At 67.7% G+C, this 55,347-nt stretch carries 54 protein-coding genes and 2 tRNA genes (1 of these 56 only partly in view); 32 read left to right on the forward strand and 24 right to left on the reverse strand.

Annotated features, from left to right (window positions below):
- The 3 genes from ACSVDM_RS24085 to gatB all read left to right on the forward strand — a co-directional run.
- Positions 1–596, forward strand: a 596-nt coding sequence (locus tag ACSVDM_RS24085; protein ID WP_439268089.1) for a 6-phosphofructokinase, incomplete at its 5' end; no start/stop codon positions are given.
- A 57-nt stretch (positions 597–653) separates the two neighbouring features.
- Complete coding sequence (locus tag ACSVDM_RS24090) at positions 654–2,033, forward strand: alpha/beta hydrolase family protein (protein WP_439268091.1); 1,380 nt, start codon at positions 654–656, stop codon at positions 2,031–2,033.
- 44 nt (positions 2,034–2,077) lie between these two features.
- Positions 2,078–3,583, forward strand: a complete 1,506-nt coding sequence (gene gatB, locus ACSVDM_RS24095) for an Asp-tRNA(Asn)/Glu-tRNA(Gln) amidotransferase subunit GatB (RefSeq protein ID WP_439268093.1) — start codon at positions 2,078–2,080, stop codon at positions 3,581–3,583.
- Positions 3,584–3,710: 127 nt separating this feature from the next.
- Here the strand turns inward: gatB and ACSVDM_RS24100 are convergent, their stop codons facing one another.
- Positions 3,711–4,832 (reverse strand): PQQ-dependent sugar dehydrogenase, encoded by a 1,122-nt coding sequence (locus ACSVDM_RS24100; RefSeq protein WP_439268096.1) that lies wholly within the window; start codon positions 4,830–4,832, stop codon positions 3,711–3,713.
- 90 nt (positions 4,833–4,922) lie between these two features.
- On the opposite strand from ACSVDM_RS24100, the gene ACSVDM_RS24105 reads away from it, so the two are divergent.
- A complete protein-coding gene (locus tag ACSVDM_RS24105; RefSeq protein WP_439268098.1) occupies positions 4,923–5,768 on the forward strand; it encodes a DoxX family protein in 846 nt (281 codons plus the stop codon).
- 80 nt (positions 5,769–5,848) lie between these two features.
- Here the strand turns inward: ACSVDM_RS24105 and ACSVDM_RS24110 are convergent, their stop codons facing one another.
- Positions 5,849–6,373: a MarR family winged helix-turn-helix transcriptional regulator gene (locus ACSVDM_RS24110; protein WP_439268099.1), complete on the reverse strand. Its 525-nt coding sequence runs from the start codon at positions 6,371–6,373 to the stop codon at positions 5,849–5,851.
- Positions 6,374–6,460: 87 nt separating this feature from the next.
- Here ACSVDM_RS24110 and ACSVDM_RS24115 point away from each other — a divergent pair, with 87 nt between their 5' ends.
- Positions 6,461–8,080: an MFS transporter gene (locus ACSVDM_RS24115; RefSeq protein ID WP_439268102.1), complete on the forward strand. Its 1,620-nt coding sequence runs from the start codon at positions 6,461–6,463 to the stop codon at positions 8,078–8,080.
- Between the two features lie 57 nt (positions 8,081–8,137).
- Here ACSVDM_RS24115 and ilvD read toward each other — a convergent pair whose 3' ends face one another.
- Both ilvD and ACSVDM_RS24125 read right to left on the reverse strand, forming a co-directional pair.
- The gene (gene ilvD, locus ACSVDM_RS24120) at positions 8,138–9,979 is read right to left on the reverse strand and encodes a dihydroxy-acid dehydratase (protein WP_439268104.1); all 1,842 of its coding nucleotides are present in this window, start codon (positions 9,977–9,979) and stop codon (positions 8,138–8,140) included.
- A 369-nt stretch (positions 9,980–10,348) separates the two neighbouring features.
- Positions 10,349–11,137 carry a PH domain-containing protein gene (locus ACSVDM_RS24125; RefSeq protein ID WP_439268107.1) on the reverse strand — a complete coding sequence of 263 codons (789 nt, stop codon included), beginning with the start codon at positions 11,135–11,137 and terminating at the stop codon, positions 10,349–10,351.
- Positions 11,138–11,441: 304 nt separating this feature from the next.
- On the opposite strand from ACSVDM_RS24125, the gene ACSVDM_RS24130 reads away from it, so the two are divergent.
- The 4 genes from ACSVDM_RS24130 to ACSVDM_RS24145 all read left to right on the forward strand — a co-directional run bounded on the left by ACSVDM_RS24130 (position 11,442) and on the right by ACSVDM_RS24145 (position 16,436).
- Positions 11,442–13,370 (forward strand): acetolactate synthase large subunit, encoded by a 1,929-nt coding sequence (locus ACSVDM_RS24130; protein WP_439268109.1) that lies wholly within the window; start codon positions 11,442–11,444, stop codon positions 13,368–13,370.
- Positions 13,367–13,870, forward strand: a complete 504-nt coding sequence (gene ilvN / locus ACSVDM_RS24135; protein ID WP_067493262.1) for an acetolactate synthase small subunit — start codon at positions 13,367–13,369, stop codon at positions 13,868–13,870. The genes ACSVDM_RS24130 and ilvN overlap by 4 nt, the downstream gene beginning before the upstream one ends.
- A gap of 72 nt (positions 13,871–13,942) precedes the next feature.
- Positions 13,943–14,944, forward strand: a complete 1,002-nt coding sequence (gene ilvC / locus ACSVDM_RS24140; RefSeq protein ID WP_174552226.1) for a ketol-acid reductoisomerase — start codon at positions 13,943–13,945, stop codon at positions 14,942–14,944.
- Between the two features lie 133 nt (positions 14,945–15,077).
- Entirely contained in the window at positions 15,078–16,436 is a 1,359-nt protein-coding gene (locus ACSVDM_RS24145) for a DUF2252 domain-containing protein (protein ID WP_439268111.1), read from the forward strand.
- Here the strand turns inward: ACSVDM_RS24145 and ACSVDM_RS24150 are convergent.
- Positions 16,383–17,081, reverse strand: a complete 699-nt coding sequence (locus ACSVDM_RS24150) for a hypothetical protein (RefSeq protein ID WP_439268113.1) — start codon at positions 17,079–17,081, stop codon at positions 16,383–16,385. The two genes, ACSVDM_RS24145 and ACSVDM_RS24150, sit on opposite strands and share 54 nt — an antisense overlap.
- Before the next feature lie 108 nt (positions 17,082–17,189).
- On the opposite strand from ACSVDM_RS24150, the gene ACSVDM_RS24155 reads away from it, so the two are divergent.
- Genes ACSVDM_RS24155 through ACSVDM_RS24165 form a run of 3 tightly spaced genes read left to right on the forward strand, consistent with a single transcriptional unit; the run spans position 17,190 to position 20,177 of the window.
- Positions 17,190–17,891, forward strand: a complete 702-nt coding sequence (locus tag ACSVDM_RS24155) for a TetR/AcrR family transcriptional regulator C-terminal domain-containing protein (RefSeq protein ID WP_439268115.1) — start codon at positions 17,190–17,192, stop codon at positions 17,889–17,891.
- A gap of 52 nt (positions 17,892–17,943) precedes the next feature.
- Positions 17,944–18,822, forward strand: a complete 879-nt coding sequence (locus ACSVDM_RS24160; protein ID WP_357395490.1) for an AAA family ATPase — start codon at positions 17,944–17,946, stop codon at positions 18,820–18,822.
- Positions 18,819–20,177, forward strand: a complete 1,359-nt coding sequence (locus tag ACSVDM_RS24165; RefSeq protein WP_439268116.1) for a vWA domain-containing protein — start codon at positions 18,819–18,821, stop codon at positions 20,175–20,177. The genes ACSVDM_RS24160 and ACSVDM_RS24165 overlap by 4 nt, the downstream gene beginning before the upstream one ends.
- Here the strand turns inward: ACSVDM_RS24165 and ACSVDM_RS24170 are convergent, their stop codons facing one another.
- The 3 genes from ACSVDM_RS24170 to ACSVDM_RS24180 all read right to left on the reverse strand — a co-directional run bounded on the left by ACSVDM_RS24170 (position 20,178) and on the right by ACSVDM_RS24180 (position 21,852).
- Positions 20,178–20,807 (reverse strand): hypothetical protein, encoded by a 630-nt coding sequence (locus ACSVDM_RS24170; RefSeq protein ID WP_439268117.1) that lies wholly within the window; start codon positions 20,805–20,807, stop codon positions 20,178–20,180.
- 115 nt (positions 20,808–20,922) lie between these two features.
- Complete coding sequence (locus ACSVDM_RS24175) at positions 20,923–21,363, reverse strand: nitroreductase family deazaflavin-dependent oxidoreductase (RefSeq protein ID WP_439268119.1); 441 nt, start codon at positions 21,361–21,363, stop codon at positions 20,923–20,925.
- 33 nt (positions 21,364–21,396) lie between these two features.
- Positions 21,397–21,852, reverse strand: coding sequence for a carboxymuconolactone decarboxylase family protein (locus tag ACSVDM_RS24180; RefSeq protein WP_067493277.1), 456 nt, complete (start codon positions 21,850–21,852; stop codon positions 21,397–21,399).
- Between the two features lie 176 nt (positions 21,853–22,028).
- Between ACSVDM_RS24180 and ACSVDM_RS24185 the strand changes: the two genes are divergently transcribed.
- A complete protein-coding gene (locus ACSVDM_RS24185) occupies positions 22,029–24,500 on the forward strand; it encodes a tetratricopeptide repeat protein (RefSeq protein WP_439268122.1) in 2,472 nt (823 codons plus the stop codon).
- On the opposite strand, the gene ACSVDM_RS24190 is transcribed toward ACSVDM_RS24185, so the two are convergent.
- Entirely contained in the window at positions 24,484–25,008 is a 525-nt protein-coding gene (locus ACSVDM_RS24190) for a DinB family protein (protein ID WP_357150481.1), read from the reverse strand. The genes ACSVDM_RS24185 and ACSVDM_RS24190 overlap by 17 nt on opposite strands.
- Before the next feature lie 61 nt (positions 25,009–25,069).
- Between ACSVDM_RS24190 and ACSVDM_RS24195 the strand changes: the two genes are divergently transcribed.
- Positions 25,070–26,050 (forward strand): helix-turn-helix transcriptional regulator, encoded by a 981-nt coding sequence (locus ACSVDM_RS24195; RefSeq protein WP_439268124.1) that lies wholly within the window; start codon positions 25,070–25,072, stop codon positions 26,048–26,050.
- 55 nt (positions 26,051–26,105) lie between these two features.
- Here the strand turns inward: ACSVDM_RS24195 and ACSVDM_RS24200 are convergent, their stop codons facing one another.
- From ACSVDM_RS24200 to ACSVDM_RS24215, 4 genes are all read right to left on the reverse strand, one after another.
- Entirely contained in the window at positions 26,106–26,345 is a 240-nt protein-coding gene (locus ACSVDM_RS24200) for a hypothetical protein (protein ID WP_439268126.1), read from the reverse strand.
- A 97-nt stretch (positions 26,346–26,442) separates the two neighbouring features.
- The gene (locus ACSVDM_RS24205) at positions 26,443–27,123 is read right to left on the reverse strand and encodes a hypothetical protein (RefSeq protein WP_439268128.1); all 681 of its coding nucleotides are present in this window, start codon (positions 27,121–27,123) and stop codon (positions 26,443–26,445) included.
- 71 nt (positions 27,124–27,194) lie between these two features.
- On the reverse strand, positions 27,195–28,466 hold the full coding sequence (locus tag ACSVDM_RS24210; protein WP_439268130.1) for a hypothetical protein: 1,272 nt from the start codon (positions 28,464–28,466) through the stop codon (positions 27,195–27,197).
- Between the two features lie 425 nt (positions 28,467–28,891).
- Positions 28,892–29,917 carry an HNH endonuclease gene (locus ACSVDM_RS24215; RefSeq protein WP_439268132.1) on the reverse strand — a complete coding sequence of 342 codons (1,026 nt, stop codon included), beginning with the start codon at positions 29,915–29,917 and terminating at the stop codon, positions 28,892–28,894.
- 204 nt (positions 29,918–30,121) lie between these two features.
- Between ACSVDM_RS24215 and ACSVDM_RS24220 the strand changes: the two genes are divergently transcribed.
- From ACSVDM_RS24220 to ACSVDM_RS24235, 4 genes are read left to right on the forward strand one after another with little or no spacing between them, the layout of a single operon-like run.
- The gene (locus tag ACSVDM_RS24220; protein ID WP_439268134.1) at positions 30,122–30,703 is read left to right on the forward strand and encodes a hypothetical protein; all 582 of its coding nucleotides are present in this window, start codon (positions 30,122–30,124) and stop codon (positions 30,701–30,703) included.
- Positions 30,704–30,718: 15 nt separating this feature from the next.
- On the forward strand, positions 30,719–31,273 hold the full coding sequence (locus ACSVDM_RS24225; RefSeq protein ID WP_439268136.1) for a nucleotidyltransferase domain-containing protein: 555 nt from the start codon (positions 30,719–30,721) through the stop codon (positions 31,271–31,273).
- Positions 31,270–31,398 carry a hypothetical protein gene (locus ACSVDM_RS24230; RefSeq protein ID WP_439268138.1) on the forward strand — a complete coding sequence of 43 codons (129 nt, stop codon included), beginning with the start codon at positions 31,270–31,272 and terminating at the stop codon, positions 31,396–31,398. Before ACSVDM_RS24225 ends, ACSVDM_RS24230 begins: the two co-directional genes overlap by 4 nt.
- An 8-nt stretch (positions 31,399–31,406) precedes the next feature.
- Positions 31,407–31,544, forward strand: a complete 138-nt coding sequence (locus ACSVDM_RS24235) for a HepT-like ribonuclease domain-containing protein (RefSeq protein WP_439268140.1) — start codon at positions 31,407–31,409, stop codon at positions 31,542–31,544.
- A gap of 7 nt (positions 31,545–31,551) precedes the next feature.
- Here ACSVDM_RS24235 and ACSVDM_RS24240 read toward each other — a convergent pair whose 3' ends face one another.
- From ACSVDM_RS24240 to ACSVDM_RS24250, 3 genes are read right to left on the reverse strand one after another with little or no spacing between them, the layout of a single operon-like run.
- A complete protein-coding gene (locus ACSVDM_RS24240; RefSeq protein ID WP_439268142.1) occupies positions 31,552–32,199 on the reverse strand; it encodes a GNAT family N-acetyltransferase in 648 nt (215 codons plus the stop codon).
- Between the two features lie 42 nt (positions 32,200–32,241).
- Positions 32,242–32,880 (reverse strand): hypothetical protein, encoded by a 639-nt coding sequence (locus ACSVDM_RS24245; RefSeq protein ID WP_439268144.1) that lies wholly within the window; start codon positions 32,878–32,880, stop codon positions 32,242–32,244.
- A gap of 40 nt (positions 32,881–32,920) precedes the next feature.
- The gene (locus ACSVDM_RS24250; protein ID WP_439268146.1) at positions 32,921–34,219 is read right to left on the reverse strand and encodes a hypothetical protein; all 1,299 of its coding nucleotides are present in this window, start codon (positions 34,217–34,219) and stop codon (positions 32,921–32,923) included.
- Positions 34,220–34,408: 189 nt separating this feature from the next.
- Here ACSVDM_RS24250 and ACSVDM_RS24255 point away from each other — a divergent pair, with 189 nt between their 5' ends.
- Positions 34,409–34,615 (forward strand): cold-shock protein, encoded by a 207-nt coding sequence (locus ACSVDM_RS24255; RefSeq protein WP_067493316.1) that lies wholly within the window; start codon positions 34,409–34,411, stop codon positions 34,613–34,615.
- On the opposite strand, the gene ACSVDM_RS24260 is transcribed toward ACSVDM_RS24255, so the two are convergent.
- Positions 34,612–35,394, reverse strand: coding sequence for an MHYT domain-containing protein (locus tag ACSVDM_RS24260; RefSeq protein WP_067493318.1), 783 nt, complete (start codon positions 35,392–35,394; stop codon positions 34,612–34,614). The two genes, ACSVDM_RS24255 and ACSVDM_RS24260, sit on opposite strands and share 4 nt — an antisense overlap.
- Before the next feature lie 398 nt (positions 35,395–35,792).
- Here ACSVDM_RS24260 and ACSVDM_RS24265 point away from each other — a divergent pair, with 398 nt between their 5' ends.
- Positions 35,793–35,996: a cold-shock protein gene (locus tag ACSVDM_RS24265; RefSeq protein ID WP_014987157.1), complete on the forward strand. Its 204-nt coding sequence runs from the start codon at positions 35,793–35,795 to the stop codon at positions 35,994–35,996.
- Between the two features lie 58 nt (positions 35,997–36,054).
- On the opposite strand, the gene ACSVDM_RS24270 is transcribed toward ACSVDM_RS24265, so the two are convergent.
- The gene (locus ACSVDM_RS24270; RefSeq protein WP_439268149.1) at positions 36,055–36,858 is read right to left on the reverse strand and encodes a nucleotidyltransferase domain-containing protein; all 804 of its coding nucleotides are present in this window, start codon (positions 36,856–36,858) and stop codon (positions 36,055–36,057) included.
- 133 nt (positions 36,859–36,991) lie between these two features.
- Between ACSVDM_RS24270 and serA the strand changes: the two genes are divergently transcribed.
- On the forward strand, positions 36,992–38,590 hold the full coding sequence (gene serA, locus ACSVDM_RS24275; RefSeq protein WP_439268151.1) for a phosphoglycerate dehydrogenase: 1,599 nt from the start codon (positions 36,992–36,994) through the stop codon (positions 38,588–38,590).
- Positions 38,591–38,707: 117 nt separating this feature from the next.
- On the forward strand, positions 38,708–39,715 hold the full coding sequence (locus ACSVDM_RS24280) for a 3-isopropylmalate dehydrogenase (protein WP_439268153.1): 1,008 nt from the start codon (positions 38,708–38,710) through the stop codon (positions 39,713–39,715).
- A gap of 187 nt (positions 39,716–39,902) precedes the next feature.
- Here ACSVDM_RS24280 and ACSVDM_RS24285 read toward each other — a convergent pair whose 3' ends face one another.
- Positions 39,903–41,867, reverse strand: a complete 1,965-nt coding sequence (locus tag ACSVDM_RS24285) for a heavy metal translocating P-type ATPase (protein ID WP_439268155.1) — start codon at positions 41,865–41,867, stop codon at positions 39,903–39,905.
- A 92-nt stretch (positions 41,868–41,959) separates the two neighbouring features.
- On the opposite strand from ACSVDM_RS24285, the gene ACSVDM_RS24290 reads away from it, so the two are divergent.
- Entirely contained in the window at positions 41,960–42,319 is a 360-nt protein-coding gene (locus ACSVDM_RS24290; protein ID WP_067493327.1) for an ArsR/SmtB family transcription factor, read from the forward strand.
- Between the two features lie 83 nt (positions 42,320–42,402).
- Here the strand turns inward: ACSVDM_RS24290 and ACSVDM_RS24295 are convergent, their stop codons facing one another.
- The gene (locus tag ACSVDM_RS24295) at positions 42,403–43,536 is read right to left on the reverse strand and encodes an MFS transporter (RefSeq protein ID WP_439268233.1); all 1,134 of its coding nucleotides are present in this window, start codon (positions 43,534–43,536) and stop codon (positions 42,403–42,405) included.
- A gap of 346 nt (positions 43,537–43,882) precedes the next feature.
- Between ACSVDM_RS24295 and ACSVDM_RS24300 the strand changes: the two genes are divergently transcribed.
- The 4 genes from ACSVDM_RS24300 to ACSVDM_RS24315 all read left to right on the forward strand — a co-directional run bounded on the left by ACSVDM_RS24300 (position 43,883) and on the right by ACSVDM_RS24315 (position 46,512).
- A complete protein-coding gene (locus tag ACSVDM_RS24300; protein ID WP_439268157.1) occupies positions 43,883–44,656 on the forward strand; it encodes a fumarylacetoacetate hydrolase family protein in 774 nt (257 codons plus the stop codon).
- Positions 44,657–44,673: 17 nt separating this feature from the next.
- The gene (gene gltX, locus ACSVDM_RS24305; protein WP_439268159.1) at positions 44,674–46,149 is read left to right on the forward strand and encodes a glutamate--tRNA ligase; all 1,476 of its coding nucleotides are present in this window, start codon (positions 44,674–44,676) and stop codon (positions 46,147–46,149) included.
- 187 nt (positions 46,150–46,336) lie between these two features.
- Positions 46,337–46,408, forward strand: a tRNA-Gln gene (locus ACSVDM_RS24310).
- Between the two features lie 28 nt (positions 46,409–46,436).
- A tRNA-Glu gene (locus ACSVDM_RS24315) sits at positions 46,437–46,512 on the forward strand.
- A gap of 42 nt (positions 46,513–46,554) precedes the next feature.
- Here ACSVDM_RS24315 and ACSVDM_RS24320 read toward each other — a convergent pair.
- Positions 46,555–47,256, reverse strand: coding sequence for an IclR family transcriptional regulator (locus ACSVDM_RS24320; RefSeq protein ID WP_067493334.1), 702 nt, complete (start codon positions 47,254–47,256; stop codon positions 46,555–46,557).
- A 63-nt stretch (positions 47,257–47,319) separates the two neighbouring features.
- On the opposite strand from ACSVDM_RS24320, the gene leuC reads away from it, so the two are divergent.
- The 3 genes from leuC (at position 47,320) to ACSVDM_RS24335 (ending at position 50,202) form a co-directional block, all read left to right on the forward strand.
- On the forward strand, positions 47,320–48,744 hold the full coding sequence (gene leuC, locus ACSVDM_RS24325) for a 3-isopropylmalate dehydratase large subunit (RefSeq protein WP_439268161.1): 1,425 nt from the start codon (positions 47,320–47,322) through the stop codon (positions 48,742–48,744).
- Between the two features lie 36 nt (positions 48,745–48,780).
- Positions 48,781–49,389: a 3-isopropylmalate dehydratase small subunit gene (leuD, locus tag ACSVDM_RS24330; protein ID WP_067493338.1), complete on the forward strand. Its 609-nt coding sequence runs from the start codon at positions 48,781–48,783 to the stop codon at positions 49,387–49,389.
- A 156-nt stretch (positions 49,390–49,545) separates the two neighbouring features.
- Positions 49,546–50,202, forward strand: coding sequence for an HU family DNA-binding protein (locus tag ACSVDM_RS24335; protein ID WP_067493341.1), 657 nt, complete (start codon positions 49,546–49,548; stop codon positions 50,200–50,202).
- Between the two features lie 118 nt (positions 50,203–50,320).
- Here ACSVDM_RS24335 and ACSVDM_RS24340 read toward each other — a convergent pair whose 3' ends face one another.
- Genes ACSVDM_RS24340 through cofC form a run of 3 tightly spaced genes read right to left on the reverse strand, consistent with a single transcriptional unit; the run spans position 50,321 to position 54,171 of the window.
- The gene (locus ACSVDM_RS24340; protein ID WP_067493474.1) at positions 50,321–51,241 is read right to left on the reverse strand and encodes an NUDIX hydrolase; all 921 of its coding nucleotides are present in this window, start codon (positions 51,239–51,241) and stop codon (positions 50,321–50,323) included.
- 29 nt (positions 51,242–51,270) lie between these two features.
- Positions 51,271–53,439, reverse strand: a complete 2,169-nt coding sequence (locus ACSVDM_RS24345; protein WP_439268164.1) for an RNA degradosome polyphosphate kinase — start codon at positions 53,437–53,439, stop codon at positions 51,271–51,273.
- Positions 53,440–53,499: 60 nt separating this feature from the next.
- Positions 53,500–54,171: a 2-phospho-L-lactate guanylyltransferase gene (gene cofC / locus ACSVDM_RS24350; protein ID WP_439268166.1), complete on the reverse strand. Its 672-nt coding sequence runs from the start codon at positions 54,169–54,171 to the stop codon at positions 53,500–53,502.
- Positions 54,172–54,202: 31 nt separating this feature from the next.
- Between cofC and ACSVDM_RS24355 the strand changes: the two genes are divergently transcribed.
- On the forward strand, positions 54,203–55,198 hold the full coding sequence (locus ACSVDM_RS24355) for an NAD(P)H-dependent glycerol-3-phosphate dehydrogenase (protein ID WP_067636818.1): 996 nt from the start codon (positions 54,203–54,205) through the stop codon (positions 55,196–55,198).
- Between the two features lie 44 nt (positions 55,199–55,242).
- Positions 55,243–55,347: the 5' portion of a D-alanine--D-alanine ligase family protein gene (locus ACSVDM_RS24360; RefSeq protein ID WP_439268168.1), read on the forward strand. 990 nt of this gene lie beyond the right edge of the window; the window shows 105 of its 1,095 coding nt (coding positions 1–105); the start codon lies at positions 55,243–55,245; its stop codon lies off the right edge, out of view.

Consider the following 55,347-nt stretch of genomic DNA (forward strand, 5'->3'; position numbering starts at 1 on the left):
CCACCGAGGCGATCGACCGCCTGCACACCACCGCCGAATCGCATCAGCGGGTGATGCTCGTCGAGGTGATGGGACGGCACGCGGGCTGGATCGCGCTGAACTCCGGCATCGCCGCGGGCGCGCACCTGACGCTGGTGCCCGAGGAACCCTTCGATGTCGCGCAGGTGTGCGCGATGATCAAGTCCCGCTTCCAGCGCGGCGAGAAGAGCTTCATCTGTGTCGTCGCCGAAGGTGCCCACCCCGCACCGGATTCCGGGTTCACGCTGCGTGAAGGCGGAATCGACGAATTCGGGCACGAGCGGTTCACCGGTGTCGCCCAGCAGTTGGGATCCGAGATCGAGCGCCGGATCGGCAAAGAAGTCCGCACCACGGTGCTCGGCCACGTCCAGCGCGGCGGCAGCCCAACACCCTACGACCGGATCCTGGCCACCCGCTTCGGCGTGCACGCGGCAGAGGCCGTGCACGCCGGACATTTCGGGATGATGGTCGCCCTGCACGGCACGACCATCGGTCTGGTCCCGCTGTCGGAGGCGACCAAGCAGCTCAAACGGGTTCCGGCCGAACGGCTCAGCGAGGCGCAGGCCTTCTTCGGCTGAGGCCTGCCTGGCGAGACGTTGCGTGGACTTGTCGGTGGGCGTCGGTACCGTGGTTCCATGCGCACCGGTCGAGTGTTCGTTTCGGTTCTTGCAGTCCTCACCGCCCTGGTCGGCGGATGCTCCGGGTCCACACCGGATTCCGGGGAAACCACCGTGCACGGCAACTGGAACGGCGCGATCGAGGTGCCGGGGCAACCGATCCCGATCGGGGTGAGTTTCGCCGAAGACGGTTCGGCCACCCTCGACATCCCCATCCAGGGTCTGCGTGACGCGCCGCTGAAAGACGTTGTCGCCGAGCCGGACAAGGTCGAGTTCGCGCTCCCCGACGCGCCGGGGGACCCGCGGTTCCGCGGCAAGCTCGAGGGGGAGCAGATCACCGGTGACTGGTCGCAATCGGGCCAGTCGGCGCCACTCACGCTGCGGCGCGGCAAGATCGAGAACGTCGCCCGTCCGCAGGACCCGAAGCCGCCGTTCCCGTACCGCAGCGAGGACGTCACCTATCGCAGCGGCGACATCACCATCGCGGGCACGCTCACCGAACCCGAAGGGCCCGGCCCGTTCCCGGCGGTGCTGATGATCACCGGCAGCGGCCCGCAGGACCGCAACGAGGAACTGCTCGGGCACCGCCCGTTCCTGGTGCTCGCCGACACCCTCACCCGCGCGGGCTACGCCGTGCTGCGCACCGACGACCGCGGCGTCGGCGGAACCGGCGGCAAGCTCGACGACGCCACCTACGACACCCTCGCCGGTGACGCCGCGGCCGGTGTGGCGTTCCTGCGCGAGCGGCCCGAGATCGACGACGCGAAGGTCGGCCTGTTCGGCCACAGCGAGGGCGGCTACCTCGCACCGCTGGTCGCGGCAAGGCCGGGAAGCGATATCGCGTTCGCGATCCTGATGGCCGGCCCGTCGGTGCCGGGCGCCGACGTGCTGATCGAACAGAACAAGGTCATCATGGCCGCCTCGGGCGCGCCACCGGACAAGATCGATCAGCAGGTCGACTACCTCACGAAATGGACCGCGATGCTGCGCGCCGGCGACCTCGAGGGCGCCCGGGTGTACTCCCAGGAGCACAACGAGTCCTTACCCGAGAACGAGCGCGCACCGAAGGAAGCGGTCGATTCGTTCAACACCCCCTACATGACCTCCTTCATGACCTTCGACCCGCAACCGTCGCTGCGCGCGCTGCGCGTGCCGGTGCTCGCCTTCTTCGGCGGCAAGGACCTGCAGGTTCCCGCCGCCCAGAGCGAGGGGCCCATGCGCGAGGCGCTGGCGGGCGCGCCCGACCCGACGGTGCACACCTTCCCCGGCCTCAACCACCTGATGCAGCCCACCGAGACCGGCAACCCCAGCGAATACTCGAGCATCGAAACCACCATCGATCCGGCCGTTCTCACCTACGTCACCGACTGGCTCACCCGCCGTGTCCCGCCGCGCTAGGACCACCGGCCGCCGCCGTGAGCGGCTTACATAGACTGCTAGGCATGAGCGCACCCACGGTCGAGTTGATGGATTACGCCGATGTCATCTCCCGGTACGAGCCGGTGCTCGGCATGGAGGTCCACGTCGAGTTGTCCACGGCGACCAAGATGTTCTGCGGTTGCCCCACCGAGTTCGGCGCCGAACCCAATACCCAGGTGTGCCCGGTGTGCCTCGGGCTCCCCGGCTCGCTGCCGGTCGTGAACGAGAAGGCCGTCGAGTCGGCCATCCGCATCGGCCTGGCGCTGAACTGTTCGATCACCCCGTGGGGCCGGTTCGCGCGCAAGAACTACTTCTACCCGGACCAGCCCAAGAACTACCAGATCAGCCAGTACGACGAGCCCATCGCCACCGACGGCTTCCTCGACGTGGTGCTCGACGACGGCAGCACCTTCCGCGTCGACATCGAGCGCGCCCACATGGAAGAAGACACCGGCAAGTCGCTGCACGTGGGCGGTGCCACCGGCCGCATCCACGGCGCGAGCCACTCGCTGCTCGACTTCAACCGGGCGGGCGTGCCGCTGATCGAAATCGTCACCAAGCCGATCACCGGTGCCGGCGAACGCGCGCCCGAGGTGGCCCGCGCCTATGTCACCGCGCTGCGCGAAGTGCTGCGCTCGCTCAACGTCTCCGACGTGAAGATGGAACAGGGCTCGCTGCGCTGCGACGCCAACGTGTCGCTGATGGCGATCGGCGCGAAGGAATTCGGTACCCGCACCGAGACCAAGAACGTGAACTCGCTCAAGAGCGTCGAGGTCGCGGTGCGCTACGAGATGCGCCGTCAGGCCGCCGTGCTCACCGCGGGCGGGGAGATCGTGCAGGAGACCCGCCACTTCAACGAGGCCGACGGGTCCACGTCGGCGGGTCGCCGCAAAGAGACCGCCGAGGACTACCGCTACTTCCCCGAACCCGACCTCGAGCCCGTCGCCCCGGCCGCCGAGTGGATCGAGGAACTGCGCGCCACCATTCCCGAGTACCCGTGGCTGGTCCGCGCGCGCATCCAGGCCGATTGGGGCCTGTCCGACGAGGTGATGCGGGACCTGGTGAACGCGGGCGCCCTCGACCTCATCATCGCCACCGTCGAGGCGGGTGCCCCCGCCAACGAGGCCCGTTCCTGGTGGGTCGCCTACCTCACCGAGAAGGCCAAGGAACGCGAGGTCGCTCTGGTCGACCTGCCGATCACCCCCGCGCAGGTGGCGGCGGTCATCGCCCTGGTCGAGGCGAAGACGGTGAACAACAAGGTCGCCAAGCAGGTCGTCGACTTCGTGCTGGCCGGCGAGGGCGAACCCGCCCAGATCGTCGAGGCCAAGGGCCTCGGCATGGTCAGCGACGACACCGCCCTGCAGGCCGAGGTCGAAAAGGCCCTCGCCGCCAACCCCGATATCGCCGACAAGATCCGCTCGGGCAAGGTTCAGGCGGCGGGCAAGATCGTCGGCGATGTCATGAAGGCCACCCGTGGCCAGGCCGACGCCGCCAAGGTCCGCGAACTGGTCCTCGCCGCCTGCAGCTGAAAACCGCAGTAGCCCAACTACTCTCACCGTCCAGGTGAGGGGGTTGGGCGCCCTGCCGTCGACCGGACGCGTGGTGTCGCCAGGGCATGCGGCGTTCGGCGGCACGCCCCGTCGGCCGCGGAACGCTTTAGTCCGGGCCGCCCGCACCGCCCTGCGGCGGTGGGATGCGCACCACGCGGTCGTCGAATTCGCCCGGGGTGCCGTCGGTTTTGTTGACCGTGCTCACCCACACGCTGCCGTCGGCGCCGGCGGTGGCACCGAGCAGCTTGCCGTACTTGTCCTGGGCGATCAGGGTGGGTGCCGTGGTGACCGCGAAGGTGCTCGGGTCGGCGGTGACGGCGGCGAGTGCTTTGCCCTCGGTGAGGGCGACGGCCACGCCGTCGGTGGTCGCCGCGCACCCGCCGACGCCGGGGCGGTCGGGCCAGGTCCACGACACCGTGAGGGTGCCGTCGGTGCCGAGATGCTGCAGTCGGTCCTCGGCGGCGGTGCGGTCGGTGACCCACATGCCGTCCTTGCCGTCACGGCACAGGTCACCGGCGGTGCCGATGCCCGAGGCGACCACCTGCGAAGTGTTCGCGCCCGACGACGGTGAGTCCAGCCGCAACAGTTTGCCCCCGAGCGAGCCGGGATCGGCCGCGGCGCCGGGGTTGCCCGCGTCGCCGGTGAGGACCAGCAGCTGGTTCGGTGTCGCCCATTCCAGCGCGCCGCGATTCCCGGTGGCGCCCTTGGGGATTCCGGTGAGAATCTCCTTCGGCGCGCCGTCGCGGGACAGGCGGACCACCCGGTTGTCGCTGCCGGTGGTGATGTAGGCGTACATCAGCCCGTCCTCGGAGAAGGTCGGGGACAAGGTGATATCGGAGATGCCACCGTCGCCCGACCCGTCGACGGGCAGCACCGCGACCTCCTCCGGCGGTGGCTGCGGAGTGCTCGCGTCGACCGGGGTCACCGACAGGATGCGACCGGTGCGCCGCTCGGCGACCAGCGCGCCGTCTCCTACCGCGATCAGCCCGGCGGCCGAATCGAGGCAGGTGCCGATGACATTGGGATCGGGGTCGATACACGGCCCGGTCGGGCGCGGCGCCTGCGAGGGCGAGTCCTGCGGCGGCTTCGGTTCCGCGTTGGCACCGCCGATCGACGGCTCGGTGGTGAACGGGCTCGACGCCGACTCGTCGAATCGGGCACACCCGGCGACCAGAATCGTGCCGAGCGCCAATCCGACTGCCACGCGGCCCGCGAATACCGAACTCATGGTGCAGACGTTACCGGCAGTCGAGCGGGGCTGACACGCCTGATGCGGCGAAGGGCGGCGCACCGCGATCCCACGTCCTAAGGTGAGACCGTGACCGACAAGTCGAACGACACTTCCCCCGATGACGGGACGGCGCGGGCCGGAGAGGCTGCCTCCGCGGCGGGTCGGCCGGTGACCAGCCCCTTCGATTCGCCGACCACGCAGATGCGCAAGCCCGACCCCAAGGACGTGCCGCGCACCGACGAGGACCTCGGCCTGGATCCCGGCGACGAGGTCCCCACCGCGAGCAGCGCCGAGACCGGTGCCGCCCGCGACGACGACTACGGCTACGCGACGATCCCGCCCGCGACGGCCGCGTCGGCGGAATCGGTTCGCCTGCAGCGCCGTAACCGCGAGGCCCGGCGCGGCACCCTGGACCTCGGCTTGTTCGTCCTGCGCCTGGTGGTCGGCTACACCTTCATCTACCACGGCTTGCAGAAGCTGACCGGCTGGTTCCACGGCCCGGGCATCGACGGCACCAAGGACATGATGGCCAACGGCGGCTGGGATCACCCGTCGCTGGCCACCGCCCTGGTGATCGCCGGTGAACTCGGGGGCGGTGTGCTGCTGGTCCTCGGCCTGGCCACCCCGCTCGCCGCGGGTGCCATCCTCGCGACCATCCTGAACGCCTGGATGTGGAAGCAGGGCATGATCCCGGGCTTCCAGTACAACGCGGCGACCAAGTCCGGGGTCGAAATCGACACCATCCTCGCGGGCGCCGCCCTCGCGATCATCCTCACGGGCCCGGGCCGCTGGTCCCTCGACCGCACCCGAGGCTGGGCCACCCGCCCCGCGTACGGCTCCTTCGTGGTGGTCCTGCTGGCCATCGCGGCCGCGATCGGCACCTACTGGTTCCTCCACGGAGGCAACCCTTTGAAGGGCATAGGCCCCTTCTGAACCCGCCTTCCCGCGAATTCTGGCCGGACTCGGGTGGAATGTCTGGTTTCGACGCGGCTGGCGGGTAGGTGCCCTGGGAGTTAGCCGGTACCCGGTGAGTTACCCATGTCTTGCCGAATCAGGGGCTGCGGGGGTGCGGGTTCGGACAGGTGGTTGGTCATCGTGGCGTGGATGTCGGCCAGGAATGCCTCGAATCGGCGGAGTTCCTCGGGGGAATACTTACCCATGACCGATTCCTCGACCTTCGTGCCGAGTGGGCCGAAGAAGTCGTTGGCGAGGGCATGGATGCGTGGGGTGCTGCGCAGGGTGATGACGCGGCGGTCGTCGTGTTCGCGGCTGCGCACGATATGACCGGTCTGTTCCAGGCGGTTCAGTAGTGCGGTGGTCGCGCTGTTGGACAAGGCGATTCGTTCGCTGAGCCGCGCCGGTGACAGCGTGGTCCCGCGTTCCTCGGCGGTGAGGATCTCGATGAGCGCCTCGGCGTCGGTCGAGTGCAGGCCCAGCCAGGTGGCGAACCGGCGAGCGAGCTCGCGGTAACTCGCGCCGTAGGCCCGCATACCCTCGTGGATCCGTTCGTACTGCGCCCGAGCGTCCGACTGGCTCATTGGTTCCTTTCGCATCGGTTTGACATCCTATTGCCCACTATCTACTTTGATGATGGAATTATTCCATCATGGAAATAGGAGTGTGCGATGAGTCAAGAGTCGTCCCTTCGCCGATGGCTCGGCTTGATCGCCATTGCCCTCGGCGTAGCGCTGATCGTGGTCGACACCACGATCGTGAACGTGATCATCCCGTCGATCATCGGTGACCTGGAAACGGGTTCGACAGAGGCGCAATGGATTCAGGAGTCCTACGCGATCGTGTTCGCGGCGCTGCTGCTCGTGGTCGGTCGCGTCGCCGACATGGTCGGCGCGCGCCGGGTGTTCGTCGCCGGTGTCGTGGTGTTCGGCGCGACGAGCATCATGGCCGGGCTCGCACCGGACGGTGGACTGCTCGTGATCGCCCGATTCCTGCAGGGTGCGGGCGCGGCGATGATCCTGCCGACCTCACTGGCCCTGCTGAACGCGACTTTCACCGGGAAAGCGCGTGGTCAGGCGTTCGCGGTCTGGGGTTCGACGATCGGTGCGGCGGCCGCGCTCGGACCGCTGCTCGGTGGCTGGCTGGCCGAACATGTGTCGTGGCGCTGGGCCTTCGGCATCAATGTGCCGCTGGCAGTGCTGATCGTGGTCGGTGTCATGGCGTGCATCGCGCCCTCGCAGAAGGTCGCCGGACGCCTCGATGTGATCGGTTCGTTGCTGTCGGTGCTCGGTCTTGGGCTGCTGGCCTTCGGGCTCGTCGAAGGTCGCACCTACGGCTGGATCACGACCACTCATCCGATGGATATCGCCGGATTCACCTGGGACAGTGCGCCTTCGCCGGTGCTGGTCGCGTTGGTGCTGAGTGTGGTGGCGCTGGGCGGTTTCCTGTTTCGGCAGGTGCTGTTGCGCCGCGGCGGTAATGCCGACAAGGCGCTGATGGACCTGAGCCTGTTCTCGCTCGCCTCGTTCCGCAACGGCAATATCGCGACCCTGATCATCGGTCTCGGCGAGTTCGGCATCGTCGCCGTGCTGCCGCTGTGGTTGCAGTTCACCCTCGGCTACAGTGCGCTGCAATCGGGTCTGGCGCTGGTGCCGATCGCCATCGGCAGCTTCATCGCCAGCGGTGCCAGCTTCGGCATGGCCGGATCGGCCTCACCGCTGAACCTGGTGCGGCTCGGTCTCGGGCTCGAGGTGGTCGGCCTGGCCGCGCTCGGCTTCTTCGCGGCCACCGACAGTTCGTGGTGGTCGATCGCGCTGGTGCTGTGCCTCTACGGCGTCGGCGTCGGTTTCGCGACCGCCCAGGTGACCAATGTCGTCCTGGCCGACATCCCCGAAGCCGACAACGGCCAGGCCTCCGGTATCCAGAGCGCCTTCCGTCAACTCGGCTCCGCCCTCGGCATCGCCCTGCTGACCACGGTCTTCTTCACCACCTTGAGCGCACAGGTCGACGACGACCTCACCGCCACCGGCATGCCCCCCACCCAGGCCGAGCAGTACGCCCACGCCGTCACCGGCAGCGCGGGCGCGGCCATCGAAGGCTTCGCCGCCCAACCGGATACGCAACAGGTAGCCGACGCGGGCCGCACGGGAATGACCTCGGGGGTGAACATCGGTGCCTACCTCGCGGCAGGCTTCGTCCTGCTGGGCTTGGTGGCCACCGCTCTGATCCCGGCTCGAACCGGCCGCGACGACGAGTCGCCGACGCAAACCAAAAGACCCGCCCTCGCCTAGCAACGAACAAGTCCGGCCCCCGCACTGCAGTGCGGGGACCGGACTTGTTGGTGGAACCTAGGGCAGCTGGCGGACGGCGCCCTTGTCGGCCGACGTGGCCAGGGCCGCGTACGCGCGCAGGGCGGTGGTGACCGTGCGGTCGCGGTTCACCGGCTGCCACGGGCGCTCCGAGGCTTCCATCTTCGCGCGGCGTTCGGCGAGCACCTCGTCCGACACCAGCACCTCGAGGGCGCGGGTGTGGACGTCGATGCGGATGCGGTCGCCGTTCTCGATCAGGCCGATGACACCGCCGGAGGCGGCCTCGGGGGAGACGTGACCGATCGACAGGCCCGAAGTGCCGCCGGAGAAGCGGCCGTCGGTGATCAGCGCGCACACCTTACCCAGGCCGAGGCCCTTGAGGAACGAGGTGGGGTGCAGCATTTCCTGCATGCCGGGACCACCGGCCGGGCCCTCGTAGCGCACCACGACCACATCGCCGGGCTGGATCTTCTTGCCGAGGATCATCGACACCGCCTCCTCCTGCGATTCGACCACCACGGCCGGGCCCTCGAAGGTGAACAGTTCCTCGTCGATGCCCGCGGTCTTGAGGATCGCGCCGTCGGGGGCGATGTTGCCGCGCAGCACGCACAGCCCGCCTTCGACGGTGTACGCATGCTCGATGTCGCGGATGCAGCCACCGGCGGCATCGGTGTCGAGCGAGGACCAGCGGTTGCTGGTGGAGAACGGTTCCACCGTGCGCACCCCGCCGGGGGCGGCGTGGAACAGCTCGAGGGCCTCCTCGGAAGCCTTGCCGGAGCGGATGTCCCAGGTGTCGAGGAACTCCTCGTAGTTCGCGGTGTGCACAGTGGTGACGTCGAGCTCGAGCAGGCCGCCGCGGCGCAGCTCACCGAGGATGGCGGGAATGCCGCCGGCGCGGTGCACATCTTCCATGTGGTAGTCGGAGTTGGGCGACACCTTCGACAGACACGGCACCCGGCGGCTGATCTCGTCGATGGTCTGCAGATCGAAGTCGATCTCGCCTTCCTGAGCGGCGGCGAGAGTGTGCAGCACCGTGTTGGTGGAACCGCCCATCGCCACGTCGAGGGCCATCGCGTTGCGGAAGGCCTTGGCGTTGGCGACGTTTCGGGGCAGCACCGAGGCGTCGTCGTCCTGGTACCAGCGCTTGGCGATATCGACGATGACGGTGCCCGCCCGCTCGAACAGCGCGCGGCGCGCGGCGTGGGTCGCGAGGGTGGAACCGTTGCCCGGCAGGGCGAGGCCGAGCGCCTCGGTGAGGCAGTTCATCGAGTTCGCGGTGAACATGCCCGAACACGAACCACAGGTGGGACAGGCGGACCGTTCGACCTCGTCGAGGCCCTCGTCGGACACCGCCTGGCTCGCGCTCGCCGAGATCGCGCTCACCAGGTCGAGCGGTGCGTGCGCCACACCGTCGACGACCACGGCCTTACCGGCCTCCATCGGCCCGCCGGAGACGAACACGGCGGGGATGTTGAGGCGCATCGCGGCGTTGAGCATGCCGGGAGTGATCTTGTCGCAGTTGGAGATACACACCAGCGCGTCGGCGGTGTGCGCGTTGGCCATGTACTCGACCGAGTCGGCGATGATCTCGCGCGAGGGCAGCGAGTAGAGCATGCCGCCGTGGCCCATGGCGATACCGTCGTCGACGGCGATGGTGTGGAATTCGCGCGGCACACCACCGGCGGCGCGGACCGCCTCGGCCACGATGTCGCCCATGTTCTTCAGGTGCACGTGGCCGGGCACGAACTGGGTGTAGGAATTCGCGATCGCGATGATCGGCTTGCCGAAATCGGAGTCGGTCATGCCGGTCGCGCGCCAGAGCGAACGAGCGCCCGCGGCATTGCGGCCGATGGTGGTGGTGCGTGAGCGAAGCGGTGGCATGGGAGTCCTCGTCAAATGTCGCTGGGTGCGCTCGCGGCGGGCGCGCAGGGGGCTGACCTGCGCGGCACAGAGCGCGGGCGCGGTGCGTCCGGCAACCCTGCACGTTACTCCGGCGGGCGGTGGTCGCGTCGCGCCGGTCGTCGGTGCTGGGGTGGGGAACCGGGCTCGAGGCGGGAGTGTCGCTCCGGAGGGTGTCGCCGCGGTGGTGCCGTCGGCGCGAGGGTGCCCGGTGCCGTCAGCTTACCGGTGCAACTCTGTGCGGCATCGTGTGGATTCCCACAGTGCGCTCGGTGGCGCGTAGCTCCCGGCGCTGATGTGCCGTGTGGCTCGGCATTCCGCGGCGCCCAGGGTCGGGCCGGGGCGAGGTGGTCACCGTGTGGTGCCGGGCTCCCCGGTCTCGCCGGAGTGCGTTTCGGTCTCGCCGGTGGGTGCTCCCGGCGCGTCGGCATCGGTGTCGGTCGACGCGTCGGCCTGCGCGCGCTCAGCGGCGAGACGCTCGGCTTCGGCAGCTTCGGCCGCCGCGAACACATCAGGCAACCGGCCGTCGGAGGCCTCGATCAGCTCACGCAACCGGTCGTAACCGACGGCGGGCAGCTTCACCTCGGAGTCGTCGGCGATCCGAGCCCGGATATAACCACGCTTGGGGATGCTGATGCCCTTGACCTGTGCCCAGTCGAGGTGCTTCGAGGAGACCATCGTGGAGAGGTCGAGCCCCGCATCGGAAACCGTTGTGTGCGTGCGTGTCACCCACCACACCGCGATCACCGGCGCCAGCAGCAGCCACCACAGGGCGATCGGCCAGCCGACGAACGCGAAGAACACGCAGAACGCCAGGACCAGCACGCCGATGTAGGCCAGCCGTGGCACACCGATCACGTGCACGCCCGGCGTGGGCCCGCTCTCCTTGCGCGGAATCAGCAACCACACGACGACGGCGGTCGGCACGACGAGCCCGATCCGCAGCCCGAGCGACCAGTCCTGCGCGGTGCCGACGACGACGAAGATCAGGTACGCCAGTACCACCGCGGCGATGGCCGCGAGCCTGCCGGGACCGGCGGCGCGCAGGCCACCGGGTCGCGCGGGCCGACCCGTCGCGGTCGTCTCGTCGGCGGTGTGGGACGATTTAGCCGGTGGCACGGACTGATGCGGTGATGACACCCCACCATCCTCGCATCTCGGTATACGGACCCACGCAACCACTCGCGTCCCACATAATGGGACACGAAAGGTAGCCTGTTTGACTCATCGGTTCACACACGAATAACGTCGTAGCCGTGAATCGAAGCGAGCTCGTACTCGGCCGGCGCGTCCAGCGTTGAGCCTGACTGCCTGAGTCGAATACGTCAGCTCGCGTTGCGACGCGCCACCCTCGAACAGCCATGCGCTGATCGGGGGCTTTTTTGTGTTCCGGCGAATTCCGCGCCAGTCCGGAGTCAGAACAACACAGTTAGGAACGAAGACGGTGAGTGCACCTACCGCACGACCCGGGCCATCGGCCCGCAGGTCAGCGCCTTCAACGGGAGCCGCTAACCCGGCGACCACCCCCGCCCGTCGCCAGGTCGCGCCCGAGCGCGTCACCGGCGCGCAGTCGGTGGTTCGATCCCTCGAAGAGCTCGACGTCGACACCGTATTCGGCATTCCGGGCGGTGCGGTCCTTCCCGTCTACGACCCGCTCTTCGACTCCAAGAAGGTCCGCCACGTGCTGGTGCGCCACGAGCAGGGCGCCGGTCACGCGGCGACCGGTTACGCGCAGGCCTCCGGCAAGGTCGGTGTGTGTATGGCCACATCCGGCCCCGGCGCCACCAACCTGGTGACCCCGCTGGCCGACGCCCAGATGGACTCGGTCCCGATCGTGGCGATCACCGGCCAGGTGCCGTCGAGCCTGGTCGGCACCGACGCCTTCCAGGAAGCCGACATCTCCGGCATCACCATGCCGATCACCAAGCACAACTTCCTGGTGAAGGACCCGGCCGACATCCCGCGCATCCTGGCCGAGGCGTTCTACCTGGCCTCCTCCGGCCGTCCGGGCGCGGTGCTCGTCGACATCACCAAGGACGCCCTGCAGGCCCAGACCACGTTCTCGTGGCCGCCGGAGATGCGTCTGCCCGGCTACCGTCCGGTCACCAAGCCGCACGGCAAGCAGGTCCGCGAGGCGGCCCGGATGATCCTCGAGTCCAAGCAGCCCGTGCTGTATGTGGGCGGCGGTGTCATCAAGTCCGACGCCTCGGCCGAACTGCTCGAACTCGCCGAGCTGACCGGCATCCCGGTGGTCACCACCCTGATGGCGCGTGGCGCGTTCCCCGACAGCCACACGCTGAACATGGGCATGCCCGGCATGCACGGCACCGTCGGTGCTGTTGCCGCCCTGCAGAAGTCGGACCTGCTGATCACCCTCGGCGCCCGCTTCGACGACCGCGTCACCGGCCAGCTGGACTCCTTCGCGCCCGACGCGAAGGTCATCCACGCCGACATCGACCCGGCCGAGATCGGCAAGAACCGCCACGCCGACGTCCCGATCGTCGGTGACGCGCGCGAGGTCATCGTCGAGCTCATCGAGACCCTCAAGGCCGACCCGCAGTCCGGTGCGGCGCCGCTGCTGAACCTCACCGAGTGGTGGGCCTATCTCAGCGACATCCGCGACAACTACCCGCTGGGCTGGAAGACCCCGAGCGACGGTTCGCTGTCGCCGGAATACGTCATCGAGACCCTCGGCCGCCTGGCCGGGCCCGACGCGGTGTACTGCGCCGGTGTCGGCCAGCACCAGATGTGGGCCGCGCAGTTCGTCAAGTACGAGAAGCCGCGCACCTGGCTCAACTCCGGTGGCCTGGGCACCATGGGTTACGCGGTGCCCGCCGCCATGGGCGCCAAGATGGGTGCTCCGGAGAAGGAGGTCTGGGCGGTCGACGGTGACGGCTGCTTCCAGATGACCAACCAGGAGCTGGCCACCTGCGCGGTGGAGGGTGTGCCGATCAAGGTCGCGCTCATCAACAACGGCAACCTCGGCATGGTCCGCCAGTGGCAGACCTTGTTCTACGAACAGCGCTACTCCAACACCGATCTCGGCACGCACACCCTGCGCATCCCCGACTTCGTCAAGCTGGCCGAGGCGCTGGGTTGCGTCGGCATCCGCGTGGAGAAGGAAGACGAGGTCGAGGACGCCATCCGCCAGGCGCAGGCCATCACCGACCGGCCGGTCGTGATCGACTTCATCGTCGGCAAGGACGCCCAGGTGTGGCCGATGGTCGCCGCGGGCACCAGCAACGACGAGATCATGTTCGCCCGCGGTATCCGCCCGTTGTTCGACGACGACGAGCAGGTCTCCGAACCCGCCGTCATCCACGAGGCGATGGAACGTGAGCAGGGCGCATTCGAGAAGGGCACCGAAGCATGAGCACCACCCACACGCTGAGCGTTCTCGTCGAGGACAAGCCGGGCGTGCTGGCGCGTGTCGCGAGCCTGTTCTCGCGCCGCGGCTTCAATATCGAGTCTCTTGCCGTGGGCGGCACCGAGATTCCCGAGATCTCGCGCATGACGATCGTCGTCACCGTCGACGATCTGCCGCTCGAGCAGGTCACCAAGCAGCTCAACAAGCTGGTCAACGTCATCAAGATCGTGGAGCAGGACGCCGACGCGTCGGTGGCCCGCGAGCTCATCCTGGTGAAGGTGCGCGCCGACGCCTCGGTGCGCACGCAGGTGATCGAGGCCGTGCAGTTGTTCCGCGCCAAGGTGATCGACGTGTCGCCCGACGCGCTCACCATCGAGGCGACCGGCACCCGTTCCAAGCTCGACGCGCTGTTGCGGATGGTCGAGCCGTACGGGATCCGCGAGATCGTGCAGTCCGGTGTCGTGGCCGTCGGCCGCGGTCCCAAGTCCATCACCGCGACCCGCTGAGCCGACCTCAGCGACCTCCGCGATAACTTTTCTTAACCATCATCAGAAGGGACCAATCAAGTGGCAGTCGAGATGTTCTACGACGACGACGCTGACCTGTCGATCATCCAGGGCCGCAAGGTCGCCGTGATCGGCTACGGCAGCCAGGGTCACGCGCACTCGCTGAGCCTGCGCGACTCCGGTGTCGACGTGCGCGTCGGCCTGGCCGAGGGTTCGAAGTCGCGCCCGAAGGCCGAAGAGGCCGGCCTCACCGTCGGCACCCCCGCCGAGGTTTCGGCCTGGGCCGACGTGATCATGGTCCTGGCGCCCGACACCGCCCAGGCGTCGATCTTCACCAACGACATCGAGCCCAACCTGAAGGACGGCGACGCGCTGTTCTTCGGCCACGGCCTCAACATCCACTTCGGTCTGATCAAGCCCCCGGCCGGCGTCACCGTCGCCATGGTCGCCCCGAAGGGCCCCGGCCACCTGGTGCGTCGTCAGTTCGCCGACGGCAAGGGCGTTCCGGCCCTGATCGCCGTCGACCAGGACCCGAAGGGCGAGGGCCAGGCCCTGGCGCTGTCCTACGCCAAGGGCATCGGCGGCACCCGCGCCGGCGTCATCAAGACCACCTTCAAGGAAGAGACCGAGACCGACCTGTTCGGTGAGCAGGCCGTGCTCTGCGGTGGCACCGAGGAACTGGTCAAGACCGGTTTCGAGGTCATGGTCGAGGCGGGCTACGCCCCCGAGATGGCCTACTTCGAGGTGCTGCACGAGCTGAAGCTGATCGTCGACCTCATGTACGAGGGCGGCATCGCGCGCATGAACTACTCGGTCTCCGACACCGCCGAGTTCGGTGGTTACCTGTCGGGCCCGCGCGTCATCGACGCAGGCACCAAGGAGCGCATGAAGGCGATCCTGTCCGACATCCAGGACGGCACCTTCGTCAAGCGCCTGGTCGCCAACGTCGAGAACGGCAACACCGAGCTCGAGGGCCTGCGCAAGGCCAACGCCGAACACCCCATCGAGGTCACCGGCGCCAAGCTGCGCGGCCTGATGAGCTGGGTCGACCGCCCCATCACCGAAACCGCGTAATTCGTTTCGCGAAGGGCCCGTCCGCCGAAATGCGGACGGGCCCTTTCGGTTTGCATAGGGTTTGCGGCGACGCGGTGGGATACGTGGATGGCCTGGTCTTGCCGTTCCGGCCGTGTAGCGGAAGACTTGCCCGATGACAACCGTCGAGGAATTCGATCGTGATGCGGTGGAGTTGGGGCGTGCCGCGCGGAAGATGGTTTCGCGTTCGGGGTTGGGGGAGTGGCGGGCGGGGCCGAAGCGGGAGGATCCCGTGACGGTTCTGGAGCGGCAGGGGGAGTCGCGGGTCCAGAGCCTGCTGCCCATCCGGTATGCACGAATGGCCATCTCGCCGTTCACCTTTCTGCGTGGGGCGCCCGCGATCATGGCGGCCGATCTGGCGAGTGGGCCGGATACCGGGCTGACCGTGCAGCTCTGCGGTGACGCGCATCTGTCGAATTTCGGGCTGTACGCCTCCCCGGAACGCAACCTCGTCTTCGACGTCAACGACTTCGACGAGACCCTGCCCGGCCCGTTCGAATGGGACGTGAAACGCCTGGCAGCCAGCGTCGCCGTCGCCGCCCGCGACAACGGTTGTTCCGACACACAGGCCGGACGAGCGGCCGAGGCCGCCGCGCGCGGTTACCGGGAGGCGATGGCCGCGATGTCCGAGCTCGACTCGCTCGCCATCTGGTACGAACGCGTCGACGCCGACGTCGTGACGGCGACGATCCCGAAGGAGAAGCGGCGCAAGCTCGCGGAGAAGACGATCAAATCCGCTCGGACCCGCACCAGCCTCGACGCGCTGGAGAAACTCACCGAACCCGATGGCGACGGTGTGCCCCGGATCAAGAACCAACCGCCGCTGCTGGTGCCGATCGAGGCCCTCACGGAGAAGGACATCAAGGCGGTCCTCAGCGACTACCGCCGCAGCCTGCCCGACGAGCTGCGCATTCTGCTCGACCGCTACACCGTCGTGGACATGGCGATGAAGGTGGTGGGCGTCGGCAGCGTCGGCACCCGCTGTTTCATCGTGCTGTTCATGGACTCCGAATCGGGTGCCCCGCTGTTCCTGCAGGTCAAGCAGGCGGAGGTGTCGGTTCTCGCCGCACACACGAAGCCGAGCAAGTACCACCATCAGGGGCACCGCGTGGTGGCGGGCCAGCGCCTGATGCAGGCTGCCAGCGACATCTTCCTCGGCTGGGCGACGGGCCCGGCGGGCAATTACTTCTACTGGCGTCAGCTCAAGGACATGAAGGGCTCGGTCGACATCGGCGCCCTCAGCCACCACGAGCTGGCCGGATACGCGGGCCTGTGCGGCGGCGTACTCGCCCGCGCCCACGCCCGCTCCGGTGACCGATTGGCGATCAACTCCTACCTGGGCGACAGCGACAAGTTCGACCACGCGATGAGCGAGTTCGCCCTCGCCTACGCCGACCAGACCGTCGTAGACCGCGACGCCCTACTCGCCGCGATCGATTCCGGCCGGGTGCAGGCCGCCGACCACCCGTACTGACACCGCAGGCCGGTCGGCAGCGTCGCGACTCGACAAGAACAGCGCGCTGCCGATCGCGAACAACCACAGCAGGGTGAGCCCACCGACGGTCGCGGTGGTACCCCACCCGTTGGCCGCGTAGAACTCGGCCGGAACGTTCCCGAAGAACAACGACGGCACGAACGCGAAATTCACCGCTGCCAGCGCCCAGCTGATCACGATGCACCAGCGGGGGAGCAGCCGTGCGGCCGCGGTCGCGAAAGCCACCAGGAACAGTCCCTCGAGCAGTCGCGCGACGGTGCCGTACAGGATGTAGGTTCCGGTGACGGTGATGGTGGGGTCGATCGGTTCGGGTGCCGCGATCACCGCGCCCACCTCGAGACCCGTCGATACGAAAACCACCGTGAGCCAAGCTGTTCCGGCTGCGGCGGCCAGCGACCCGAACCATTCGCGTTCCGGGTCACGCCGGCGGACCAGGTAGGCGAATCCGCTCATGAACACCACGAACAGCGTCGCTGCGACCAGTCCGAGCAAGCAGCGGGTGAGCACGTTCGCGTCCGGCGGTGCGCCCGGGTACACGAAGTACAGCGGCAATTCGATCAGCGTGCAGCTCGCGCCGATGAACGCGGCCGCCCCGGTGATTCGTTGAATTCTGTTGATACCCATCGCTATCGGACCTCACTGCCGGGCCGGCATCCCCGGCTTCGAATTAGTATAGGGCTTAAACTATAGGGCCTATGTTAAGTTGGCGATACCCCGACGAATGAGGAGACGGTGACCGGCAAGCCACGGCCGCGCGTCGGCCGCCCGGCCGAGTTGGACGCGCAACGCATCGTCGCGACCGCCATCGCACTCGCCGATCGGGACGGTCTACGTGGCGCCTCGCTGACGAAAGTCGCCGCTGCACTCGATGTCACCGCGATGTCGCTCTACCGTCATATCGGTTCCAGAGACGGCCTCACCGACCTGATGGCCGACGCCGCCTTCGGCCCACCGCCTGCCGTCGGGTCCGACTGGCGTGCGGCCCTGCGGGATTGGGCGAACGGTCAGCGTGCCGCGTTCGCCCGTCATCCTTGGGTCACCCAGATACCCGTCGCCGGCCCCCCGCGCGGCATCAATGCGCTCGCCTGGATGGACGCGGGCCTTGCCGCGCTGCGCGACACCGGCCTGGACTGGCGCGCCAAGATCGGTGCGATCACCGTCGTCGGCGGCTATGTCCGGCAGGCGTTCGTCACCGATCGGCAGATGGCGCAACGGCGCGGCGCCGACCAGCGCACCGAGGCGCAGGACCTCGCCGCGTATCAGCGTGATGTGACGGCCGTCGACCTCTCCGGTTTCCCGGAGATCGCGGCCCTGTTCACCGCTCGGGCCTTCGCCGATGTCCCGCCGGACGACGAATCGGCGGACGACGATTTCGCCTTCGGTCTCGAGCTGATCCTCGACGGGATCGCCACCGCCATCGCCAGGTCGGCGTGACTCCGGGCCGCTACCGCAGGCGTCGGAAACCTTCTCGATATACTCATTACTGATGAGTAACTTCTTTCCCTCGGTGGATCAGGTGACCGACCGGCTGGCAGCGGCCGGTTACCTGCCGTCCCTCGACATCGCGACGGCGGTCTTCCTCGCGGATCACCTCGGCAAGCCCCTGCTGATCGAGGGGCCCGCCGGGGTCGGCAAGACCGAGCTGGCCAAGGCTGTCGCCGCCGCGGCGGGCGCGGACCTGCTGCGGCTGCAGTGCTACGAGGGCATCGACGAGGCCCGCGCGCTGTACGAGTGGAATCACGCCAAGCAGTTGTTGCGCATCACCGCCACCTCGGGTGAGGGGTGGGACAGCACTCGCGATCATGTGTTCTCCGAGGAGTTCCTGCTGGCCCGGCCGCTCCTGGCGGCCATCCGCAATCCGGACCCCACCGTCCTGCTCATCGACGAACTCGACAAGGCCGATGTGGAGCTGGAGGGGCTGCTGCTCGAGGTGCTCGGTGATTTCCAGATCTCGATTCCCGAACTGGGCACGGTCAAGGCCGTGCGCCGCCCGTTCGTCGTGCTGACGTCGAACGCCAACCGCGACCTGTCCGAGGCCCTGAAACGGCGCTGCCTGTACCTGCACATCGATTACCCGACCGCCGAGCTGGAGCGTTCGATCGTCCGCTTGAAGGTCCCGGAATTGGACGAGACGTTGGCCGAACCCGTGGTTCGCACGGTGGCCGCGTTGCGTCAGCTGCCGTTGCGCAAAGCACCGTCGATCGCCGAGACGGTCGACTGGGCGAAGACCTTGGTGGCCTTGCGGACCCGCGAGATCACCTCGTCGGTGGTGCGGTCGACCCTCGGCGTGCTCCTGAAGTACCAGTCCGACCACCGGGTCGCCGTCGAACGTCTGGCACTCGACGGGGAGAGCCCCCGGCCATGACCGCCCCCACCGATCGCCTGGTGGACTTCGTCGGTCTCCTGCGTGAGCACGGCATCTTCGCCGGTCCCAGCGAAACCATCGATGCCGCGTCGGCGATCGTCGCCCTCGGGATGGACGACACCGACCGCCTGCGCTCCGGTCTAGCCGCCTGCCTGCTGCGCCGCAACGGTCAGCGTTCGGTCTTCGACCAGCTCTTCGACCTGTATTTCCTCGGCACACAACTACCGGTGCCGAGCCCGAGTGACGACCCGGACTCCCTGCGTGACCGCCTGATCGCGACCCTCGTCCAGGGCGCCGACACGGCGGAACTGGCCAGGGAGGCGCTCGACACTTTCGGCGCCTACGGCGGGGCGGGGGAGAGCGCGGGTCGGGTCACGCAGGCCTCGGGTGCGGGCTGGTCGTCGTATCTGACGATGAAATCCCTTCGCCCCGATGAGATCTCCGAACAGGTGGTCCAAACGATGGGCGGCACGGGGCAATTCGATGCTGCCGTGCACACCATCGAAGCGCGACGCCGCGTCGACCAGTTCCGGACGGCGGTGCAGAACGAGGCCCGCCTGCGCTCGGCCGAACTGCGCGGCACCGATTACATCGCCCGCCGTGGTGTCGAGAACTCCGCGGACCGAACGGATTTCCTCGGTGCCCGCGAGCAGGACCTGGCCGAGATGCGCCGGTTGGTGCATCCGCTGGCGCGCAAACTCGCGACCCGTTTGGCGGTGCGCCGTAAGAAGGCGGTGCGCGGTCAGATCGATCTGCGCCGCACCCTGCGCCGTTCGATGGCGACCGGTGGCGTGCCCGTCGACCCGGTGCTGCGCGCCCGCAGACACGGTCGTCCCGATCTGGTTGTGCTGGCGGATGTTTCAGGGTCGGTGACCGGATTCTCCGAGTTCACCCTGCAATTGGTGCAGGCGCTGCAGGACCAGTTCAGCAAGGTCCGCAGCTTCGGTTTCGTCGACACGTGCGCCGAGATCACGCACTTCTTCACACCGGGTGAACCCCCACCGCCCGGCTTCGCGCAGAGCATTGTGCGTGAGGGCGGGGTGGCCCGTTTCGGGTCGAGCAACTACGGCGAGGCCTTCCAGGGTTTCGTGGACCACTATCTCGACGCTCTCGGCCCACGCACCTGCGTGCTGATCCTCGGTGACGCCCGCACCAACCGCACCGACCCGAATCTCGCTGCGCTGGAAGTGATGTCGGAGCGTGCGAAAGCGGTGTACTGGCTCAACCCGGAACCGTCGAGCTCATGGTCGACCGGCGATTCCGCCGCCGACACCTACACCGACATCGTCACCATGCACGAGTGCCGCAACGTCCGCCAGCTCACCGAGGTGATCTCCCGATTGCTGCCCGCCTGATCAGCGGTACTTCGTGGTGCCCGCCGGGCCGCGGGAATCGCTGACGAGCTTGGCGAAACATTCGTCGGCCGAGATGGCCATCGCATCGCACCAGGCGTTGGCCGAGTCGGGTTCGGCGAAGGTGGCACCGGCCAGAGTGACCCACCAACCCCGCAGATCGAAGGTGTTCCACTCGTCGCTCCAGATCAGGCGAGTCCCGGGATACTGCTGACGCAGCCGCTGGTGCTGGGCGAGGATTTCGGTGTTCGTCCAGGTGACAACCCGTCCGTCGACATCGGGCGCGACAAGTCCGGTGCGTTTGGCCGAGATCTGTGGCACCCATCGTTCGCTCAGATTCGCGCTCACGAACGGCCGGTCGCTGTCGGCGCGGGCGCGCAAGGTGGCGAACGCCGCGGCTTGCGGGTCGACGGCGGCCTCCGGGGGTGCGTTGGTCGCGGCGATGGTCTGCGCGCTCGGGGGTGGGACGGTTGCTGCCTCGGTGTTCTTGTCGCGTTGCGTGACGACGAAGATGCCCGCCGCGATCACGCCGACCGCCAGCGCGGCCACGACCACGAGCGCGCCGAGGATCCACGGCCACGGCGACGGGCGGGGCGGATACGGTCCGCCCGGTGGATATCCTGGATAGCCCACGATCGCCTCCGGCCTCGTGTCACCGGTGCGTCCGTCTCGGGCACCCGGCCCCGGCCCCTCGATCAGTCTAGAACCGGTCGACGGGCCGTCGGGGTTTCGTTGCGCAACCGCATCCTCACGTGGTGAGCCGGACGACCGCGTACTCCCGGCCCGCCTTGTCCTGGTACTTGCCGTAGCGCGGCGCAGCGGTGGTGATCGCCGCCCAGGCGCTCGCCCGCTCGCCACCGGTGAGCACACGCGGTGTGACCGGAACCGGCTGGTCACCGGGCAGTTCGATGGTCGCGTGCTCGGGGTGGGCCATCAGGTTGCGGAACCAATCGGGGTCGCCGTTCTTGCCGCCGGAGGCCACGAGCAGCCAGCCGTCGCCACCGTCGGAGAACCAGGAGATCGGGGTCTGGCGCGGCTCGCCGCTGCGGCGGCCGACGGTGTGCAGGATGAGCACGTCCATGCCCATGAAGGTGCCGTTGCCGCCACGGATCTTGCGGTTCATCCGAGCGTTCATCTTGTGCTGCATCCAACGGGAGAATCCGCTGTGGGTCTGCTGATTCGTGCTCATGGCAGTGGTCCTTTCGGGTGGTGTGAGGGGGGCTCAGCCCCAGGCGCCGGCGATCTGGCGGGTGGTGGCGTTGAGCCGGTTGAACATGTTGGTGATGCCGATCATCAGCACGATGGCGGCGAGCTGGCGCTCGTCGAAGTAGCTGGCCGCGTGGTCCCAGACCTCGTCGGTGACGGCATCGGCCCGGTCGGCCATCCGGGTGGCGGCCTCGGCCAGTTCCAGTGCGGCGCGTTCTTCGTCGCTGAAGTAGGGCGTTTCCCGCCAGGCGACGACGGTGGCCAGGCGCTCCTCGCTGACACCGGCTTTGCGTGCGGTCTTGGTGCCCGCGTCGACGCAGGAGCTGCATCCGTTGATCTGGCTGACCCGCAGGTGCACCAGCTCCAGGATCTCGCCTTCCACGCCGCCGGTCTTGATGGCGCCGAAGATCTCCTGGATGGGGCCCATCGCGCCGGTCAGGATCATCGCCGGGTTCTGCATACGGGACTGCATGATGTTCTCCTCGGTTTCGCTTGCTCTCCGCTGTTCGCGGTGTGCCTCCATAACAGCCCGCCGCGTGCTTCGAAACGAGGTCTGTGGGACACTCTGGGACAGTGGAAAACGGCTCTGACCTTCGGATTTCCGGCGGGAAAATTGTCGTTTCATACCGGGACACGGAGTGCGGAACAGTGGTGGTGCAACAGCGGGCGTACCCGCAGGACGAGCTGGCGGCGCGGCTGCGCATGCTCCAGGAGCTGTCCGGGCGCGGGGTGCGGGCGCTGGCGCGCGACACGGGGCTGAGTTCGTCGTCGCTGTCGCGCTATCTCAACGGGCAGACGGTGCCGCCGTGGCCTGCCGTGCTGGAACTGTGCCGTCTGGTGAAGCGCGACCCGCGTCCGCTGCGCCCGCTGTGGGAGCGCGCCAACAACCCGCTGCCCGCCCCGCCCAAGACGAGCCGCCAGGTGGCCCCACCCAACCTGCCCGCCGAAGCCGTCCCCCCGCGCAACGACCTACCCCGCGACGTCCCCGACTTCACCGGTCGCGAAGAGGCCCTGGCCGAAGTGCTCGCCGCCGTGCGCACGAACCGGGTGGTGGCCATCGACGGCATGGCCGGTGTCGGCAAGTCGTCGCTGGCGGTACACGCCGCCCACCAGCTGACCGCCGAATACCCCGACGCCCAGCTGTATCTCGACCTGCACGGCTTCACCGACGGCCGTCAGCCCCTCGACCCCGACGCCGCCGTACGCGCCCTGCTCTCGGCGCTGCGCGTCCCGTCGGAAAAGGTGCCGCAGGACGGCGGAGTCGAACTGCGCGCGGCGTGCTGGCGTTCGGAACTGGCCGGATTGCGGGCGGTGATCGTGCTCGACAACGCCGTCGACGCCGCCCAGGTGAGCCAATTGCTCCCCGGCGCAGGCGAATCGGTCGCCATCATCACCAGCCGCAACCGCCTGCTCGAACTCGACGAGGTGCCGCCGGTGACCCTCGAGGTACTCACCCCCGAGGAGAGCGCCGAGCTGCTCGCCCGCGCCAGCGGCGATTCACGGGGTCCCGACGGCAGGCTGGCCAGGGAACCCGAGCAGGCGGCGGAAGTGTTGCGGCTGTGCGGCAATCTGCCCCTGGCCCTGCGGCTCGCGGCGGCCCGGCTGCGGCATCGGCCCGGCTGGTCGGTGGGCATCCTGGTCGAGCGCATGGCCGAGGGCGCAACGGAATTCGACACCGCGTTCGGGATGTCGGTGCGTCAGCTCAATCGCGACCAGCGTCGCCTGTTCCGGTTGCTCGGCCTGGTGCCCGGCTCCACCTTCACCGACTACGTCGCCGCGGCGGTGGCCGATGTGCCGCTGCGCGCCGCACGCGACATGCTCGAGGACCTGCTCGACGCCCACCTCGTGGAGCAACCCGCCGAGGGGCGCTACCGGCTGCACGACCTGGTGCGCAGGCACGCCCGCCAGGCAAGCGCCGAACACGACACCGACGCCGACCGCGAGCGGGCGCTGCGCCGCATCCTCGACTACTACGTGCACACCGCGGCCGCCGCCGACGCCGCCATGCCGTTCCTGTCACCGACCCGTCCCGTGTCGGCCGGTCCCGCACCGAAAGCGGTGCCGCACTTCCCGAATCGCGACGTCGCCTTCTTCTGGTTCGTCAGCGAGTACACCAATCTGATGGCGGTGTTCTACGCCGCCGTGGAGATCGGCGCCAACGAGCACGTCTGCGAACTGCCACGCTTCCTGCGCACCTTCTTCGCACGGCGCTGCGGCACCACCCACCTCAATGCCCTGTTCGAGCAATCCCTCAGTGCCGCACAGCGACTCGGTGACCCACGTCAGCTGGCCGAGGTCCACAGCGATCTGGGTTTCGCCCGCTACAACGCCGGCCGCATGGCCGAGGCGGCCGCCGCCTATGCCGCCGCCGCCCCACTGGTCGCCGAGGCGGGCGACCCGCTGCCCCGCGCCGAACTCACCATGCGCTGCGCCCAATTGCGCTGGGACGAAGGCGATGTCACCGAACCGCTCGAACTGTTCCGCCAGGCCCACGACCTGTACACGCGCAGCGGCTGTCCGCTGAGCGCCGCCGACGCACTCGCCGGCGAGGCCTGGGCGATGCTGCAACTCGGCAAACGCGACGAGGCGGCCGAGCTGGCCAGGCGCGCACTCGACATCTGCGCCGACGACCCGGACCAGCCGCCGTCGCTGCAGGCCCAGATCGCCCTCGGCGTCTCGATCGCCCCCGACGACCCCGATGCGGCCCTGCGGCATCTGGACAGCGCGCTGGCCGCCGCGCGCGCCGACGGTCACAAGCACAACGAGGCGTGGTGCCTGAACTGTCGCGGTGTCGCCCTGCGGGAAATGGGCCGCTACGACGAGGCCCTCGACAGCCACCGCGAGGCCTTCGCCCTGCTCGACGACCTGTTCGAACCGCATTGGAAGATCCACTTCCTCAACGGATACGCCGAAACATGCCGACTGGCAGGGCTTTCCGACGAGGCGCTGCGCCTGTACAACGAAACCCTCGACCTCGCACCGCGACTCGGGTACCGGTTCGAGCAGGCCAGGGCCAACCAGGGCATCGCCGACGTCCTCGACGACTCCGATCCGGCTGCCGCGCAACAGCATCGCGCGGCGGCCGAGGAGTTGCTGAGCGAACTCAGCCCATCGACTTAGCCCCGTCGAGGGCCTCCCTGATGATGTCGGCGTGGCCCGAGTGCTGCGCGGTCTCGGTCATGATGTGCATGAAGGTGCGTCGCGCGCTCCACCGCCCGCCGGGTTCGAACCAGGGCGCCTCGGGCAGCGGCTGAGTCGCGTTCAGGTCGGGCAGCGTGCGCACCAGTTCGTCGGTGCGGGCCGCGACCTGGTCGTATTCGGCGAGCAGTCCGGCGAGCGTCTCGCCCGGCAGCATGCGGAAGGCATTGCTCCATTCCGCGAGCTGCTCCTCGGTCATCGAGTCGAAACTCGGGCCCGCCGCAGGGCCCTCGACGATGAACTTCGCCCAGTTCGCTTCCACCGCGGCCACGTGTTTGATGAGCCCGCCCAGGCACAGTTCGCTCACGGTGGTGCGCAGCGCGGCCTGTTCGTCGGTGAGGTCGCGCGTGGTGTTGCGCAGGAAGTAGCGGTGCTTGGCCAGCATCTCGAGGAGGTCGGCGCGTTCGGTGTCGAGCACTGTTTCGGTCATGAATCCCAAGGTAGAAGGTATTGCGGTCAGTTTCTGTCCGCAATGAACGGATACTGGAAATATGGCTGATACCAGTGCACGCACCCTGCGGCTGCTGTCGTTGCTGCAGACCCACCGCTACTGGCCGGGCACCGAACTCGCGGCGCGGCTGAAGGTGTCACCGCGCACCCTGCGCCGCGATATCGACCGCCTGCGCGACCTGGGCTACCCCGTGGACGCGCGTCCCGGCATCGAGGGCGGCTATCAGTTGGCCGCGGGCGCGGCCATGCCACCGCTGGTGCTCGACGACGACGAGGCCGTCGCGATCACCGTCTGTCTACAGGCCGGTTCCGAAGGCGCGGGTGACGGCCTCGCCGAACCGTCCGTGCGCGCTCTCGGCAAGCTCGGCACCGTCCTGCCCGCCCGGCTGCGCCGTCGCGTCGATGCCCTGCGCGCCATGACAGTTTCCGCCGGCTGGCACGCCGTCCCGCTCTCCGACGTCGATCCCTCGGTCCTCACCGACCTGGCCCTCACCTGTCGCCGCGAGGAACGCCTCACCTTCACCTACACCGCCGCCGACGGTCGGACGAGCAGCCGCGAGGTGGAACCCCACCGCCTGGTCTCCCTCGGCCGCCGCTGGTATCTCGTCGCCTACGACCTCACCCGCCACGATTGGCGATCCTTCCGCGTGGACCGCCTCACCGACTCCCATGCCACCGGAATCCACTTCCGTCCGCGCGAGCTGCCCGCCCCCGATGCCGCCACTTTCGTTCGCAACGGAATCGGCGGTGCGCGAACGGGTTACAGGGTGGTCGCCGAGATAGAAGCCTCCCCCGAGCACGTCCGCTCACGGGTGGGTCGCTGGTGCACCATCACACCTCTGCCGGGCAACCGCACCCGCGTCGAGCAGACCGTCGACTCCCTCGACTGGCCCACCTATCTCCTCGGCCGGGTGGAGGCCGAGTTCACCATCATCGAACCGCCGGAACTCATCGCAGTCGTGAGTGATTGGGGATCCCGATTCGTGCGCGCGACAGATTCGGACCGGGCTGGGACGGCATAAGGAGGTCCTGTCCCACGGCTCAGGATCGCCGCCCTAGACGGCCGATCCCGGTGGGTCAGTCCACGCTGCCGAAGGCGCCGTGCGGCAGCAGGTGGTGCAGCAGCTTTCGCAGCGGGTAGTGGCCGAGGTGCAGGCCGTTGTCGTGATGACCGTTCCGATCGACGAATTCGATGGACTGCGAGGGTGTTTCGGGAGCGGCCGAAGCCTGGGCGGTCACGCCGGCCAGGGGAGCGGCGACGAGCGCACCCATCACGGCGACTCGGATCACGGTGCGGTGCGGAGAACGGTCGAACATGGGCAGATCCTCTCGGGTGAAACCTTCGGACCCCACTCTCGCCTAGTTCGTCGCCGTTGTCGCGTGATGTTCAGTGGGGTGGGCCCGGGTGCGCTCGCTATCGATACCCGTCTTGCGGACGCGGCACTTGGGGGTGGTGTCCCGGTGGAGCCCACTGTGCCTGTGGTGCCGCGTATCCGGGCGCCTGCGGCATGCCGGGGTGCTGGTACGGCATCCGGGGCGCGGCTGGTGCCCATGCCGGCCGCTGATTCCCTCGTCCGCACCACTTTCGGGTCGACGGCAGGAGTGCGAGCAGGAACGTCACCGCGGGGAACACGAGCAGGAGAATCGGCAGGAACCACGGCAGCTCGATGTGCGGTCCGAGCAGCGAGTTCACGGCCGACTGCCCGAACACCACCTCACGGAAGAGTCGGCTGCCCATATCGAAGTGCCCGAACTGCGCGACGGAGGTGATCACCCCGGCCACGTAGGCGCCGATGACCCCCGCACAGCCCAATGCCACCATCGTCGGCCCGGACTTCCCGCGCCGGAACAGCATGAGCGCCCCGATGAACAGCAGCACCGCCGCGACGACGTCGACCACCAGCAGCACCGCCGACACGATGGAGACCCACGCGGGCGCGTACCCCCACGCGAACAGCGGATAGTCCGACGTCACCATCCGCACCATCGCGGCGATCATCCCCACGACCCCGAGGATCCCGCCGACCAGCGCCGACATCCCGGCGACGATCGCCGTCCCCCCGCTGGGAGGTCGTTGGACTGGCGCGGGATACATCAGGGTCCTCCTCGAGTCGGCTGCCACCACTCTGACTCATACCCGTCGCGCTGTCGCGCCACGCATCGAGCTCACCCCCGATGTCGCTGCGTCCGCCGCCGTTCGAAGAACAACTGATCCACTTCCACCGGCTCGACCATCGCCGTGATCTCGGCGAGTCTGCTGTCGTACCGATGCTCGGTGATGCACCGGTGCAGGTGGGCGCGCCGCTCCGGTCCCAATCCGCCCCACACCTTCCCGAAACGATTCTGTGCCTCGGGTCCCGACGCGGCGACGAGATCGAGGAGCGCGGGCCAGCACCCGGTTTCGGTGGCCCGCGCCGGCAGCTCCGCGACCGCTGTATCCGACAGTGCCGCCAGCGTATTGCCGACCTCGTTCCTGGCCCGCTCGTCCATGCGCGAGGCCAAGGTGAACAGCCCACGCCAACTCTCGACATCGTCGCGGTGCTCCAACGTCGACACCACCCGCGCGCCGACGCCCGGCTCGTCGAACACCCGGTTGCCGACAAGCGACCACAACCCGAGCGGTGTCAGATGCCCTACCAGCGTCAGGAATTCGGGTATGGCGCCGACCGTCAGCGCGTTCCGTACCAGCTTGGTGACGTCGGCAGGCTGGGCATTACCGAACAGCACGTCGCCCACTCGGCGCACCACGTCGTCCTCGCAACGCGAAAACACCGACAGCGCCGCATGTTGCAACCCCGGCGGCCCGTTGAGCACCGTCTGCAGCATGCGCGGGATCCGGTGATGCGGCCCGTCGAGTAGCTGGCGCACAACAGCACTCAGCACTTCGGCATCGAACGAGTACGCCGCCGAGTAGATCAGCCCCGCATCGTCACCCACACCGGCCTCCACCGCCGCGATCAATTCCGGTGTCGCACAAGACAGGAACGGCCCCGCCGTCACATAGTCGCGCCGCCGCAACAACTCGTTGACGATCCGCACCACCGGCCGCGCGGGCGCCTGATCGGCCAACTGCGCGATCGCCCGGGGATCCAGATACGGTGCGCAATCGGCCGCATAACTCGTATCGAGCATCGCCAACGTCTCCACAGCCTTCTGCGGATGTTCGACCCCCACAGCCCCCGCCGCCCGCCCGGTCATCATCGGCGGAACCAGCTTCTGCACCAACGGAATCGAGATCGTCAGCGGAATATACGGCACCAGCGCACTGATCCGCCGAAACGTCGTCGCGTGCTGATCGAACAACACCGCCGACACTTGCGCCTGCAACTCGTGCAACCGCGCCGCCCCGAGATACCGCAGATGATGCACCCGCTGCGGATGCACATGCAATGTCCGCGCCAACAGAATCAACTGCGCCCGCGTAGTCAGATCCGTCATCGCCCACCGAACATGATCTTCTTCGCCACCCGCCGCAAGGGCCGAGGCAAGGCCCCCACCAACGAGTCGATCGACCTGTCCATAGTCGCCGCCTCGAACGCCCCCGCCGCCCTCACCAGCTCGAACAAGTCCCTGGCCTCGCGCACCGGCAACCGCTGCAGCGCAGGCAACCCAGCCGACCCACCCTCATCATCCCCACGACGGATGGTCATACGAGCTCCCCAATACACAGTCCTAGCACTTCGAGGATGCGCCTTACCGTGCACGTTGGACAGCGTTTCCGTGAATTGCTGTGTGGGGCAATGAAAAGGGTTGCCCAAATACATGTAACCCACGCTCACGGAAGTGTCGTGCCGGGACGGACGGCGCCCGCGATGCTGAACGGTCAGGACTATGTCGCCGCGGAATCGGACCGGATTGGACCTTTAAGTCGATCTGGCGTGTTGAGGATCCGCTGTGGCTGCCGAGCCCATCGGAAAACTCGATCCGACGGTGATCGGTTTGAACCGTTGCACATCAACACTTACACGGGTACCAGAGGTCGAACCGGTCTCGACTTTCATGAATTGGGCAAAGCGCTCTTCGAGCCGCTCAGCTGACGGCCGCAACGACTTCTTGTCCGGCAGGGTGAGTTGTGCGGCATGCATGCCTTTCAAAGCAAACTCGAGAATCGGCCCTTCGTCTGCAGCCTCGGCCAGCGCCGGCCCGATGTAGACCTTGTAGTCAGGGGAGATGCCCATGAGATTCAGGTCGTAGGCGGCGTGATGGATCTTGCAGAGGCTCAGACCATTCGGAATATCGGCGATGCCGTGCACCTCCTTGTCGCCGATGATGTGCGCGGCCTCCAGCAGTTGCGGCCGTCCGAGTCGGCAGACCGCACACCGGTTCTTGTAGGCCAACAACACTCGACTGCGAAACTGAGGCTGGTGCAGTCGCTGCTTGGTGACGCGCTGCACATACCGACGTTCTGTCTCGGTCAGATGCTGCGGGTCGTTCACATCACGTAGCGACTCGTCCAGCGCGAGCAGGATCCGCCGGTTGGCGGGATCGTCGGCGACAGCGTAGACCGGGAACACGGGCAGGTACCGGATATCACTACCCACCTTGATCCAGCGCAGCAGGATCAGCGGTAGTTCCGTGACAACAGATTTCCGTAACTTGACGTTGTCGCCGCGGTCGATCGGGCCCTCTCGGTAGGCATACGAGAACAGCGATTCGCCGACCTCCGCATCGACATACGGACTGCCCGGCTTTGACATGATCGACAGCGTCGACGCGAAATCCTTCGGGTTGCGTATGCCCCGATTTCGGTCGATCAGCTGGATCGAATAGCCCCCGACCCGGAAGGCCAACAGGTCGTCACGAGTTACCGATCCGCCCCGCTCGTCCACCAGTTTCGTCAGCGCATCGAAGATATCGAATCGAAGCGCCCGTTCATCCCCAAGTTCCACGAGTGAAGTGTGTCATGGACATCCGACAAGTTCCGATGGTCGCGGGATGCTCAGCTTCGAGAGATGCTGTCCGCCAACGAATCGTGGGGTTGGGTGTCTGACTTGCGATCGGGGTGAGGGATCACGCGGATCAGGGTCGGTGGGCTGGCGGGGTGATTCCGGTTGGGCACCGGCTTCGACATGCAGGCGGCGCACAATTGGTTCATGAATACCATTGTGCAGCAACTGATCACCGTGACGGGAGTCCTACTGGGGGCAGGCGCGACATTCGCCGGTGCCGCATTCACCGAACGGGCGAAGTGGCGTCGGACTCAACAGAGCAGGTGGGACGATCGGCGGCTAGTTGCCTACAGCGAGTTCGCGAACGCGCTCAAGAACTATTCGGTGGTGTCTATGCGGATGGCTGCAGGCAGGGGCTTTCCGAGCGCCGGGCAGTCGATCCCGGCCGAGGAAGGAGAACGTCTTTTGCTCGAGGCCGACTCCGAGAAGACGTTGAAGTGGGAGATGGTGTTGCTCCTCGGGTCCCCTGAAGCTGTTGCCGCCGCGCGGGCCTGGAACAAGGCAGTGTGGGAGTTGAGCCTTGTGGCGCGTGGCGCTGAAATCAGTCATGAGGAATACATCCGTGCCTTCGAGGCGGCCGGGCACAAACGGAATGCCTTCTACGAGTGCGCCCGCAACGACCTCGGGGTTCGAACCGGTGAGTTGCCGTTCGGTGACGGGCCATGGCTTCCGCAGAATGCCGGTTTCGGGGTAGTCGCGGGAGGCGAGGTGGGGTCGCCGGCCTGAGTCGAACAAGCTGCGGTGATAGCGAATGCGCTATCACCGAGGGATGGCAACGGGCTATGGCACGCAGTCGACCGCGGGGGCCTGGTTCGCGAGGCGCGACGTCGTCGCGGGTTGCCCCAGCGTGAGTTGGCGAAGCGGGCAGGGGTTGCGCAGTCGACGGTCGCGACTGTGGAGGCGGGGCGGAGGCAGCCCTCGTTCGCGATGGTCGAGCAGTTGTTGGGTGCGGCGGGGTTCCGGTTGGGGACTGCACTGGTGAACGCGGTGCGCCCGAGCGTGCTGCTCGAGGAGCGCCGGAGTGAATTCGAGGCCGTCCTGACGCGCTATCCGGTGACCAATGTGTGGTTGTTCGGGTCGGTTGCCCGGGGAGAGGACCGGCCGGACTCCGATCTGGATCTGCTGGTGGAGTTGGCGCCGAACTCGTCGGTCCTCGACATCCTGGACCTGGACTCCGAGCTCCGCGACCTGCTCGGGTGTCCGGTCGATGTGGTGACGACGGCTGATCTAGAGTCGAACGAACTGCTTCGCCGTGGTGTCGATCGCGGTCCGAAGCGGCTGGCCTTCGCCGCGTGAGTGACGAACGGGTCGATCAGCGGCTGCTCTATGTCGACGCCACGCTGAAGGAAATCGCCGACCTGGCCGCTCGAGGACGAGCCTCGTTCGATGCCGACATCGCGGTGGCTCGTGCCTGCGCCTGATCAGGGGGATGCGCAATCGAATTGCACACAGCTATTGGCTTGTAGATGACGACATCGTCTGGGTCGTCGTCGATGTGCATGCGGCTGATCTGCACAGGCGCTTGGCCGATGAAATCGAAGCGGCCCGAATTCGATTGGCAGAGTAGTTGGTGATCAGAGGGGCCGGGTTGAGCGGACCATGGTCTGTTGGTGGACCTTTGAACCTTGGTAGCGCAGGCCGGGGACTGCCGCCGGGACTCCATGGGCAGTGAACCCGTGACGTTCGAAAAAGCGGACTGCGCGGGTGTTTTCAACGAGGGTTTGCAGGTAGCAGCCAGGTGATCCGCTCGCACTGAGGTGGTTGAGGAAGTGGTGCATCAGGGCGTCGGCGGCGCCTGTTCCTCGGGCGGGTGGGGCGAGGTTAATGTGGAGGTGGGAGGGCCAGCGGGGGTCGGTGAGTTCGGTGGCGAGGGGGTGGTGGCGGAGTTTGGCGATGGCGGTGTCGGTGAGGGCGCGGGTGAAGAAGGTGGCGGGTTTGCGGCGGAGGAGCAGGCGGTGGTCGCGGATTGCGGATTCGAGGCGGGCTTCTTCGGTGGGGAAGGTGGTGCTGTCGACGCAGCCGGTGAGGTAGCCGACCAGGCGGCCGTCGTCCACCGCGAGGAAGAGGGAGTCGGGGGCGAGGTCCATGTAGGGGGTCAGGTACACGGCTTTCTCGGATTCGGGGTGGCCCCAGAGGGTGGCCGTCGGGGAGCCCTCGCCGACATGGGAGGCCAGGGCCGTCAGTTCCGGACGGTCGGCCTCGGTGTATCTGCGGATCTCCACAGATTCAATGTACGCACGAAACCTCCTGCGGACTCAGCGGTTTCAGCGAGGTGGGCAGATCTTGATGGCGTCTCGGGAGATGCAGACGTCGTATTCACCGGGGGAGGCTATGACGGCGTTTCCGTAGGCGGAGCGGATGAAGGGGGAGGTGTACCAGCGGTTTTCGCGCATGTCTTCGAAGAAGTCGCGGTCGGAGCCGTTGAGGAAGATGTGGGATTGGGTGGTGGGTCGGCCGTCGAGGCGCTGGCCGTAGAGGCGGGTGAGGGTGTAGCCGGAGTGGAAGCCGAGGGCGTTGACCCAGGGTTCCAGTTCGACGATGGCTGCCTGCATCACCCACAGGTCGCCTTCGACGCGGTGGGTGGTGCGGTCGGTGACGGCGCCGTCGGTGTCGAAGGTGGTGACGTCGAGTTCCAGGGATTGGTCTCCGACGGTTTTGGCGATCACGTGGGCGGCTTTGATTTCGCCGGTGAGGCCCAGGTAGGTCTGGAGGAGGGTGGCGATCCAGAGAAGCAGGGTGGCTGCGAGGAGGAGTGCGGTTCCGGGAATCGCGCGGCCGAGAACGGATTTGAGGCCGCGGCGGCGGGTGGTGGGCAGGACTGCCGCGACGAGCAGGGCGACGCCGACCGCGAGCAGGACGAGCAGGCCGATCTGGGGGAGCCCGAAGGACACCGGGAAACTCATGAACTGGGTATACCCCGAAAGCTGTTGCGGCAGGCCCTGACTAGAGGGACTGATCCGGCAAGGAGGGCTGACGCCGGCGCAGGATCAGGGCGACGATGGCCGCGCAGACGAGCGCGATGATCACCGCGACGGTGCCGGGCACAGGTCCACGGTCCACCTCCGTGGTGCGATACCAGGCCGAGGAGTAGGCGAGGTGGCCGAATTCGGTGTCGCTCAGTGCCACCCCGAGGGAAGGGACGAACAGCACGCAGAAGCCGACGACCGCCGACGAGGAGTTGACCGGAACCGCACTGCCCACGCCGTAACCGCAGATGGCGCCGAGCGCGAGGCAGCCGACGGCCGCGGTGAGTGTCGCCGGCGGCGCGGTCATGTCGGCGGCGAGGGTGAGGCCGGCCAGCGCCACGATCCAGAGGGCGGCGGCGAGGGGGCGTGGGCGGTGCAGGCCGAGGCCGAGACCGAGGGCGATGGCGACGAGAGTGCCCAGATCCACCCAGCCGTTGCGGGGCAGGGTGATGACCAGGCTGCCCGCCACCGAGAACGACGACATCAATGCTGTGAGCACGCCGTCGCGCTCGGGCAGTACGAGAGCGGCGGCCGCGGTGGCGGCGAGCACGATGATCGAGGCGATCACCACGTGCCGCAGGCTGGTCTTGTGGTGCGACACGTTCAGCGAGGTGAAGATGATCGCCGAGTAGACGAAAACGGCGGCGAGCACCGGCGCGAGCGGTATCGCGGAATCGGTGTGTGACGGGGCGGGCGCGGCGCTGGTGACCGCGAAATACGCGAGCGCGAGCACGCTGCCCCCGATGAACCACAGCGGCAGCGAGCCGGCGAGCGCCCCGTCGAAACCGCCGGTGGTGTCGTCGGTCGGCGTCTGGGTGATGTCACCGAGGACCGTGGCCCCGATCGCGGCGAACAGGAACGCGATGCGCAGCCGCTGCTCGTTCCACACCGCCACCGCGGTCGCGCCGAGCGCCATCCCGGCCAGCAGCGCGTCGACGAAGTTCAGGGTCGCCAGGGATACGCCGCTGTCGAGACGGCCGTCGCTGCTGTCGCCCGCGGCGAGCAGGTGGCTCAGCAGAATCCCGGCGAGCGCGAGCAGCGCGGTCCAGCGGGCGGTGCGCACACTGCCCACCGCCACGGTGACAGCGGCGGTGATGACCGCGATGAACGCACCGCCGGTCATCGCGCGCGGGATGTTGAACACGAGCAGATCGTCGTGGGCGGACTCGCCCAGATCGGCGAAGCTGATGGGCATCATGATCGCGAGCACCGCCACGGAGGTGGCGACGACGATCGTGAGTGCCTCGGCGGCGGGCCTCGCCGCGACGCGGATCATGAGCAGCCGTGCCGGAGCGGGGGTCGCGCAGGATGGTGGGACACCGGATCTCCGTTCTCGCGGACGAACCTGGCTGGAGTTTATCCAGCTCGGGTGCGTCGACCGGTCCGTGCGCTTTCGTGTCGCGCCCGACGGCATGCGACCATGAACGAATCAGCATGTCAGGCAAATGATTAGGAAGGTCGGTGGATGACCGGCGGCGTGGTGAGCTGGTTCGACGGCGGCAAGGGGTTCGGTTTCATCACCCCGGACGCGGGCGGACCGGAGGTGTTCGTGGAGTACACCGAACTCGTCGGCGAGGGGTTCCGGACACTGCGGGCCGGTCAGCGCGTGGAATTCGCGGTGCACGAGACGCGGCGCGGTCCCGAGGCGCAGCGGGTGCGCGTCGTCGACTAGTTCTGACCACTCGGCCAGAAACGGCTGGCGCGTTGCCCGTGGATCGGGCGGGTCGGGTTCGGATCCTCGGCCTCGGTGATACCGACCTGCATGAGCAGGATCATGGTGACCATGCTGATGGCCACGATCAGTGGTGTGAGCAGCTGTGACGCGGTAGCGCCCGTGGCATGGGCGACATGCGCGCTGGTGTGGGCGCTCATGGAGAACATGCCGGTGTAGTGCATGCCCGTGACGGCCACGCCCATCAGCAGAGCCGCGCCGATGGTGGCGAGGAAACCGTGGATGTGCAGGGCGAACCAGAGGGCCGCGGTGGCGGCGACCACGGCGATCACCAGCGAGGCGACCACGACAGTCGGCTCGTAGACGATCTCGATGTCGGTTTTCATCGCGTACATCCCGGCGTAGTGCATGGCCGCCACGCCGAGACCGGTGATCGCGCCGCCCACCGGGAGCGCGGCGGTGTCCCAGCTGCGGCGTACGACGATCGACAAGCCGAGCCACACCACGGCCATGGCGACGGCGGCGCTGAACAGTGTGATCGGCACGTTGTAGCGGATGGTCGCGCCCTGCACGGAGAAACCGAGCATGGCGATGAAGTGCATAACCCAGATGCCGGTTCCGCCGAGTGCGATCGCGGCGGCGGTGAGCCATCCGCCGTGGATGCCGGAGGCGCGCGAGCGAACCATGCAACGCAGTGCCAGCATCGATCCGAGGACCGACATGAGATAGGCGAGCAGCGGGGTCAGCCAGCCGTAAGTGAAATGGTTGATGTTCAGCACGCTCAGCTCCTTGCGCGTTTTCCCGTCGGGGGTGTGTGCACCCTCACGAAACGGAAAGTACGCTGGTAGAGAATTTGCCGTACTGGTTTTATCGAAAATGTCTAGGGTCGCTGACGGTGGTGGGTCACCGCGCAATAGGGTTATCGATGGTGATGCGTTCCAGTCGGTTCGGTACGTGTTCCGGACAATTCGCCGCATCCCTGCGGCAACTGCGTCGGCATCCACGCAGCATCCACCTCGCGGACTATGTGACAGCACCAACTGGCAGCTACCAGGGTTGGCTTGCTCACAGCGCTCCGGCGGAGGTGTGGAGGAATTTCCGAAACCGTGGCATTGTTGAACAGCGAGACCGGGACCGGACTATTAGGACCTGGCTCGTCTACAGGAAAGTTTTTGAAATGGCTCAGGGCATTGTGAAGTGGTTCAACAGCGAGAAGGGCTTCGGCTTCATCGCGCAAGACGGCGGAGGCCCCGACGTCTTCGTGCATTACTCGGCTGTCAGTGGCTCGGGCTTCCGCTCCCTCGATGAGGGTCAGCGTGTGGAGTTCGAGATCGGCCAGGGTCAGAAGGGCCCCCAGGCTCAGGACGTCCGCGTCCTCTGATTCTGCGCGAACCAGCGTACGAACGTGAAGCTCCGCACCGGATGGTGCGGAGTTTCTGCTATTTCAGGGCCTCCGCGCGGAAGAACTCGTCGGTCACCGCCCGCGCCGTGCTGAGGTCGCGCGGCGCACGTGCGGTGAACTCTGTTGCCGCCCTGGCGAACTCGCCGTCGATGAAGGCCGGGATCAGGGCAGGCGGTGCGCCGGCCCCCATCTCGCGGGTGCGCGACTTCAGGTCCGTGAGTTCGGTGATCGCCGCGACCAGATCGGCGGGCAGCTCGCACTGCGCCATCAATGTCGGCAGGTGCATGGGCGCCACCGCCGCGCCGGGATGCTCGCGCAACCAGCGCAGCGCCATCGCCGGGCGCAGCGAGTAGAACACCTTCTTCAGCCCGCCGTTGCGCGCGTAGAGCCCCCACTGGCGGGCACCCAGGTGCAGATAGTGACGGGCGATGCGGTCGCGGTCGGCCACCTGAGCTGCGACTTCACGCAGCCGGGCGCGGAAGTCCTCGTCGCCGCGATAGACGATGGGTGACATCAGCCACTCCACCAGCACCGCGTTGCCCTGCACCAGCAGGCGCAGCGCCTTGGCCAGATCCCAGCCGTTCACGTCGAGCAGGCCCGCCAGCGGCGTCTCGATCACATCGCGGGTACGCCACGGCGACAGATACGTCTCCAGGCCCGCGACATAGACGAAACGGCAGTCGTAATCGGAATCGGGGGACGGGAAACCCCAAGCACGGCTACCACTTTCGATGGCCAGGCGGATGCGCACACCGTGCTCGGCGGCCACCCGGTCGAGCTCGGCGTCGACGGCGGCCACCACGGCCGGATCCATCGACTCGGGGACGGTGCGCAGCGACATGCGGTGATGTTAAGGGGCGCGGCTCCCAGGGTTCACCCGGTTTTCGGGCAGGGGGGTAAGGGGACCCGAACCCCGGCGACTATTCTGGGCCGCGGTAACTGCCGACCCCTTTCTTCCCCAGGAGTACCCCACAGTGAGCCAAGCAGGCCGTCCTGTAGTTCTGATCGCCGACAAGCTCGCCCAGTCGACCGTCGACGCGCTCGGTGACGGTGTCGAGGTTCGCTGGGTCGACGGCCCCGACCGCCCGGCGCTGCTCGCCGCGGTCCCCGAGGCCGACGCGCTGCTCGTGCGTTCCGCCACCACCGTCGACGCCGAGGTGCTCGACGCGGGCAAGAAGCTCCAGATCGTCGCCCGTGCCGGCGTGGGCCTCGACAACGTCGACGTGCCCGCCGCCACCGAGCGTGGCGTGATGGTCGTGAACGCGCCCACCTCCAACATCCACACCGCCGCCGAGCACGCGGTCACCCTGCTGCTCGCCGCCGCCCGCCAGATCCCGGCCGCCGACGCGACGCTGCGCGAGAAGACCTGGCAGCGCAGCAAGTTCAACGGTGTCGAGATCTTCGGCAAGACCGTCGGCGTGATCGGCCTCGGCCGCATCGGTCAGCTGTTCGCGGCCCGCCTGGCCGCGTTCGAGACCAAGATCGTCGCCTACGACCCCTACGTGTCGCCGGCCAAGGCCGCCCAGCTCGGCATCGAGCTGCTCTCGCTCGACGAGGTGCTCCAGCGTGCCGACTTCATCTCGGTGCACCTGCCCAAGACCCCCGAGACCAAGGGCCTGCTCAACGCCGAGCGTCTCGCGCTGACCAAGCCGGGCGTCGTCATCGTCAACGCCGCGCGCGGTGGGCTGATCGACGAGCAGGCACTCGCCGACGCGATCACCAAGGGTCACGTGCGTGCCGCGGGCCTCGACGTGTTCGAGACCGAGCCGTGCACCGACTCGCCGCTGTTCGACCTGCCGCAGGTCGTCGTGACCCCGCACCTGGGTGCGTCCACCTCGGAGGCCCAGGACCGCGCGGGCACCGATGTCGCCAAGTCGGTGCTGCTCGCGCTGGCCGGTGAGTTCGTGCCCGGTGCCGTTAACGTCACCGGTGGTGCCGTGAACGACGAGGTCGCCCCCTGGCTCGACGTCGTCCGCAAGCAGGGCGCGCTGCTCGGCGCCATCGCCAACGAGCTGCCCGTCAGCATCGAGGTGCAGGTGCGCGGCGAGCTGGCCGCCCAGGACGTGGCCGTGCTCGAGCTGTCGGCGCTGCGCGGCGTGTTCTCGGCGCTGGTCGAGGACCAGGTCACCTTCGTCAACGCGCCGTCGCTGGCCAAGGAGCGTGGCATCACCGCCACCGTCACCACCGCCACCGAGAGCCCCAACCACCGCAGCATGGTCGACCTGCGCGCCGTGTTCGGCGACGGCTCCACCCTGAACGTGGCCGGTTCGCTCACCGAGCCCGCCCAGGTGGAGAAGATCGTCAACATCAACGGCCGCAACTACGACATGCGCGCCGAGGGCCTGAACCTGGCCGTGCTGAACTACGGCGACAAGCCGGGCGCGCTCGGCAAGATCGGCACCCTGCTCGGTGAGGCCGAGATCGACATCCTGGCCGCTCAGCTGAGCCAGGACGTGGATGCCGAGGGCGCCACCGTCGTGCTGCGCGTGAACCGCGAGGTGCCCGCCGAGGTGCAGACCGCGATCGGCGAGGCCGTCGGCGCCGCCAAGGTCGTCCTGGTCGACCTGGCCTGAGATTGACGTCCCGGTTCGACGCCGGGACATCGGCAGCTGCGCGCCGTCACCCCACGGTGGCGGCGCGCACTCGTATCCCGGTGGCGAACCGCCCCGGCTTCGAAACGGAGCTTGTTCATGAAACTCGCAGTCATCGCCGGTGACGGCATCGGTCCCGAGGTCATCGCCGAGGCGCTCAAGGTGCTCGACGTGGTGTCGCCCGGTGTCGAGAAGACCGAGTACGACCTCGGCGCCGCGCGCTACCACCGCACCGGAGAGATCCTGCCGGAGTCGGTGCTGCCCGAGCTGAAGCAGCACGACGCGATCCTGCTCGGCGCGATCGGCGACCCGTCGGTGCCAAGCGGTGTGCTCGAGCGTGGGCTGCTGCTGAAGACCCGCTTCGCGCTGGATCATCACGTGAACCTGCGGCCCTCGAAGCTGTACCCGGGCGTCACCAGCCCGCTCAGCGGCAACCCGGACATCGACTTCGTCGTCGTGCGTGAGGGCACCGAAGGGCCGTACACCGGTACCGGTGGCGCGATCCGCGTCGGCACGCCGCACGAGGTGGCGACCGAGGTCTCCAACAACACCCGCTTCGGCATCGAGCGCGTGGTCCGCTACGCCTTCGCCACCGCGCAGGCCCGCCGCAAGCACCTCACCCTGGTGCACAAGAACAACGTGCTCACCTTCGCCGGGTCGCTGTGGCAGCGCACCGTCGACGAGGTCGGCGCCGAATTCCCCGATGTGGCAACGGCTTACCAGCACATCGACGCCGCGACCATCCACATGGTGAACGATCCGGGCCGCTTCGACGTGATCGTCACCGACAACCTGTTCGGCGACATCATCACCGACCTCGCCGCCGCCGTGAGCGGTGGCATCGGCCTGGCCGCCTCGGGCAACATCGATGCCTCGGGCACCAATCCGTCGATGTTCGAGCCGGTCCACGGCAGCGCCCCCGACATCGCGGGCCAGTCCAAGGCCGACCCGACCGCCGCCATCCTCTCGGTGGCCCTGCTGCTCAACCACCTGGGCAACACCGAAGGCGCCGCCCGCATCGAATCCGCCGTCGCCAAGGACCTGGCCGCCCGCACGGGCACCGCCTCCACCGTGGAAATCGGCGACCGCATCGCCGCCACCGTCTGAGGAAACCGACAAGAAGGGCCCGCGCCGGCAACTCGCCGGTGCGGGCCCTTTCGTGTGTGCTCATCGGCCTGGAAGACATCCGTGCGGTGAAACAGCTACGGCGGCGAAGGATCCGTAAGTCGCTTGCCGTTGAGCGCCTTTCAGCTTCGCGGATCATCAAGCGCTGCTGGGTGAGTCCCTTGGACGGCTAACGACCCGACTCGGCGCGGCGCCAGGCGGAGGAGCTGAGGAGGCGCAGGCCGTTGAGGGCGACGATCACCGTCGAGCCTTCGTGGCCTGCCACGCCGAGCGGGAGGGGTAGGTGGCCGATCAGGTCCCAGGTGACCAGGACCGCGATGAAGGTGGCGGCGATGGCGAGGTTGGCGATGACCAGGCGGCGGGCTCGGCGGGACAGGGCGATGACGGTGGGGATGGTGGTGAGGTCGTCGCGGACCACCACGGCGTCGGCGGTTTGCAGGGTGAGGTCGGAGGCGGTGGGGCCCATGGCGATTCCGACGTGGGCGGTGGCAAGTGCGGGGGCGTCGTTGATGCCGTCGCCGACCATGGTGATGCGGTTGCCGTCGGACTGCATGGCCCGGATGGCGGTGACCTTGTCCTCGGGGAGCAGGTCTGTTCGCAAGTCGGTGATTCCGACGCGGGTGGCGAGATGGCTTGCGGTGGTGTGACTGTCGCCGGTGAGCAGAACCGGTGAGGTGCCCGTCGATTCGGTGAGTCTGGCGACGGTGGCGGCTGATTCAGGGCGGTCGCGATCGGTGATGCCGAGGACCGCTACCGGGGAGCCGTCGCAGACGACGACAACCGCGGTACGGCCATGCGACTGCTGAGTCGCCACCTCCACGGCAACAGCTCGATCCGCGGTCGGCGTGGCGAGTAGTGCTGTGGGCGAACCGATTCGGATCGCATGCCCGTCGACGGTGGCGGAAACGCCGCGCCCCGGTTCGGACGTGAAGTTCACGGCATCGGGCAAGCCGAGTCCGCGCTGACGAGCCGCACGCACGATGGCTTCGGCCAACGGATGTTCGCTGCCGTGCTCGGCTGCCGCAGCCAGCCGCAGGACGGCGTCCTCGGTGAGGGCGGTACCGGGCAGCACCTGGGTCTCGGCGACTTCGGGCGTGCCACGGGTGAGCGTGCCGGTCTTGTCGAACGCGACGCGGGTGGTGGTACCGAGCTGTTCCATCACGGCGGCGGACTTCACCAGCACACCGTGGCGGCCTGCCGTGGCGATGGCGGCCAGCAACGGCGGCATGGTCGCGAGAACCACGGCACAGGGGGACGCGACGATCATGAAAGTCATGGCGCGCAAAAGGGATTCGCGGACCGGCTCACCCCACAACAGTGGCACGACGAACACGGCGATCGTCGCCGCCACCATGCCGATCGAATAGCGCTGCTCGATCTTCTCGATGAACAGCTGGGTGCCAGCCTTGGTGCGCACGGCCTCGTCGACCAGGCCGGCGATCCGCGCGACCACCCAGTCGCTCGCCCGCCGATCCACCCGGATCCGCAGCGTGCCGGTGCCGTTGAGGGTGCCCGCGAAAACCTCGTCGCCGACTGTCCGGTCGACGGGCAGCGGTTCGCCGGTGATGGTGGCCTGGTCGACCTCGCTCGACCCGCCGACCACGGTCCCGTCCGCCGCGATGCGGTCGCCCGGGCGGACCAGCACCACGTCACCGATGACGAGATCCGTCGCGTCCACCGTCTGTTCGTCGCCTTCGCGCAGGACGACGGCGACGTCGGGGGTGAGGTCGAGCAGCCCGCGCACGGAGTCCTCGGTCCGCGCGGTGGCCAGCGCCTCCATCGCGCCGGAGGTCGCGAAGATGACGATCAGCAGCGCACCGTCGGTCACCTGCCCGATCGACATGGCGCCGATCGCCGCGACAACCATCAGCAGATCGACATCGAGCGTCTTCTCCCGCAACGCCTGTAACCCACCCAGCGCCGGCTCCCATCCGCCGGTGACGGCGCAGGCCAGATACAGCGCCCACCACGACCACGACGGCGCACCGGACAGCTGTGCGGCCAGGCCCACCAGGAACAGCACGAGCGAGGCGGCCGCCCAGCGGATTTCGGCGATCTCGAACAGCCGGGTCCGTCGCGAGCGCGGGGGAGCGGCGGCGCCGGGGCGTGCCGCGACGGCGGTGGGCATGGCCACGGGAAACCTCCGTGAGACGGGAACAGAACAACCCGAGAATAACAGAACATATGAAGAGGTCTTCATTTCAACGGGTCGGTTAGACTCCTGCCATGGGACACGGTGTGGAGGGCCGCGACCGGCCGACCACCCGGCTGGACGCCGATACGGCCGCGCACGTCGCGACCACTCTGCAAGCCCTCGCCACCCCGAGCAGGCTGCTGATCCTGTCCGAACTACGGCAGGGCCCGCGCCCGGTGACCGAACTGGCCGAGGCGGTGGGAATGGAACAGTCGGCCGTCTCCCACCAGCTGCGCCTGCTACGTAACCTCGGTCTCGTGATCGGCACCCGCGCGGGCCGCAGCATCGTCTACAGCCTGCACGACAACCACGTCGCCCAACTGCTCGACGAAGCTGTGTACCACAGCGAACACCTGCGCCTCGGCCTGTCCGACCGCTCCGGTACCGCCTGATCCGGAGACCGAACGCCGAGCCTCCAGTCCGGCGCGGGCCGCGCGTCGCAGGCGCCGACCCGCGCCGGAGCTGTTGCGGGTGACTACCTTCCGGTGCCCCTCGGTACCAATGGCACCGCCGCCATCGCCATGACGGCCGCGAACGCGAACGCCGTCGGGTACCCGCTCACCGTGATCAGCGCGCCGAACGCCGGTGGGATCGCGGCCAATACAAGGTTCTGGCCCGTGTTCTGAATGCCGAGACCGCGCCCGCTCCAAAAGGGTCCGGCGATCTCGGCGACCGCGGTGAACGCCAATCCGTTGTCCGACACCGAGATCACCGAAGCCGCCACCATCAGCGGCACCGCGATCCACCCCCAACCGGTCCCCGCGGCGACCGCCAGCGCGACCATCGCCAACACCGCGGCGACAGCGACCTGACGCAGCGGCCCGAGCCGGTTGCCGACCCGATCCGACCACGCGCCCGCGCCGATTCGTCCAGCGGCGCCCAGCAATTGGGTGACCGTCATCAGTGCGCCCGCCGCCGCCAGCGACCAGCCCAGATCGCGGTGCAACCACATCAGCCCGAACGTCCACAGGGTGGCCTGCGGGAAGACCAGCAGGATGGACACCGCGTGAATGCGCCACAGCGTGGAGTCGCCGCGGTACGGGTTGGTGCGGTCGGCGGCCTTGGCGGGCGGACGCGGCGGGTCGACGATGCCTGTCAGACAACCGATCGCGCCCGCGCCTGCCAACAGCGCGGGCACCAGCAGGGCGGCCGCGATGCCATACCCATCGGCGACCCACGGGATGGTCAGCGCGGCCAGGCCGACGCCGAGCGGCTGGGCGGTCTGGCGGATACCCATGGCCAGCCCGCGCCGATCCGGCGGGAACCAGCCGACGATCACCCGCCCGCTCGCGCCGTTGGAACTGGCCGCGCCGACACCGCCGAGGAACAGCAGCACGCCGAAGGCGATCGGGTCCTCGACCAGGGCCGCGCCGAGGCCGGCGGCGAACATCAGCGTCGTGCCCGCGACCAGCACGATCCGCTCACCGATGCGGTCGACGACATAACCCCACGCGATCAGGGTGCACACCAGACCGACGGTCGGCAGGGCGACCAGCGCGCCCGCGGCAGCCAGCGAATCACCGCGATCGGTGAGGGCGGGCAGCAGGAAAGGGGTGCCGTGCACGAAGGTGGCGCTCGACGTCTGCGCGAGCACGCCGAGGGCGAGCATCAGCCAGCGTCTGCCGTTGCTGATCTGGGACACCCCGGCCGTCGGCCGCGCGTTCGTCACGATACTCACCTCGCCGAATTGCACGATTGCATCTCACTATTTGAGATCGATGTCCCATCTTGTGAACATCGAAGATCACGCTACACCGGTGACCCCGGGTTCCGGTGCTCGGCGTCGGTGTCTGACGGATCACATCCGGTGGCGGCGGTGCGTAATGCGAATCACGAACGCGGGCAGCAGGTTCGAAATCACACGAATGTGACTTCGCTCGCCCTCCCGGTTCGGCCGCGCGAGGCGATCACGGGCGCGTTCGGGCAGGTGGGCGCGCCTCGATAGACTCCCCGGCATGCGCTTAGGTCGAGTTGCCAGTCCCGATGGAGTCGCGTTCGTCAGCATCGAAGGCGACGGAAGCGACGCCGTCGCCAAGGAGATCGCCGAACATCCGTTCGGCACGCCGACGTTCACCGGGCGGAGCTGGCCGCTGGCCGACATCCGCCTGCTGGCGCCGATCCTGGCCAGCAAGGTGATCTGCATCGGCAAGAACTACGCCGCCCACGCGGCCGAAATGGGTGGTGAGGCACCGAAGGATCCGGTGATCTTCATCAAGCCGAACACCTCGATCGTCGGGCCCAACGCCCCGATCATCCTGCCGCCCAGCTCCTCTCAGGTCGACTTCGAGGGCGAACTGGCCGTGGTGATCGGCCGCCCCTGCAAGGACGTGCCCGCCGCCAAGGCCGCCGATGTGATCCTCGGCTACACCGTCGCCAACGACGTCACCGCGCGCGACCAGCAGCGCCACGACGGGCAATGGACCAGGGCCAAGGGCTACGACACCTTCTGCCCGCTCGGCCCGTGGATCGAAACCGCCATCAACCCAAGCGATCTGGAGATCACCACCGAGCTGGACGGCGAAGTCCGCCAGCGCAGCCGCACGTCGCTGTTCCTGCACGACATCCCGAAGATCATCGAGTGGATCAGCTCGGTGATGACGCTGCTGCCCGGCGACGTGATCCTCACCGGCACACCGGAAGGCGTCGGCACGCTGGCGGCCGGGCAGAACGTGTCGGTCACCGTCGAGGGCATCGGCACCCTCACCAATCCTGTTGCCACCAAGCGCTGATAGCGGAGAAGAGAGTCATGACACAAGTACGGGTCCGTTTCTGCCCGTCGCCGACCGGCACGCCGCACGTCGGCCTGATCCGCACGGCGCTGTTCAACTGGGCGTTCGCCCGCCACCACGGCGGCAGCTTCGTGTTCCGCATCGAAGACACCGATGCCGCACGCGATTCCGAGGATTCCTACCGCGCGCTGCTCGACGCGCTGCGCTGGCTCGGCCTCACCTGGGACGAGGGTCCGGAGGTCGGCGGCCCGTACGAGCCGTACCGGCAGTCGCTGCGCCGCGACCAGCATCTCGACGTCGTGCGCAAGCTGCTCGAGGCCGGCGAGGCCTACGAGGCGTTCTCCACGCCCGAGGAGGTCGAGGCCCGCCATCGCGCCGCCGGTCGCGACCCGAAACTCGGTTACGACAATTTCGATCGGGATCTGACGCCCGAGCAGATCGCCGCCTACAAAGCCGAGGGCAGGCCCGCGGTGGTGCGTTTGCGCATGCCCGATTCCGACCTCGGCTGGAATGATCTTGTTCGCGGGGAAACCACCTTCAAAGCGGGCACGGTTCCCGATTTCGCGCTCACCCGTGGAAATGGTGATCCGCTGTACACACTGGTGAATCCGGTCGACGACGCGCTCATGAAGATCACCCATGTATTGCGCGGCGAGGACCTGCTCTCGTCGACACCGCGTCAGCTCGCGCTGTATGCCGCGCTGCAGCGTATCGGTGTTGCCGACTTCACTCCGGAGTTCGGTCACCTGCCGTTCGTGATGGGCCAGGGCAACAAGAAGCTGTCCAAGCGCGACCCGGAATCGAATCTGTTCCTGCATCGCGATCGGGGATTCGTTCCCGAGGGTTTGCTGAATTACCTCGCACTGCTCGGCTGGAGTATCGCCGAGGACCGCGACGTGTTCTCCATGCAGGAAATGGTCGCCGCTTTCGATATTTCCACCGTGAATTCGAATCCGGCTCGTTTCGACCAGAAGAAGGCCGACGCGATCAATGCCGAACAGATTCGTCTGCTCGAGCCCGGTGATTTCGGCCACCGTTTGCGTGAGTTCCTGACCGCGCAGGGGCATATCGGTGCCGAAATCGACGAGAAGACGTTCCTGGCCGCCGCCGAACTCGTGCAGACCCGGATCGTCGTGCTCGGCGACGCCTGGGACCTGCTGAAGTTCCTTTTCGTGGCACCGGAGGAGTTCGCGATCGACCAGACCGCGGGCACGAAGAACCTCGGCGCCGAAGCCGACCAGGTGCTCGACGCCGCCATCGCCGCGGTGGAGCCGCTGGCCGAATGGACCACACCGGCCCTGGAAGAGGCCCTGAAGAAGGCGCTGATCGACGATCTGGGCCTCAAGCCACGCAAGGCCTTCGCACCCGTGCGCGTGGCGGTGACGGGCTCGCACATCAGCCCGCCGCTCTACGAATCGATGGAATTGCTCGGCCGCGAGGTCTCGCTCGACCGCTTGCGTGCCGCACGCGGTTGGCAGCCGACCGCGCAGTAGCCGGACGGCAGGCGGGTGCGGCACGCGCCGCACCCGCCCGGCAGCCGGAAATCGCTCGAAAACCGGCCGCTGACCAGGCGATTTGTAGTTTACCCCCTGCTGTTTGGTAATCTTCTCATCGCCGCGGAACACGGCCTCGCAACACCGACAACCACTCGGTGAGCGCAGGGCCGAGCGTTTCCATCCTTGGGGTATGGTGTAATTGGCAACACAGCTGATTCTGGTTCAGCCATTCTAGGTTCGAGTCCTGGTACCCCAGCAAGGTTTCACTTCGGTGAAATCGTCCTGGCCCCGTCGTCTAGCGGCCTAGGACGCCGCCCTCTCAAGGCGGTAGCGCGGGTTCGAATCCCGTCGGGGCTACCAAGAAAGGCCCCCGGTCGAATCCGACCGGGGGCCTTCTTCGTTTCACAGTCGTTTGTGCAGCGCCTCCGCCGCCGCCACCAGATCGGCCGCCCAGCGCGCGCCCGGCCTGCGGCCCATCCGGTCGATCGGGCCCGACACCGACACCGCCGCCACCAGCACGCCCGAGGCGTCACGCACCGGGGCCGAGACGCTCGCCACGCCCTGTGCGCGTTCTGCCGCGCTCTGCGCCCAGCCCCGCCTGCGGACCTCGGCCAGTGCCCGCTCGCCGAACACGGCGTCGGCCAGGACGGTGCGCTGTAGCTCCGGGTCGGCCCATGCCAGCAACACCTTGGCCGCCGAGCCCGCGGTGAGCGGTAGTCGCGAGCCGACCGGCACTGTGTCGCGCAGGCCGACGGGCGGCTCCAGCGCGGCCACACACACGCGTGCGTTGCCGTCGCGGCAGTACAGCTGGACGCTCTCGCCGGTGATCTCGCGCAGCCGGGGCAGAATGGCTCCCGCCGCCTCGACCAGCGGATCGGCGGCCCCCGCCGACAACTCGCTGAGCGCGGGACCCGGCCGCCACAGCCCGTTGGCGTCGCGCGCCAGCAGCCGGTGCGTCTCCAGCCCGACCGCCAGCCGGTGCGCGGTGGCACGTGGCAGGCCGGTTCGGGTGCACAGGTCGTTGAGACCGCAAGGTTCGTCGGCGACGGCGTAGAGCACCGCCACGGCTTTGTCGAGAACACCGATACCGCTATGCTGTCTCATAGAACGATACTAACTTCTCATATGTTGAGATACCAAGTATGCCCGTCGAAAGGTGATCAAGCAATGGCCGAGCGCGCCCGCACACTGGCCGAGAAGGTGTGGGAACAGCACGTCGTCGTCCCCGGCGACGGTGACGGTACTTCCCGCGAACCCGACCTGATCTACATCGATCTGCACCTCGTGCACGAGGTGACCAGCCCGCAGGCCTTCGACGGGCTCCGCGCGGCCGGACGGCCGGTCCGCCGGCCCGACCTCACCATCGCCACCGAGGACCACAACGTCCCAACGGCCGACATCGACAAGCCGATCGCCGATCCGATCTCGCGCATCCAGGTGGAGACGCTGCGCCGCAACTGCGCCGAGTTCGGCGTGCGCCTGCACCCGATGGGCGATGCCGAACAGGGCATCGTGCACGTGGTCGGTCCGCAGCTCGGTCTGACCCAGCCCGGCATGACCGTGGTGTGCGGCGACAGCCACACCTCCACCCACGGCGCGTTCGGCGCGCTGGCCATGGGCATCGGCACCAGCGAGGTGGAGCACGTGCTGGCCACCCAGACGCTGTCGCTTCGCCCGTTCAAGACGATGGCCATCACCGTCGACGGCGAATTGGCGCCCGGCGTCACGAGTAAGGACCTGATCCTGGCCGTGATCGCCGAAATCGGCACCGGCGGCGGCCAGGGGTATGTGCTCGAATATCGCGGCGAGGCCATTCGCAAGCTGTCGATGGAAGCGCGGATGACGATCTGCAACATGTCGATCGAGGCGGGCGCCCGCGCGGGCATGATCGCCCCCGACGAGGTGACCTACGAATTCCTGAAGGGCCGCCCGCACGCGCCACAGGGCGCCGACTGGGATGCCGCCGTGGCCGCCTGGGAGGCGCTGAAGACCGACGACGACGCGGTTTTCGACGCCGAGGTGCGCATCGACGCCAGCACGCTGACCCCGTTCGTCACGTGGGGCACCAACCCCGGTCAGGGCCTGCCGCTCGGTGCGAACGTGCCCGACCCGGCCCAGATCGCCGACGAGTCCGAACGCGAGGCCGCCGAGAAGGCGTTGCGCTACATGGACCTGACGCCGGGAATGCCGCTGCGTGAGGTGAGCGTGGATACCGTTTTCGTCGGTTCCTGCACCAATGGCCGGATCGAGGATCTGCGTGCCGTCGCCGATGTTTTGAAGGGCCGCCGCGTCGCCGACGGTGTGCGAATGCTGGTCGTACCCGGCTCGATGCGGGTGCGCGCGCAGGCGGAAAAAGAAGGACTCGGCGAGATTTTCACCGCGGCCGGTGCGGAATGGCGCCAGGCGGGCTGTTCGATGTGCCTCGGGATGAATCCGGATCAGCTGGAACCGGGTCAGCGCTGCGCCTCCACCTCCAACCGCAATTTCGAAGGCCGACAGGGCAAGGGCGGGCGTACCCACCTGGTCTCGCCGCTGGTCGCCGCCGCCACGGCGGTGCGCGGCACCCTGTCCTCGCCCGCCGATCTGGCCTGAGCGGCCCCGAACCACCACGATCGAAGGAGAATCGTTATGGAAGCCTTCACTGTTCACAAAGGCATCGGGGTACCGCTGCGCCGGTCCAATGTCGACACCGATCAGATCATCCCCGCCGTTTACCTGAAGCGCGTGACTCGTACCGGTTTCGAGGACGGTCTGTTCGCCGGTTGGCGTACCGATCCGGACTTCATTCTCAACACCGAGCCGTACCGCAGCGGCAGCGTTCTGGTGGCCGGGCCGGATTTCGGCACCGGTTCCTCGCGTGAGCACGCGGTGTGGGCGCTGTCGGACTACGGCTTTCGAGTGGTGATCTCCTCGCGTTTCGCCGACATCTTCCGTGGGAATGCGGGCAAGGGTGGTCTGCTGGCCGCGCAGATGTCACAGAACGATGTCGAAATGCTCTGGAAGCTCATCGAGGAACAACCCGGCCTCGAATTGGTTGTCGACCTGTCGGCGCGCACCGTCACGGCGGGAACCATCGTGTTGCCGTTCGATATTGACGACTACACCCGCTGGCGTCTGCTGGAGGGTTTGGACGACATCGGCCTCACGCTGCGGCAAGGCGACGCGATCACCGAGTTCGAAAAGGGAAGGCCGTCATGGAAACCCGTGACGCTGCCGGAGCCTATTTCACCGGCGTAATCGGCTGGGGCGCTTAGGGGCGCTTCCCTGGGAGCGGTAGCTGGACGTGTGCTAAACCACATGAATTTTGGCGTGGCACATAGACTCTTGCTCAAACTGGGTTTACCGTGGTACCTAGTCGGTCCGACGACGGGCCATTAGTCTGCGGAGGATTCAATGAACAAGGCGGAACTGATCGACGTTCTGACCGAAAAGTTGGGTACGGACAGGCGCACGGCTACTGCGGCTGTCGAGAACGTGGTCGACACCATCGTCCGTGCCGTGCACAAAGGTCAAAGCGTCACCATCACCGGATTCGGTGTGTTCGAACAGCGCAAGCGTGCTCCCAGGGTTGCCCGTAACCCGCGTACCGGTGAAACCGTGAAGGTGAAGGCGACTTCGGTGCCTGCCTTCCGACCGGGCGCTCAGTTCAAAGCGGTGATCGCGGGTAAGCAGAAGCTGGCCGCGTCCGGCCCGGCCGTGAAGCGTGGCGTGAATGCGCCCGTGGCGGCGAAGAAGGCGGCAGCCAAGAAGACCGCGGCGAAGAAGACCGCGGCCAAGAAGGCCACGCCGTCGAAGGGTCCGGCCAAGACCACGGCCCGCAAGGCCGCGACCAAGGCTCCTGCCGCCAAGAAGACGACGGCGGCCAAGGCCACCGCCGCCAAGAAGACCACGGCGGCAAAGAAGGCCCCGGCCAAGAAGACTGCCACCAAGGCCACTGCCGCCAAGGCCACCGCCACCAAGGCCACGGCGGCCAAGAAGACCACCGCTGCTAAGAAGGCTCCTGCTAAGAAGACTGCTGCGAAGAAGACAGCCACCCGTCGTGCTCGTTGATCCTGCCGCAGCGGGATCAGGTCGGGGAATGTGCACGTAAAGCCGCATCACCCACCACTGGACCGAGAACGGCCCCGGAATTTCCGGGGCCGTTTCGGCTGTGCGGGGTAACTTTTGTTCAGCCGGTGACGATTCCCGTAGACAAGGCACGATCCATATGGTTCGCCGCGACTAATCGGTCCCCGATGAACGACAAAGCCCAGACGCTGCCCTTGCGATTACGCGCGGGCGGCAGGGTGAGTCCGTCGCGCTGAGCCAGCCACTGTGTCAGATCGGGAATCACGCCGCCCTGACTGCAGACCACCGGTACACCCCGATCTGTTACCAACGACAGAAAACGTTGCCGCGCCGCATCTTTCGCTGAATCGTAACCTTGCTCGGAAAACATTGGCTCGCAATTGATTTCGGCGTTCAGATGCTCCGCCAACGGGGTAACGGTTTGGATACAGCGCAGGGGATCGGCCGAATAGATCCGGGATGCTCCGAACGCCAGCAGATTCGGGACGAGCGCCTCGGCCTGCCGCAGCCCGGCGGGCTCGAGTGGCCGCTGATCGTCCGGACCGTCGAACTCGGAGCGCTTGCCCGCCTTGGCGTGGCGGACGAGCAGCACGGTGGCCGTTTTCGGTGGGTGACGGGCGAAGACGCGCACGATCTGGCGGTCCATCGGGTACGACAGTTCGTCCATCACGTCGTCGAGCGGAATCCAGCGCAGCTGGTCCACTTCGGAGTTCTCGGTGAACTCGCCCTCGGCCGCCTCGGCGGCCCAGTAGTCCACTCGTTTGAGCTGCCGGTGCCCCGGGATGGGATAGGTGACCCGGCCGAGATAACGCCCGAGCGTGCACGGTAGGCCGGTCTCCTCGCCGACCTCGCGCACGGCCGCGACCACCGGGCTTTCGCCGGGATCGAGCTTGCCCTTGGGCAGTGACCAGTCGCCGTACTTGGGCCGGTGGATCACCGCGATCTCCGGTCCGGTGGCGCCCGCACGCCACAGAACCGCTCCCGCGGCATGAATATTGGGCCGGACCCGCGGGTCGCGCATCGGTTCGGGCTTCTCCTGTGCGTGCTTGCTCACGGCTGTTCGGGACGACGCAACCGCATGAGGAATTCCTGGTGATCGCGCACCTGGTTGGCGTCGGCGTCGGTGGGGCTCGCCTGCCAGGAACCGTCGGGCAGCAGCACCCAGCAGCGCGTCATGGGGTCGAGCGCGGAATCGAAGACCACACCGAGCTGCTCGGTCAGGCGCGGATCCTTCACCTGCACCATCACCTCCACTCGGCGGTCGAGATTGCGGTGCATCATGTCGGCGCTGCCGATCCAGGTCTGTTCCTGTGCCTGGAACTGCAGTACGCGCGAGTGCTCGAGGAAGCGACCGAGAATGGAGCGCACCTCGATGTTCTCGCTGAGGCCCGGCACGCCCGCGCGCAGGCCGCAGATACCGCGCACCACGATCTGCACCGGCACGCCTGCCTGAGAGGCGCGGTAGAGGGCGTCGATGATCTGCTCGTCGACGATCGCGTTGGCCTTGAGCCGGATACGGGCGTCGAAACCCTCACGTGCCAGCTCGATCTCACGGTCGATCCGCTCGATGATGCCCGCCCGGACACCGAGCGGGGCGACCATCAGGTTCCGGTAGTCCTCCTTGCGGGAGTACCCGGTGAGCGAGTTGAACAGGTCGGTCAGGTCGGCACCGATCTCCGGTGCCGCGGTGAACAATCCGACGTCCTCGTACAGGCGCGCGGTCTTGGGGTTGTAGTTGCCGGTGCCGATGTGGCAGTAGCGGCGGATGGTCGAACCCTCGCGGCGCACCACCAGGCACGTCTTGCAGTGGGTCTTGAGGCCGACGAGGCCGTAGACCACGTGCACGCCCGCCTGTTCCAGCGCCCGTGCCCATTTGATGTTGGCCTGCTCGTCGAAACGTGCCTTGATCTCCACCAGGGCCACCACCTGCTTGCCCGCCTCGGCGGCCTCGATCAGGGCGTTGATGATGGGGGAGTCACCGGAGGTGCGGTACAGGGTCTGCTTGATCGCCAGCACCTGCGGGTCGGCGGCGGCCTGTTCGATGAACCGCTGCACGCTGGTGGAGAACGAGTCGTAGGGGTGGTGCACCAGCACGTCGCCCTCGCGCAGCGCGCTGAAGACATTGCGCGGGGTCTCGCGCTCACCGAACGCGGCGGGGGTGGCCGGTACGTAGGGCGCGTCCTTGAGTTCGGGCCGGTCGACGCCGTAGACCTGCCACAGGCACGACAGGTCGAGCAGGCCGGGCACCTGGATCACATCGGCGGGGTCGACCTCCAACTCACGTAGTAGCAACTCCAGCATGTGCTCGGTCATGTCGTCGGAGACCTCGAGCCGCACCGGCTTGCCGAAACGGCGACGCGCCAGTTCGCGTTCCATCGCCTGCAGCAGGTCCTCGTCGCGGTCCTCGTCGACCTCGAAATCGGCGTTGCGGGTGATCCGGAACGAGTGGGTCTCCACCACGTTCAGGCCGGGGAACAGCAGATCGAGGTGGGCGGCGATGAGTTCTTCCATCGGCAGGAAGGCCGCGATGGCCGACGGCGCGCCGGTGCGGCGCACGCGGACGAACCGGTCGACGTTGTCGGGCACCTTCACGCGGGCGAAGTGCTCGCCGCCGGTGCCCGCGTCCTTCACCGTCACGGCGAGATTGAGGCTCAGGCCGGAGATGTAGGGGAAGGGGTGGGCCGGGTCGACGGCCAGCGGTGTGAGGACCGGGAAGACCTGATCGGTGAAATAGCTCGAAAGGCGTTGCCGTTCGGCTTCGTCGAGGCCCGACCAGCCGATGATGTCGATGCCCGCGCCTGCCAGCGCCGGGTTCACCGAATCGATGAAGACCTTCGCGTGCCGCTCGGCGAGTTCCTGTGCGCGGGCGGTGATCATCTCGAGCTGTTCGGACGGTGAGCGGCCGTCGGCGGAGCGCACCGAGAGCCCGGTCTCGGCGCGGCGTTTGAGCCCGGCGACCCGGACCATGTAGAACTCGTCGAGGTTGGAGGCGAAGATCGCGAGGAACTTCGCGCGCTCCAGCAACGGCAGGGAGGCATCCTCGGCGAGGGCGAGCACCCGGGCATTGAAGTCCAGCCAGCTCAATTCCCGGTTGAGGTAGCGATCGCGTGGCAATCGCTGCGAACTGCCGTCGGCGCCCGAGGCGATGGCGGCCGCAGGTGGCGGGGAAATCGGGGGCAGGGACTTGATGGTTTCCGTGTCGCTCACGCTGTCAATCATCCCCTACGGACCGCGTGGTCCGCAGCATGACATCGGGTGAACTCCTGGTGCGGCGACCGGCTAGCACACCGTGCGGACGGGATCGCCTCGGTGGGTGGTGATTCCGAACTCCCGCAGCGCGTCGGCGGTGTGGACGCCGACGCCGAGCGCGCGCACGGCGTCCAGATCCTCGGGTGTGTCGACGTCACAGCGCAGGCCCGGCCAGTGGCCGGGCACGACGACGGCGCCGTATTCGCGGTGGGCGCGGGCCGAATCGGGGCCGAAACGTGGTGCCAGCGCATCCGGTGCGGTGCCGGCCAGCAATGCCGAAGTGCCGGTCCCCGTGTGATCGATCACCACCGCGCGAGTGGCGGGCGCGACGGCGAGGAAGTCGGTGAGTTCGGCGGTGCGCAGGGCGGGCAGGTCGGCCTGCAGGGCGAGCAGGCGGACCGGGCCACTGCGGTGGCGCACGTCGTCGGCCGCGGCGGTGAGGGCGGTGTTGAGGGGGTCGCGGTCGGCGGGCGGCTCGGCCAGGACGTGCGCGCCGAGTTCGCGTGCGCGGGCGGCGACGACGGCGTCGGGGGTGACGACGGTCAGCGAACCGATCGCGGGCACGGCGGCGGCCGCCTCGACGGTGTCGGCGAACATGGCGAGCACCAGCCGGGCGCGCTGGTCGGCGCTGAGCACGGCCGACAACCGGCTCTTGGCCCGGTCTCGGTGCTTGACCGCCATCACGGCGTGCACGGTGTGCATGGTCTCGATCCTTGCATGGCATATTGGGCTGATGACGAGGGCTGCGGTTATGGGTGCTGGGTCGTGGGGTACGGCATTCGCGAAGGTGTTGGCCGAGGCGGGTACCGAGGTGACGATCTGGGCCAGGCGCGAAGAGGTGGCTCGCGCGCTCGACACCGAGCATCAGAATCCGTTCTACCTGCCGGGCGTGCAGTTGCCGCCCGTGCGGGCCACCCACGATCACCGGATCGCGCTCGACGGCGCGGATCTGGTCGTGCTCGCGGTGCCGTCGCAGTCCCTGCGGGCCAATCTGGGCCACTGGAAGGACGATATCGGCGCCGATGCCACGCTGATGAGCCTGGCCAAGGGCATCGAGACCGGGACACTGCTGCGGATGAGCCAGGTGATCGCGGAGGTGACCGGCGCCGAACAGGGCCGCATCGCGGTGCTGTCGGGACCCAATCTCGCCCACGAGATCGTCGAACGCCAGCCCGCGGCCACCGTGATCGCCTGCACCGACACCGAACGCGCACAGCAGGCCCAACATGCCTGTGCCACCGGCTATTTCCGGCCCTACACCAATACCGATGTGGTGGGCTGCGAGATCGGTGGCGCGTGCAAGAACGTCATCGCCCTGGCCTGCGGCATCGCCTCGGGCATGGGCCTCGGTGACAACTCCGTGGCCAGTCTCATCACCCGCGGGCTGGCCGAGGTGATGCGGCTCGGGGTGGCGCTCGGTGCGCAACCGGTGACGCTGGCCGGGCTCGCCGGCGTGGGCGACCTCGTCGCCACCTGCACCTCGCCGCTGTCGCGCAACCGGTCCTTCGGGTATGTGCTCGGACAGGGCGGGTCGATGCAGGCCGCGCAGGAGGCGACCAACGGTCAGGTCGCCGAGGGTGTGAAGTCGTGCACATCGGTGCGGGCGCTCGCGGCCGAACACCAGGTGGAGATGCCGTTGACCGACGCGGTGCACAAGGTGTGCCACGAGGGACTTTCGGTGAACGAGGCCGTCGGCAGCCTGCTCGGCAGGCGCATGAAACCCGAATAAGGCCGATGCCGCCGCGGCGGCGCGAACCTACTACGGTGACGTTCATGACGGAACGGATCAGGGTAGCTGTGGTGTTCGGCGGGCGCAGCAGCGAGCACGCCGTCTCGTGTGTGTCGGCGAGCAGCGTCCTGCGCAACCTCGATCCGCGG

Origin of the sequence: Nocardia sp. JW2 (genome assembly GCF_051843015.1) — a bacterium.
Classification (GTDB): Bacteria; Actinomycetota; Actinomycetes; order Mycobacteriales; family Mycobacteriaceae; genus Nocardia; species Nocardia coubleae.

Excerpts from the sequence above, each read along its gene's own strand:
- ACSVDM_RS24110 (WP_439268099.1), bottom strand. The coding sequence starts at position 6,373 with ATGAGCCAGTCGGACGCTCGGGCGCAGTACGAACGGATCCACGAGGGT.
- gltX (WP_439268159.1), top strand. The coding sequence starts at position 44,674 with ATGACACAAGTACGGGTCCGTTTCTGCCCGTCGCCGACCGGCACGCCG.
- ACSVDM_RS24355 (WP_067636818.1), top strand. The coding sequence starts at position 54,203 with ATGACGAGGGCTGCGGTTATGGGTGCTGGGTCGTGGGGTACGGCATTC.
- ACSVDM_RS24180 (WP_067493277.1), bottom strand. The coding sequence starts at position 21,852 with ATGCAGTCCCGTATGCAGAACCCGGCGATGATCCTGACCGGCGCGATG.
- ACSVDM_RS24165 (WP_439268116.1), top strand. The coding sequence starts at position 18,819 with ATGACCGCCCCCACCGATCGCCTGGTGGACTTCGTCGGTCTCCTGCGT.
- ACSVDM_RS24295 (WP_439268233.1), bottom strand. The coding sequence starts at position 43,536 with ATGCTCGCCCTCGGCGTGCTCGCGCAGACGTCGAGCGCCACCTTCGTG.
- ACSVDM_RS24145 (WP_439268111.1), top strand. The coding sequence starts at position 15,078 with ATGACAACCGTCGAGGAATTCGATCGTGATGCGGTGGAGTTGGGGCGT.
- ACSVDM_RS24195 (WP_439268124.1), top strand. The coding sequence starts at position 25,070 with ATGGCTGATACCAGTGCACGCACCCTGCGGCTGCTGTCGTTGCTGCAG.
- ACSVDM_RS24205 (WP_439268128.1), bottom strand. The coding sequence starts at position 27,123 with ATGTATCCCGCGCCAGTCCAACGACCTCCCAGCGGGGGGACGGCGATC.
- ACSVDM_RS24115 (WP_439268102.1), top strand. The coding sequence starts at position 6,461 with ATGAGTCAAGAGTCGTCCCTTCGCCGATGGCTCGGCTTGATCGCCATT.
- ACSVDM_RS24200 (WP_439268126.1), bottom strand. The coding sequence starts at position 26,345 with ATGTTCGACCGTTCTCCGCACCGCACCGTGATCCGAGTCGCCGTGATG.
- ACSVDM_RS24300 (WP_439268157.1), top strand. The coding sequence starts at position 43,883 with ATGCGCTTAGGTCGAGTTGCCAGTCCCGATGGAGTCGCGTTCGTCAGC.
- ACSVDM_RS24090 (WP_439268091.1), top strand. The coding sequence starts at position 654 with ATGCGCACCGGTCGAGTGTTCGTTTCGGTTCTTGCAGTCCTCACCGCC.
- ACSVDM_RS24220 (WP_439268134.1), top strand. The coding sequence starts at position 30,122 with ATGAATACCATTGTGCAGCAACTGATCACCGTGACGGGAGTCCTACTG.
- ACSVDM_RS24250 (WP_439268146.1), bottom strand. The coding sequence starts at position 34,219 with ATGATCCGCGTCGCGGCGAGGCCCGCCGCCGAGGCACTCACGATCGTC.
- ACSVDM_RS24175 (WP_439268119.1), bottom strand. The coding sequence starts at position 21,363 with ATGAGCACGAATCAGCAGACCCACAGCGGATTCTCCCGTTGGATGCAG.
- gatB (WP_439268093.1), top strand. The coding sequence starts at position 2,078 with ATGAGCGCACCCACGGTCGAGTTGATGGATTACGCCGATGTCATCTCC.
- ilvN (WP_067493262.1), top strand. The coding sequence starts at position 13,367 with ATGAGCACCACCCACACGCTGAGCGTTCTCGTCGAGGACAAGCCGGGC.
- ACSVDM_RS24290 (WP_067493327.1), top strand. The coding sequence starts at position 41,960 with ATGGGACACGGTGTGGAGGGCCGCGACCGGCCGACCACCCGGCTGGAC.
- ilvC (WP_174552226.1), top strand. The coding sequence starts at position 13,943 with ATGTTCTACGACGACGACGCTGACCTGTCGATCATCCAGGGCCGCAAG.
- ACSVDM_RS24245 (WP_439268144.1), bottom strand. The coding sequence starts at position 32,880 with ATGAGTTTCCCGGTGTCCTTCGGGCTCCCCCAGATCGGCCTGCTCGTC.
- leuD (WP_067493338.1), top strand. The coding sequence starts at position 48,781 with ATGGAAGCCTTCACTGTTCACAAAGGCATCGGGGTACCGCTGCGCCGG.
- ACSVDM_RS24190 (WP_357150481.1), bottom strand. The coding sequence starts at position 25,008 with ATGACCGAAACAGTGCTCGACACCGAACGCGCCGACCTCCTCGAGATG.
- cofC (WP_439268166.1), bottom strand. The coding sequence starts at position 54,171 with ATGCACACCGTGCACGCCGTGATGGCGGTCAAGCACCGAGACCGGGCC.
- ACSVDM_RS24270 (WP_439268149.1), bottom strand. The coding sequence starts at position 36,858 with ATGTCGCTGCGCACCGTCCCCGAGTCGATGGATCCGGCCGTGGTGGCC.
- ACSVDM_RS24320 (WP_067493334.1), bottom strand. The coding sequence starts at position 47,256 with ATGAGACAGCATAGCGGTATCGGTGTTCTCGACAAAGCCGTGGCGGTG.
- ACSVDM_RS24150 (WP_439268113.1), bottom strand. The coding sequence starts at position 17,081 with ATGGGTATCAACAGAATTCAACGAATCACCGGGGCGGCCGCGTTCATC.
- ACSVDM_RS24160 (WP_357395490.1), top strand. The coding sequence starts at position 17,944 with ATGAGTAACTTCTTTCCCTCGGTGGATCAGGTGACCGACCGGCTGGCA.
- ACSVDM_RS24280 (WP_439268153.1), top strand. The coding sequence starts at position 38,708 with ATGAAACTCGCAGTCATCGCCGGTGACGGCATCGGTCCCGAGGTCATC.
- ACSVDM_RS24100 (WP_439268096.1), bottom strand. The coding sequence starts at position 4,832 with ATGAGTTCGGTATTCGCGGGCCGCGTGGCAGTCGGATTGGCGCTCGGC.
- ilvD (WP_439268104.1), bottom strand. The coding sequence starts at position 9,979 with ATGCCACCGCTTCGCTCACGCACCACCACCATCGGCCGCAATGCCGCG.
- ACSVDM_RS24235 (WP_439268140.1), top strand. The coding sequence starts at position 31,407 with ATGCGCAATCGAATTGCACACAGCTATTGGCTTGTAGATGACGACATC.
- ACSVDM_RS24255 (WP_067493316.1), top strand. The coding sequence starts at position 34,409 with ATGACCGGCGGCGTGGTGAGCTGGTTCGACGGCGGCAAGGGGTTCGGT.
- ACSVDM_RS24265 (WP_014987157.1), top strand. The coding sequence starts at position 35,793 with ATGGCTCAGGGCATTGTGAAGTGGTTCAACAGCGAGAAGGGCTTCGGC.
- ACSVDM_RS24210 (WP_439268130.1), bottom strand. The coding sequence starts at position 28,466 with ATGACGGATCTGACTACGCGGGCGCAGTTGATTCTGTTGGCGCGGACA.
- ACSVDM_RS24335 (WP_067493341.1), top strand. The coding sequence starts at position 49,546 with ATGAACAAGGCGGAACTGATCGACGTTCTGACCGAAAAGTTGGGTACG.
- ACSVDM_RS24345 (WP_439268164.1), bottom strand. The coding sequence starts at position 53,439 with ATGATTGACAGCGTGAGCGACACGGAAACCATCAAGTCCCTGCCCCCG.
- leuC (WP_439268161.1), top strand. The coding sequence starts at position 47,320 with ATGGCCGAGCGCGCCCGCACACTGGCCGAGAAGGTGTGGGAACAGCAC.
- ACSVDM_RS24340 (WP_067493474.1), bottom strand. The coding sequence starts at position 51,241 with ATGCGCGACCCGCGGGTCCGGCCCAATATTCATGCCGCGGGAGCGGTT.